Source organism: Lutimonas saemankumensis (assembly GCF_020171465.1).
Taxonomy (GTDB): Bacteria; Bacteroidota; Bacteroidia; order Flavobacteriales; family Flavobacteriaceae; genus Lutimonas; species Lutimonas saemankumensis.
Genome location: NZ_JAIUZR010000003.1, coordinates 346,029 through 403,699, shown reverse-complemented (window position 1 = coordinate 403,699; position 57,671 = coordinate 346,029). Strand labels below are relative to the sequence as shown.

Sequence of the window (57,671 nt, the reverse complement as noted above, 5' to 3'; positions counted from 1 at the left end):
TGACCAAGGGATAGACCACAAATACGGGCAAAAACATATACATGTCTAAAGACGGTTCGGAAATATCCTTAAAGAGTGCCTCGGTTTGAAAAGCTGCCCAATTTACTGTTACAATTACCGCAGCCACAATATTATTTGCGGCATGCATACCCAAAGCCAGTTCGGTTCCTTCATCCATTAGGGTTATGATCCCAAATAAGAATCCGGTTCCAATATAATAGAGGAGGATCAAAGACCCTAATTTCTCGATTTCCGGATTAAAAGCATGCATCAATCCAAAACCAATCGATGTAATCAAAAAGGGAACGGCGGCACTTTTAAATCCAATCCCGAGCCCCTGCATCAGGTAGCCTCTAAACAACAATTCTTCGAAACTAGTTTGTAATGGAATGAACAGAAACGCAACAACCAAAAGAATCAAAAATGGTACAGGTTTGAAATTCAATACGAAATGATCCGGATGAATCACATAATCAATAGCGATGAATAAAACAGAAATCAAAAACCAAAATACAAACCCGTAGATGACCCTGTTCCAATCCACTGAAGAGCGCGAAGTAATTAAACTGCGGATACTTCGAACATGAACTTTCTTAACAGAAAACAACAAGGCAAGCAAACCAAATACAAAGGTGAGTAGAACAACAAATAAGTAAAGATTAGAATCTATTCCCAGATCAGCAAAAGCATTCTGAGAGCTAACGATCAAATCATTTACACCTTCGGCTTTATTCAAGGCAACAACAAATAGAGGTACCACCCCTATCAATTGCCAGCCAAGAAAAACAATAATAATCGTAAGGATATAACGCCACCAGTCATTTTTCCCGGTGTAGGCCTGTTCAATAAAGTTCATGTGGTAAAATTTTTTCTAAAAATACTATTATTCAATTTAAAAACTGTTCTACTTCCTGCCATTTTCTATCTTTAGAATAATGCAAGGCTCCCTTATCCACAAAAAGCGGACAACTGATATTGTTTGTAAAAAGGCCGCCCGTTCCTAATCCTTGAGGAAGGTTATTATCCAGCGTATAGGTAAACTGAGCAATGGCATTCAAACCAATATTGCTTTCAAGAGCCGAAGTGATCCACCAGCCAATCCCTTTTTTTTTGGCTAGCCGGATCCAATCTCTACTTCCCTGAAAACCTCCTACCAGACTAGGTTTTAAAATGATGAATTGTGGGCTTATTTCATCTAATAGCTTCTTTTTATCCTCAATATTGACAATCCCGATCAATTCTTCATCAAGAGCAATTGGCAGCGGTGTTGATCGGCATAAATTGTACATGGTTTCTGTTTGGCCCGCTTTTATTGGCTGCTCAATAGAGTGAATATCCAATTGGGACAGAGCTTCAAGTTTTCTCATGGCCTCATTCGGATTAAATGCTCCATTAGCGTCAACGCGCAATTCCAGTTCAGATGCGTTAAACCGACTTCTAATATTTTTTAAAAGACTCAGTTCAGTATCAAAATCAATAGCACCAATCTTCATTTTAATGGTTGTAAAACCTTCCTGAAGCTTTTTCTCTATTTGATCCTTCATAAACTCCTCACTTCCCATCCAGATCAATCCATTAATGGGTATTGAATCCTTGCCTTGGGTAAAACCGGAAGGAAAAAGGTCATACCCGGACCGGCTATATAAAGACAGCAAAGCCTGCTCCAGGCCAAACTGAATCGAAGGGAATTCTCTCAATTCCTGCAACAATAAATCCTTTTCCAGCGAGATATTGTTACACAGCCATTTCAGTTTTGCTTCATAACCCTCCCGATCATCGTAACTCAGGCCACGAAATAATCCGCACTCTCCAATGCCGCTTTTCCCATCGGACTCCAGCATCAGAAAAAACGTTTCCTTTTGTTTTAGGACACCTCTTGATGTACCCCCGGGAATTTTAAAGTTTAAAAAATATCTGTGAAATGATGCTTTAATAACCAAGTTTTTGAAGATTTAAAACAAATATATACTAATTCTAAAATTTTAATACGGGGTTCTTTCCAGAACTATTTTTCTAATAGATTCTGGCAATCCATCCCCCACCGGAAACCATATTTACCGGTATGATACTGTTCCGGTCTACCTCGAGGATTTCCTTTTTATAATCTTCCGCATGCCTTGAAGCATTTACTCCATCTTTAAAGATTTCCATTTTATAGGTTTTATCGACTGGTAAAAAATCCAGGCTCAGTGTAAAAGACCTGGCCGTATTATCTGTCATGCCGGCTAAAAACCAATCCTCATCCTTTCTCCTTCCCATTAAAACATAATCAGCCACTTGGGCATCAAAAACAAGAGTCTCGTCCCAAGTTGTGGGAATTCCACTTATCAGATCAACGGATTCCTGTTCTTCTCGGTATCTGCTCGGGGATTCGCATAACATCTGTAAAGGTGCCTCATAGATCACATACATAGCCAACTGATGACACCGGGTTCCCATGGCCATTGGCCTTGTAAAACTAACCGCATAATTCCTTTCATGTGCATTGGCCATTGCCCCGGGCGTAAAATCCATCGGTCCCGCTGCCATTCTGATAAAAGGAATGGTTACATTGTGTTCAGGTGTAATGTCATGACTCCATTTATTATTTTCATTCCCTTTGACACCTTCGTAATTGATCAAATTGGGCCAGGCCTTTTCTATGCCAGCCGGCTTAAAGGCCCCATGATAATTTACAAGAAGCTTGTGTTTCGCCGCAATTTCAGCAATCCGTTCATAAGAATTTACCATATACTGGTCACTTCTTTGCATAAAATCCACTTTGACTCCCTGAGCTCCCCAGGAGGCATAAAGAGAAAGTATTTCCTCCGTATCCTCATCAAGAGGCTTCCAAAGGACCCACAGGATGATACCAACATTTCTATCTTTTGCATATTGAATCAATCCCTTGATATCGATTTCAGGATTGGCCTCCTTGATCTCTGTGGTAGACTTTGTCCATCCTTCATCCAGTATCACATATTCAATGTTGTTCTCAGATGCAAAATCGATATAATATTTATAAGTCTTATCATTTATTCCGGCTTCAAAATCAACCCCGTATATATTGTTGTCATTGTACCAGTCCCAAGCCACCTTCCCGGGCTTGATCCAGGATGTATCCTCAATCTTCGAGCTGTTCGAGAGCTGGGTAACTAAATTAGACTCAAGAAAAACCTCATCCTTATCGCCTATAATAAAAACGCGCCAGGGATACTCTCGCGGCCCGTCTACTTTAGCGATATAATCTGCTTCCTTTTCAATAATCTGGTTTCGATCAGGAGAATTCAATTCATTGGCAGTGGCCTTCAAAACAAATTTAGGAAATACAGACTGTAAACCCTCACCTTCCTTTCTAAGGAACATTCCCGGATAATTGTGCAAGGCAGCTTCCGTAAACAAAACCTTTGATTCAGCATGCTCAAACATAACCGGTAAACTGCAGAAATCACCCATTTTTAAATCCGAAACTTCCTTGTGCAAATAAAACCTTTCATTATGGGAGTACATCGATTCTTCCTTTGGGAAGTAAGACTTGGCTCCTTCAGGAAACCGAAGATTCAAAATTTCATTTTCAACAATTCCAGAAGTGGATCTTGAATCGATGAATTTATAGGCCACACCATCATTGAACAACCGAAACACGATCCTGTAGCCATCCTTGTAATTCAGGTTTAGTTCCAGATATTCACTTTTGATTTTAGCGTCTTTATGAGGAATATCAGGCCTGATAGATTCAGTTTTCTTGTCCAGGGTAGAATTTTTCAATTTCGCCTTTTGCCCAAGGGTTCTTTTCCCTCCCATGAGCATGGCAATAGTTGCTTCTTCGATAACAATCTTTCCATTTAAACTAATGTTCCAATTAATGTCACCCTCTGTTTTAACCGTTAATAACAGCCTGCCATCGGGGGAAGAAATCGATTCGGTCTGCCCAAAAATATGGGAGGTAACAGCAACCAGCAGTAGAAAACACAAGTAAAATCTAATATTATAATTGGACAGCATATTTCAATGATTTGGATAGGATCATAAATATAAAAAAACCCCTTCAAATAGCTTTCCAATTCTACATTTTAAATATATATTTGTTGGTCCAAAAGGAAGATTAAATTCGATATATGCCTCCGTAGTTCAACGGATAGAACAAAAGTTTCCTAAACTTTAGATCTAGGTTCGATTCCTAGCGGAGGTACTTTTTCCTAAAGGGAGTGTAAGGTTACCCCCATAAATTTTCTTCTCAATTATTATTTGCTCAACTGTTAAATTAACCTATCTGATCTCATAGTGTAAAACTGTGAAAATATTCTCTTCAATAAACTGACTTTAAACAGGTTACCATTTAGCCAAATTGCAAAAATTGATATTTTTTTGTACATTTACCAAATAAGTCCAAAAATCAAATTGCTATGGTTAAAAAGTTACTTTTATTTTTATTTTTTTTGTGCACCTCCTTAAACGTTGGTCAGGCTCAACAAATCGAACTCCTCGGATTAGGAGTGAATGGAAAAACTTCAGAGTCTTTATCAATTTCTGATTGGAATTCTGTCAATGAGGTAAAGGCTTATGCCACTTCAAAAGGATTTAATGCAATCCCTCCATCGGACGGGGTCTTGTTTGACAATGGATCTGATTCTGATTCAGAATGGTCTCAAATATCAGGAGATCAAAATCTTTCCTCAGGTTCAGATCCTTCTATAGGAGTCTATTCAAGGAAGTTCTCATCACTTACAAACTCTGTTATTAATGCGGTAATTAAAAGTGGAATGGAAGACAACATTCATTCATTCTACGCACTTATTCATCGAAATCGTTTGGAATTAACCTACACAAGCTATTCCGATATAACACCTGTCTTCATGTATCACAATGGGTCCGCAAATCCATACACTTATTCAATCGATTTCGAACCTGCAAATGAATCCAGGGATATTGTTGTCCGAATCCCCGTTTCGGAATTGGACGCAACAATTCGAAACATGATTATAAATATAAAATCCGATGATGGATATTTAAATGCAACTTTCTCTGAAAATACCTATGATCAGGGAAACTCGTTTCTTTTATTCGAATATAAATTCGAAAATATTCCAGGGGATATAGATCGGTTGGATATTTCAATTTATTCACCCGATCCGGCTTCAGACAATTACAATGGAGACTCCTTTATTGTTGGTGGAGTGGTTGTTGATGTTGAGAAAGTCTACGATGGATGCACGCTAACGCAAGGATACTGGAAGACCCATTCACTTTGTAAATCCGGTAACGGAAATGGTCCCAGAAGGGACTCTACATGGGATTTAATTCCTGGTGGTTACGCTGAAAATACCAGTTTTTTTCTTTCGAAACAGAATTATTGCGAAGTGTTTGACACAAAACCTGGTAAGGGAGGGAAATATTATATTCTGGCTTACCAATACATTGCTGCCCAATTGAATTTGCTCAATAATTCAGATCCAAGTGACATTGCCGATGCATATAAGGAGGCTACAGATTTCTTGGAAGAACATACGCCTCAGGAAGTGAAAGGCAATAGAACATTGGAAGATAAGGCAGTTAAACTGGGTGGAATTCTTGATGATTTTAATAACGGAAGAATTGGACCTGGTCATTGTGATGATAAGGATGATACTGAAAACGAAGAAGAAATTCAGACGGTTTGGATTAAAGAAATTAGAAACAAACCTCTTATTTACCCAAATCCGGCTACAGAAGCAGGCAAAATTGCGTTTAAATCGAAAGAGAATGGTATTTCCTCAATCGAAATGTTCAATATTCATGGTCAAAAAGTTGGAACCTTCTTCAATGCAAGAACTAAAAAGGGTCAAGAGACTGAGATTGAATATGATGCCTCAAAACTGCCAAAAGGAATGTATTTTGCCGTGATTAAAAATGGAACCTATATTTACAAAGAAAAGATTGTTATTGGTAATTAAAAGATCTTTGTTACGAAGCAGGTTCCTCTTGGGGCCTATTTCTGATAAGCGACAAACATGGAAATTGAAGGCACTCTGACTACACCGGAGAGTATTTCACCACTTTTGAGATTGAATTCATCCCCTCTTACGGCTAAAGTCCAGCTACCTTCAATTTCCATTTCAACAGGAGCCTCATTTGCATTGTAGACCACAAGGATATTCTTCCAGGAATCTCCATTGGCATGATCCTTTATTTGATAGGCAATAAGACCGGGTTCCGTCCTTTCAAATGACAGATGTTTTCTCACCTCATCTCCAGAGGTCATCCTAAATGCCGGATGATCCTTTCTTAGTCGGATTAGATTCCTGTAATACTCAAAGACTTTCAAATGATCAGCCTTCCAGTTCCAGTCAATCTGATTGATGGAATCCGGTAAATTATACGAATTATGTTCTTCAGCCTTCGTCCTGAGCATTTCAGATCCGGCATGAATGAATGCTACCCCCTGCGAGGTCATAACCACCGCATTGGCAAGCTTATCCATGGCGATTAAGGTTTTTTTACCGGTGTCGGGTCGTGACACTTTCAATTTATCATACAAGGTATGATTATCATGACATGAAACATAGGAAATAGCCTGCCAGGGGTCATTGGCCCAAGCAGAATCTGAATAATTAACTTTACCATAGTCCACTTCAGGATGTTCAATAGAACCCACAATGCCAAACTTTACCGACTCCTCGGCCCCTTCTGCCCCACTGACAAATCCAGTGCTTTCATCTACAAAAACCGAACCTTTTAGACCGTCTCTGATATCATCACTAAACGCAGTGATTAGGGGCATTTTTATGATGTGTTTTTTTAAGGCTCTTTTTTCTTCAGGCAACGGGCTGTCTCCTGCGGTCCATCCCTCTCCATAGACAAAAATATTAGGGTTAACATCTTTAAGGGTTTGAGCAACTTCATTCATCGTTTCAATATCATGAATACCCATAAGATCAAATCGAAATCCATCCAGATGATACTCTTCTGCCCAGTATTTGACAGATTCCAGAATGAATTTCCGCATCATGATCTTTTCAGAAGCCGTTTCGTTTCCACAGGCTGCAGCATCAGAATAGCTTCCATCGTCTCTAAATCTGTAATAATATTCCGGACTTTCCAGATTAAAATTAGAATTCTCAGTCCTCCCTGTATGGTTATAAACCACATCAAGAATAACCCCTATCCCATGGTCATGAAATGTTTTGACCATTTGTTTAAACTCCTTAATACGCACCTCAGCGTGAAAAGGATCAGAAGAAAAAGATCCCTCAGGAACATTGTAATTTTGGGGATCGTAGCCCCAGTTGAATTGTGCACTGTCCAGCCTGCTTTCATTGATGGCATAGTGGTCAAAAGTGGGCAATAAATGTACATAATTAACCCCAAGCTCATTTAAATGATCTATACCCGTGGCAACTCCACCAGGCCCTCTGGTTCCTGATTCCACCAACCCCAAATAGGTTCCCGGACCCGAAGACCCTGACTCCGGATGAATCGTCATATCCCTGATATGCATTTCGTAGATTATGGCTTCATTCGGATAGTTTAATTGAGGGCCTTTGTCCTGATCCCAGTTTTCAGGATTTGTGAGTTTCATATCAAGAACCATGGCCCTTTTTCCATTCACCCCAACAGCCTTGGCATAAACCCCAGGGGTCTCATCAAGCCATTCACCGTCATATTTTACCTGATACGTATAATAAGTTCCGTTCCAGTCACCATCAAGTTCTTTGACCCATGCCATGCCACCAGGGCCCTGCTCCATTTCAAATTGTTCAAAAGGTTCTCCTCCTTTGCCCTGTCTGTACAAATTTAACCGAACCTTATCGGCATTCTGAGACCATAATTTAAATACGGTAGCCTCTTCACGGTAAGAAAGCCATAGCCCTTCCTCACCAGGGCTTTCACCGGACCTGTGGGAATGGCCTTTTTCATTTTTATTTGAGCAGGAACCAAGCACACTAATCAGAATTAGGAAAATCGCCGCTCTCAAAGGTTTCATCATTTTTAATTGATTTTACGTTTTTCATGGTTTTTTAAAAATCTTCTTCATACAGTCTTAACCTGCTCTGAACCCTGCTTAACTCAGCCTGTAGCTTTTCCATTCTTTGAAGCAGATTCAGCACGACATCTACTCCCTCAATATTTACATTGAGTTCACGATGAATCCTTATAATACGGTCAACTTCATGTAACCTGTCCTTATGCAGATACAAGGTATCTTCAAGAGCAACGATCTCAAGTAATCCCTGATCATCCAGTTCTCTGAAAAAAGAAATCTTCGCCTGATACAATTCACAAAGATGATGAACAGAAATGTAATTCTCTATTTTCATAATTATCTCAATTTAGACAGTTCGTTAAACAACTCCTTTTCCTTTGAACTCAGGTTCTCAGGAATTTTAATTCGATAAGTGATGATCAGATCACCAAACTGACCTTCTTTTTTATAGACCGGAAAGCCCTTCCCCTTCAATTTCACCTGGGTTCCGTTTTGAGTACCTTCCTTAACTTTTAGTTTAGCCTTTCCCTCAAAGGTATTAATGACCAGCTCTCCTCCTAAAACAGCCTTATACATATCCAGATCAACTGTCTTAAAGAGGTTGTTTCCATCTCTTTTGAACTCAGTGGAATTATCGATTTGAAATCGTATGTGCAGATCTCCTTTCGGTCCGCCATTTACGCCTTCTCCACCATAGCCCTTTATTTTGATTGTCTGTCCATCCCTTACCCCTGCAGGAATAGTAAGTCGTATATTCTTGCCATCAACGGTCAAAGTTCTCTTGTGCGTATGGTATACATCGTTTAGGCTCAAATGAAGATCTGCTTGAAAATCCTGCCCCCTGAAGGTTGCTGACCTGCCTCTGAATGACCTGCCGCCGCCAAACATGGAACTGAAAAAATCAGAAAAATCTTCTTCAGAAAAATGTCCGGAATACGTTTGTCTTTGAGACTGGCCTCCTGACTGGCCCCTGGAACTCCTGTCCCTGTAATATCCCTGTTGTTTGGCTTTTTCAAATTCTTCTGCATGCTTCCAGTCTTTACCGTAAGTGTCATACTTTTTCCTGTTCTCCGCATGGCTCAAAACCTCATTGGCTTCGTTTATCTCTTTGAATTTTTGCTCAGCCTTCTTATCATTCGGGTTCAGATCCGGATGGTACTTTCTCGCCAGCTTTCTGTAAGCTTTCTTGATATCAGCTTCTGTAGCTTTTTTATCTACCCCAAGTATTTTGTAATAATCAATAAATTCCATGTCAACGAATCAATTAAGAATTAATTGGATGCATTTGGCGGATTGTGTTCCATGATATATTCAGTAATGGTGGTATACAAATGTTTCCTTGTGTTTTCACCTTCATAAATTCCGTGAGACCTGTTGGGATAGGCCATCATTTGAAACTGTTTATTTTGCTTTATCAATTCATTGATCAGGATTTCAGCACTCTGATAGTGAACGTTGTCATCGGCAGTCCCGTGAATCAAAAGGAGGTTTCCTTCAAGATTTTTGGCATAGGTAACAGGAGAACCATCTATAAAATCCTGCATATTCTCCTGCGGAAGGCCCATATAGCGTTCCTGATAAATATTATCATAAACCAGCTGATTGGATACAGCGGCTACGGCTACTCCGGTTTTATAGATTTCAGGGAACTTAAACAACAGATTCAAGGTCATGGTTCCTCCGCCACTCCATCCCCAGACACTGATTCTTTCCTTATCAAGATATTCAAGCTTTAACAGTTCCTTCGCGGCCAGGCCCTGATCTCTGACATTAATTCGGCCCACCTGACGATAAATACTTTTTCTCCATTCACTTCCTTTTAAACAAGGAGTTCCTCTGTTATCCATATTCACGATGACATATCCCTTTTGAGCCATCATTACATCCCATAAACCGACCTGTGTATCTGTAGCCACCTGTCCCCAGGGTTCACCATAAACATTAAAAATAACAGGGTATTTTTGATTTGGATCGAAATTTAAAGGAAGTACCATTTTTACATCGATCTCAATACCTTCTTCCGTGGTTACTTTTGTAAATTTCACCTCCGGAAGTGACAGCGTTGACCTTTTTTCGGCATAAGCCTTATTATCAACTATTGTCTTAATGATCTTATGATCCGGCAAGCTCACAAACCGCACGGTTCTTGGCGTTTTTGCACTTTGATGGGTATGGATGCCATACTTTCCGTTGGGGGCGATATTGTAATTGTTAACCCCGCTAAAACTCGCCGGCGTCAGTCTTTTTTGCTTGCCTTTACCTTTTATATCGGTACTGTATAAGTATCGTTGCATGCTATTTTCCGGGGAAGCCATATAATAGATACCTTTTTCTGTTGGAACGCGCATCGAGGCCACATCATAGTCAAACGGCGTCACAAGCACCTTTTCACCTGTACTGATATGAACTTTATAAATATGCCTCCAGCCATCGTTTTCAGTCATTCTTAAAAAAGCTTTCCCGCCATCAGCCAGTTCCAGATCATTGCTTCCCCAGCTATTAGATGAAATATCCGGGTACAAGAGCTCAATATAGGTGTCTTCTTTTTCCGTATACACTTTTCGCAAAGCCTTTGTAGATGGTTCGTAGGACCATACAATAAGCGTATTCTGATGCCTGTTCATTTGCTGGATCAGCAGTAGATCATCATTCACCCACTGCATTCCGGGAACATAATTCTCTCGTTCCCCGCCGTACAAAGGAACCCAAACGGTTGTTCCTTTTTTGAGGTCGATCACTCCAATCTTTGCTGCAGAGGGTTCCTGACCCACTTTGGGATACTGAACAGGTATTGGCCGTGAATAGATAGAATCCGTGTTGTTGATCATATAGAACACACCTGTATCTGAGGCATCCAAATTCCAGAAAGCAAGATAACTATCCTCAGGGCTGACGCTAAAACCATCTCGCTTACCAAATTCCTCTTCATAGACCCAGTCAAACGTACCATTAATGATATCCCCATCCCCATCGGCAGTTAACTGTTCTATCTCACCTGTTTGAAAATTTTCTTTGTAAATATTGAACTTATGTACATAAAAGACATATTTATTATCTGATGAAAACTTAGCAAACATTAAGGAGGAAGGTTCCATAGACATACCCAATTGTTTCAGTTCTCCTGAATCTTGATCAAAAACCCAATAATCTCCTTTGGTATTGGAGCGCCAGACTCTGCTTGAATTTGTAAAAATCAGTACTTTTGAACCATCTGCCGACAGGCTAAAACTCTCAATCTTTAAGGGGCCCTTCCCGGTCACTAAATTTGACGCAGACACGAATTCGCTTTGACTCTGGGTTTGACTGTCATAGCGTACCAATCTATCTGCCTCCGGGTTCTGTTTGGATTTTTCAATGATCACATAAGCGTTTCCGTTTTCGATCCATTGTATGGTGCGCTCATAGCTTTGACTGAACTCACCGGAATAAATTCGATCAAGGTTTAACAATTGAGAATTCATATTCTCCTGGGCCACAATTAAACTGAAAGGAATCAAAGCCAGGAATAAGGCAAGATTAAAATACTTACACATATCTATTGTATTGTTTTACTGATAATTAAATAGGTTTAATTTATCCTCTTATTTATTTTGAAAATCACTTCTGTGATCATGATAAAGATAGGGTTTTTTTGACCATTTCCCTGATGAATAGTATTGAAATAAGTAAGTTACAATGAAGCCCAAAATCAAATTCAACCTTCGATATTCAAATTATATTTAAGCAAAAGGCCTTTGAGGTTTGATCTCGAAAACTTTGCTCCTTTAAGCTTGTTGGCTTCAGGATCTATTGAAAAATTATCAGCGGTACTGAAATCAACTTTGTCAAGCGTGGTTTGATCGAAAACAGCACCCTCGAGATCGCTTTCAATAAATTCAGAAGATTCCATCATGGCGTTGGAAAAATCAACATTTCTAAGCTGACAATTAAAAAATTTTGTTGATGGTATTTTTGCCTTGAAAAATGAGCTGTTATCAAGGATACTAAAAGAAAACTGAACAGAAAGGCCAAAATCGTTACAATTTTCAAACCTGAGACCCAACAATTTGCATCGGTTAAATATACATTCCTGAAATAAGGTACCATTAAGTGTACAAAGGCTCAAGTTACATTCAATAAACTCACAGTCTATGAAATCGATCATTGAAAGGTCTTCTCCTGAAAAATTACAGCCCTTAAAGCAACAGGCCTCAAAATCAGCTTCGATCATTCCTTTCGCGGTAAAATCCTCATTATCAAAGTGCTGTTCTTTGTAATACTGTTCTTTCATCCCCTAATTGGTTCAATTGTATTCATCATGGTCCTAAAGCGAAAATACATCATTATACCTTGCTATTCTAAAACCTTTCTTCAAAACCTCTTTGGTGGCTTCGCTAGCAGGGTCCAGAAGTGGATTTGTATGGTTCATATGAATAAAGATCACTTTATATCTTTCTTTATCATTCAGAGACTGAAATTTTTTCATGCTTTCAATGACAAAAGGGTGTGGGATTTCTGAAATATCCCTGTTATTGATCTCTTTTGCATCAAAAAATGTCGCATCCAGAAAGGCATAATCCACCTTTTTGACCTCATCAGCAATGTTTAGGTTCCATTTTTCCCATTTATCAATATCAGGTATAAATAAAGCGCTTTTATTCGGGCCATTAATTCTGAACCCAACCGTTTCTGAATATTCATCGCGGTGAGGAACCTGTACAGGCTCCACGCTAATTTCTTCTGACAATGCCATTAGCCTTTGATTAAATAGCTTGTTGATATTAATATTATTATTGCCAACCAATTGACTCCATGGGCCATTATTCTCCAGATATTCTTTCATTTTTGGCATCGCATGAACAACCACACGATCCGCATTCATTGCTTCTTTACCCAGATACATCAATCCGGTATAGTGACCAATATGGGCGTGGCTTAAAAATATACCATCTGGAGTTTCGCGATCATGAAACCCTCCTGATCGGGAAAGGCTTTTCATTTGGCTCGTCATGTCTGGTGTAGCTTCAAACAAATATTTCTTTTTATTGATCTTATCAATCAATCCTAACGAAACAACCTTTCTTTTTGGGTTCGGATTTCCGAACAGGTCCGCACAACAGGCTTTCTTACAGGCAGCATGGGGCGATCCGGCATCCTGAACCGTACCCAATACAAGCAAGAGCACATCACCTGACTCCTGCGAGTACATTGGATAAAAAAACAGGCACAGAACTGGAAACAGGCATTTATACATAAATCTCATCACAGTATCTAAAGCAGTTACAGGTCAAGTATTTTTTGAATTTCCTCTTCGGATACTGTCAAAAGTCCCGAAGCCGGCAGCCTCCTGGTCAAAGTCCTCCAGTTTTCATCCTTTTCAAAAACCTCTTTAAAAATGGGTCTGGCCTCATCCAGTTTGCCATTATTTGCCAGTGTCACAGCTTTCCAGTATTTCATTTCCAGATTGTTTGGAAACATTGCTTCTGCTGCTGCATATTCTTTAAGGGCGAGAGCCATATCTGATTTTTCCATGGCAACGTCTCCCTTGTTCAAATGATCATAAGCCTTATGAACCTTTAAAAGCCTTTTCATTTCTTTTAGCGGCTCCTGATGATCATCAACACGAAGGTCAACTTTTTTGTCGAGCCATGGCTGATCAACTTTATCGCCATGCACAACGATTATTGCGGCGGATTGCTGCCCTCTTATGTCACCTCCTGCCTCCTGTGCTGCAATTAAAACAGCCAGAACTCGATCGGCAAGAGGAAGGTGGGCATGCTCCTCGAAAGCTTTAGCCATAGCAGGAACCACCTTATCATTAAGCATCATATTTGCCTGAACGGAATAATTCTCACCAATGATCTGACCTGCTGAAACGATACATTTCTTACCGGTGTGTGCTGAAACATTTCCTTTTGCATCCAGCATGGCTACTTGCCTTACTTCTCTTCCTTCATCCTTAGCTACCAGAAAGTCTAGGGCTTCTTTGGCACTTTTCCCATTCTCCATCATGGCTATCCCTTCTGGTCCGTAGGCAGGATTCACAAAAGACTGAGTAGCTACCACGCCTACGCCCGATTTACCCCACGAAACTATGGTCCCTACAGAAAACCAATGGCTCTGGACACCTACAGCCATTTCCCCGGTCCTGGCATCTCTGGCAACAATTGAAAAAGTATGTGCGAATTGGTCCTTATAAACAGTTTGTCCGTTTATTTCTAAAAAGGATCCGATAATAAAAAAAACAGTTACAAATCTTAAAAAGCATAGTTTCATGGCAAAGGTTTTAGATGACGAGCTAAAGATAATTATTTCCTGACAGCTTCTGAAAAAGCTAAAATAAGTTTATCAAATAACCCAGTATTCCTCCTCCGAGAATAATCCATAAGGGGCTGATTTTTTTCATAAAAAAGGTGATCAATATACTTAGAGCCATCAGAACTGCAGCTCGCCAGTCAAAAGCAAGTTCATATCCAAGTTTGAGTGTCACTGCGATCATGATACCCACCGCCCCGGCATTTACGGCATCCAGAAACTTTGAAAGCAAAACCGATTTCCTCAAATATGGAATCAATTTCACCAGGAGACCCACCAGAAAAAAGGAAGGAAGAAACATCCCCAGTGAAGCCCATAAGGCCCCTGACAAGCCGTTCATCTGGTAACCCACAAAAGTTGCAGTGGTCAAAACCGGGCCTGGAGTAAATTGCCCCATGGCTATAGCATCAAGAAGCTGGTCCTTGGTCAGCCATCCCAGCTTTTCTACTAGTTCAGCATCCAGATAAGCTATGAGCACATACCCACTACCAAACAGTACCATAGCGATTTTTAAAAAGGTCAAAAAGATCGATTTATTCGTAATTACAGCTACCAGGGGTTTCATTGCGATCAGTAATGGAAATGATACCGACCTGAACCGTACGGGTTCTCGAAAACCCATCAATAGCATCCCAATAACCCCGCTACCTATAATCAGCAGGAATTCATCCAGTCCATAAAGTGACATCACCGTTATTGCGACACCCAAAATGATCAATTCCAAATTCTTAAATGCTTTTTTACCCAATTTGAAAGTTGCATTTACAATAAGTCCGATCACGGCAGGTTTGATCCCAAAAAAGAAAGGTGCAATTTCAGGGACTTCCCCATATGTACCGTATATTATGGCTAGAATCAACGTGAAAAACACCGCGGGGCCTATAAACGCAATCCCAGCTACCCAAAGCCCTTTCCATCCGGCTCTGACGTGGCCGCAGTGCATGGTCATTTGCGTGGAATTAGGCCCGGGAACAAGATTAGTGGCCCCGACCATATCCAAAAAGTACTGGCGACTCATCCATTTTCTTTTGGTAACAACTTCCTCCTCCATCATCGAAATATGAGCCGCAGGACCCCCAAAAGCGATGCAGCCTAGTTTTAAAAACAATCCAAAAACCTCTAATAATCTATTCTTGCTCTCAGGCATGCTTTCTGAAACTAAATGCTAAAAATTTAAATGAAAAGATTTCATCCATTACCACTACTCCTTCCATATTGATAAAACTGCCAGCAACCGAACAAACACAGTACAAGTTCCCCAAACAACCCCAAAATCAAAAATAAAGATGGTTTTCCGTCTGTGACCATACTTATGGTTCTTCCGAGCACCAGACATGCCATAAATACAATAACAAGAATTGTTGCAAATTTCCAAAAATCAGGCCGAATGATACCGGTGATCCAGATCGCGGCGATCCCAAAATAGAGTGCCATCAGAGCCTTTAATATGTTTTTCAGATCCACCGATGTCGTCTGGACATTCATCAATTCCGGCAAGATAAAAGCATGAGGAGTACCATACAAAAATCCAGCCGGGATAACGATGATCACACAAATGATCAAATGCAGATTTTTTCTACTGAAATATGAATCCATAATTTTCTGTAATGAGCCCTATTCTTGTTCTAATTAGCGAATGATCTTATCCAAATGAGAAGACTGTCCGGTCATTTGCCAGTGTCCCAGTGAAATTGGAACATTTCCTATTCCGTTCAATTCATCAAAAAAATCTTTCACTCTGAAATCCTCCTTGTTATCTTCTTTCATTTTAGCATAATCGGCCATTGCATTCTCCAATAGGTATTTCCCTGTAATATAAGAGGTTCCATAGCCGGGTTGCCTCAGGTATAGATGCTGTTCAAAGATCAGCAATTCCTTTTCGGTTTTCATCCACCCTCTTGGGGTATACTCTGAATGGATCCCTCCTGCCTCCTCCATGGTCATATCATTGGCGTGGGCATAAAGTGAACCCAATCCTCTAGCAGCGCGCTGAGCAATCATGATGTAGACGATCTCCCGAACTCTTGGCTTCTCATCATAAAGGCCCGCCTGCATAAACATTTCCTCTACCGCCGTTGCGGTTCCCTCATTTCTTGAGTCAAATATATTGTAGAGCAGGGGCCCTTTTCTGATCTCACTTTGATGAGGTTCTGTATCCATTCGTGCCAATTCAAACCAATGGTAGAAATGGGAGTATAGCGGACGTGGATCATAATGCATTCCTATGGTAAAGAAATTTCTTTTCTCAGGGTCCTGATAAGTCCCCATATGCTCCCTAAGGGCTGGCTCAAAGTATTCCTTGACCGTGACAATATCCTGATTTTCTAAAAAAGACATGATATTTTGTACTGATTCTTCAGCAAGTTGATCAAAATCGGCCTTATTATTTGCTGGAATCAACTCTGGAAGCTCCCTGTTACGATGTTCCTCTAGTTTTAAGGAGCTCCAGGCTCTTGCAAGCTCTCTTTTAAGGATCATCACTTCGTCTTCCCAGCTCAATGGAACCAAATGTACATATTGCAAATACCAGCTGTAATTTTCTTTACCAATACCTGAAGGTCCTGTTTTTAGCACTGATTTCTCCTTCAGCCATTTTACAAAATCGTCCGTACTTGTTTTCGCCTCCATAATTTCAGCTGATAATTCTTTGTCTTCAATAACATCTTGCTTTTCCAGAATCTTCCCCAGGCTGTAACTCTGCCATTCAATATCACGGATACCTGTTATCCAGAGATCCCTGGCATTTCCGGTTAAATTTATTTTGGCCTGCTCATTTAATGGTTTGATAACTTTAATATCTCCTAGTAAACGAGCTCTGCTTTTCTTGTCAAGAGGAAATTCATACTGCCAGAGTTCTGTTGTCATATGATGCGTTGGGCCTTCATGAGCCGGAACATCACTTCTGTAACTCCAGACCGACTTATAAAAAGCGGGATCCCGCTCCCAGGGTTTTAGAATCTTCCTGTTAAATTCATAGCCATTCATTTCAGCCCAGACGATCATCCAGTCAATCTGATTTTCCGCATCCCACCCAACAGTATCAATGGCTAATAGTCTCTTTCTCAAGTCTTCAAACTTCGCGTCTCTTTTTTCAAAAGTTGCAGCGGTATAATCAGGGGCACCCTCACGTAAAGGAGGCTTTTCAAAAGACCTCCATTCTTTAAATAAAGAAATTAGATTATTATATTCAATGTCATCTTTATCAGTATTTTGACTCATTAATTTTTCCGATGAACATAACATGGAAAGGGTCAGGAGCAAACAAGTGCAAATTAAAAAATTAGAGTTCTTCATAGGTTTGGTTAAGGGAATTAGTTCATCAATTGTTCATAATAAAAAGTCCGTGACTTCCAGCTACGGCACCTGCTGTGGTAATCAAACTTAGCACCAACAAGATCCAATGTGCTCGGTGCATAATTGAAAAGGTTTTTTCGGGATGCTTTTCAGCGTAACTTTTAAATAGCTTATGCAACAGCAAAGGCTCCAAAACGTACAAGACTAAAGTAAAAATAATCCAAACCAGAGTCATGGCATGGATATACCAAAACTTTAATTGAAGATACCTCTCCCATGAATCCAGAACATAGATCATATAAAATCCTGAAAGGCCGGTAATCAAGGTAGTTACTTTGGCCTGTAGAGAAAACCTTCCCTCAATTTGCTCAAAAGTTTTGATCTGATCCTTCTTGGAAGACATTCTCTTTACCGAAGGAATAATCACGGTAGTGACCATGGCTACCCCACCAATCCATAAAATCACAGCAATGACATGAATGACTCTGGCAATGACATAACTTTCCATACAAATCGATTTCTTTGGATAAGGACTAAAAATAAAAAATAAATCAAGAATGGCCTGTTATGTCTAATTTTTTTAAATAAAATTGCACAACATATTGCAAATCACTTAAAATCTATGCCTTGTCAAGAGACTTTAAAAATGTTTCAGCATGCAATAAATGATTTTCTCTTTTTTCATCAGCCATTCGCTGATAAGAATAATATAACATGGAAGTCCTGGGGTTTCCCTTAAAGAAATCCTGATGTTGATCAATAAATCGCCAGAAAAGGCCGTCCCATATGGCTGTCCATTCTCCAGGCTTGTAGTCGCTCATCTTTTTCAGGTAGTTTGATCCACTTATATAGGGCTTGGTCGCAAAAACTCCTCCATCCGAAAACTGACTCATGCCATATACATTAGGAACCATGACCCAGTCATAGGCATCAATAAATAGTTCCATAAACCAGCGATACACCTCATCAGGATCAAACTCACAGAGCAGCATAAAATTCCCAAGCACCATTAACCTTTCAATATGATGGCAATACCCTGTCTTTAAGACTTTATTAATGGTTTGGTCAATAGGATCAATGCCTGTAGTTCCCTTGTAAAAACTATCAGGTATTTTACGTTTAAAACCCCAAAAGTTTCTTGTACGGGAAAAAGTTCCTTTACACTCATATATCCCTCTTATAAATTCACGCCATCCAATAATCTGACGTATGAAGCCCTCAGTTGAATTCAAAGGAACATTATGGGTTTCAGCAAAATGAACACTTTGCTCAACTACTTGCTCCGGAGTCAATAGGCCAACATTTATCAGCGGAGATAAGAGACTGTGATGTAGTATGGATTCGTTGACCAAGATAGCATCTTCATAATCACCAAAGTAATGAAAACGGAAATCCAGAAATTGAGATAACCAGGACTGAGCCTCCTCATGATCAAAAGGATATATAGGAGAATTTGTAATTTCCCCTGGATTGTTTGAAAACTGGTCCTCTACATATTTTACGGCTTCCTCCCATATACTATTGGTTTGAGGGTATTTTACAACAGGGGCCTGACGGTTGTTAGGAAATTTTTTCCTGTTTTCTGCATCAAAGGTCCATTTTCCTCCCTCGGGCTTTCCTTCCTCGGTCATAAGTAGACCAAGACGCTTCCTTTGCTGTTTGTAAAAAGTAGTTTGAAAAAAAGATTTTTTGTCCTTTCTAAAAAAGGATTGCAATTCATTCTTATTATTTATAAATAATGGTGAATCATATTGTATACAATCTATTTCCAGGCTTTCACATGAATCTTTAATATGTTTTGATAACCAGTCATCTGTAGGGTCAATAAAATGGATCTCAAATTCCTTATCTTCCTTAATCCCCATTTTCTCTTCTGGGTGAGATGACAGATTTCGAATGAAACTTCTTATATCAGAATACTCCTTTGAACTTTCAATATAGGTTAGCTTTAGGCCTGCCGCTTCCTGCATTTTCTGATAAGACTTCATACTTGCCCGATGAAATGCCAGTTTTTGTTTGTGAAAACTGAACTGTCTAAAAAAAAGAAACTCTTCCACAAGGAATAACCGATCACATTTTTTGTAAATCAAATGTTCCTTAAATAATTGATGCGGAAATATCAGGCCTATCTTTTTCATACCTCAGATTTTTTAAGTGATTTCTTTCTTCGGCACCTTTCACTGCAATACCTCACTTCTTCCCAGTTTTTTTCCCATTTCTTTCTCCAGGAAAAAGGCAATCCGCAAACAGGACATATTTTACTTGGAAGCATGCTTTTCTTTTTTTTCATTTTCTCATCTCTTTCTTACACTTCTTCCAAAAACCAAAAAATGATGGAAAATACCCCTCTACCTCAAACATCCATTCTCTCGGCTCCTCCTTTCCTTTATAATGACGATTGGTTGGGTGTTCTTTAAATACAATATGCTCCTTGCTGATGAAACGGGTAAGCTCATCAAATTCACCTACAAACACCTTGATATTATCTATATTTTTCGACAACTGAAGCGAAAAATCAATACATTTTTTACTTACCGGGTACAGCCTGAAAAATGAAGGCTCCATTAATAAGATTCTTTGGCAGTCTTCATCTTGATGCCAGTTTGGATCAAGGTTGTAGTAGTTGTAAATCAAGGTTTTTCGATTTTTATCAAGCAATGACGTTTCTGTTACAGACACTTCAGATACATCCGTAACCCCTTCAAATTTTTTAGTTTTGAATAATTCTGAGGGAACATCCAGAAGGTCAAATTTATCATAGGATACATCTAAAAAGGTCCCTTTTTGATGGCTTGAAAAATAACGGTTGATATTATCCTGATTGGCATAGTATTTTTTATTGGAATTTGACCCTGCTACCCACTGCCAGCTTAAAGCGTTGCTTGCCCAGTCCCCATCCAGCAAATTGTAGTACATCCAGCGCGCGGGATTTAACCAATGCGACCTCCCTACATTACAAGCTAATGACGCCACATACATCCGCATATGATTATGCATATAGCCTGTATCGTAAAATTCACGTATAGCCTTATCTATTGCTTCAATACCCGTAGTCCCATTCATTATTGATCGAGGTATCTGAAAATGATCTACTTTTTCCTGCTTTCTCTTTAGTTCCTTACTGATATCATTACCCTTAGCCTTCCAGATTTGTTGCCAATAGTCTCGCCACGCCAATTCCTGAACCAGTTTTTCAATTTTGTTCCAGGGTAAATCCAGATTCAGAATATGTTTAAAAACAAATTTCGTAGAAATTACTCCTCTTGAAATATAGGGGCTCAATTTGGTAACCTTTCCATTCTTATAGTTTCGTGTAGAGGCATAAGCAACAGGATCGATATTTGAAACCCGATCATTTATTTTGTCCAGAGACGTTGGAAAGATATTGCTGCTTGTGCTTAACATAGTGTCTGCTTATTCGTAATTGATATTATAATGTAGCAGCTGAAGTCCGTGGGTATACGCTCTCGATTCGATCAACTCCAATGACACCTGTCGTATAGAGGGCCCAAAAAGTGGAATTCCATCATATAGAACAATCGGATTAAGTTTAATAATGAGTTGATCTATCATTTCATGATCCAAGAGCCAACCCGCAAATTGTCCACCACCACATAAATAGATGTCCGACCCAACTTCAGATTTTAAATCCTTGACCAAAGCTATATCGGGCTTCACAACAGTCACTAACTTATGAGAAGATTTGAATTTAAGGTTGTTTGAAAAAATAAGATGTTCCATGTGCGGGTAAGCGGGTTCACCGGGTTTAAGACCGAATTGATAGCCAAATTCATACGTATTTCTTCCCATGATTACTGTATCAAAGCCTTTTAAATCTTCAAAATATTTCCTGATACCGTCACTGTCAGCAGTTTGATTAAATCCTGAAATATCTCCTTGAGGTCCCGAAATAAAACCATCAATTGAAATAGCAACGTAATAAACGATTTGTCTCATGCTTTCGAAATGTCTGGATTGATACATTTAAAGTTACTTACTTTATACAATACTTACACGAATACTTACCAATTGTGAGATGCAAAAGGGTCTCATTACTTATAATGTTCAACTTATTATGATTTTTTATTAAACAAATATAGTATTTCTTTTGTTTTTGTTCAACTTTATGTATATATTTGTTGAACATTAACTAAAATTATATATGTCATGAAAAAATTTACAACTTTTATCGCCTTTTGTCTTTTCGTGGTATTTACATCGTGTAATGATGATAATTCCGTAGAAGATAATCAGAATTCTTACAAGAAATTTAATAAACCTGGAGATGTGACCATCGTACAAGCCGCTCAAAGCTTCGGAATTTTTAATCAATTATTAGGAGCAGTTGCCTACGTAGACTCCGAATTAAATGCCGGACTGGGAGAAGCGCTTAGTACGAATCAAGGACAAACAACTGTTTTCGCCCCAGATGATGATGCATTTGTCGCTTTGTTAGAATTTTTGGACGGAGTCAGAGATGAGACAATCGATGACATTACCGATATCCCTGCTCCGATCGTATTAGCCGTATTAGAGTATCATTTGACACCAGGAAGAAGAGGATCAAACAGTGTTCTGGCAAGAGGACGAAATAACAGAACCATTCAGACAATGCTTGATGGCGCTTCTTTTCAAGTGGACAAGACCGGAAATATTTTTGCCGTAGGGAATTCTTCTAAAATTTTCCTTGCAAATCAATCTGCATCCAACGGAATGGTACATGCGATCGAAGATGTATTGCTACCATTAACACCAGGAGATATTCTAGCTTTGTGGGATGAGTTAGAAGGAAACTAATAAGACCCGATCTATAAATAAAAAAACAGAGGTAAAACCTCTGTTTTTTTATGCGTCATCATTTAAGATCCAGACCCTATTTATCAATATTCTATATCGACATTGATCGCTGAGGCTCCTTCAATTTTTTTCCAGGTACCCTGACTCGACGTTTTATGATACCCTTTACCTTTCGTAAGGATAGCCCCTATAAAGACTTCCTGTGGGCTCTTAAAATTAGGAATGAATTCCACGCCAATAAAAAAGTCCTCCTCCAGATAAAGGTCATCCTTTGTGAGATCCAGTTTTAACCATCCCTGTTCTATTTTTTTCTTTTTCAGCACATGCTTGTAAACTATTTTTTCATCGGGTTCACCCAGCTCATTTCTATTGTAAAAATTAAGTCTGATATAGGCACTGTCTGCTTCAAATCCGTTTCTTAAAAAAACATTGACCGCCTTTATCCTGACTCTTCCGTCAGGAATATTGATCCATTGGGCATTTTCAAGAATGTCGTCTTCTTTAGACACACCATCCAGCCATAATAATCGATTATATGTTTTAACGCCCAGTTTCTTAGTTCTTATTTTCCGGGATTTAAGTAACACCTCTTCCAATTCGTTTTTTAAAGGCTTTAAAAATATGGTTTGACCCTTTCCTTCCTTAAAAGGAATGCTAACTGATTCGTAACTGATATGACTTATAGTTAAGGAATCTCTAAGAAAATCTTCTCCAATATTTAATTTGAAAGCTCCTGAAAATTCTGAAACTGTTCCGATATTTTTTTTAAAAAAACCAATGTTTGCAAAAACAACGGGCTTCCCGGTTTCTATATCAAGGATTTTTCCTGCCATCGTGTATTCCTGGGATGACACAACTTTTGATAACATTAGAAGACATATTATTAGTAACAATCTATTCTTCATTTTTATGTTAAAGCTATTTTTTTACCGCCTTAACGGAGTAGATCATTGGTATTTTTTGCTCCAAACCCTTAATCATATATTTTCCTTTTTCTACCTCAACGGTATTCTCAAAACAATCATAGGGAGAATAACTATGTTCTTCAAAACCCCTGATCTCTAATTTGTGCCGGATCAGTCCATCCAGTACCGTACTCAAACCATGATTCCAGCAAACAGATTTACCTGTCATAGCAGCATCTCGATCGGCATAGGTCCCCTGATACTCTTCAATAATAGGGTCCTGGTCTGAATATTTGAATTCAATTTTTTTAAAATCATCACTGAACATCCAGACCACAGGATGAAACTCTACTAAGACTAACATCCCTCCAGGTTTTAAAAAAGAACTCACGATTTCCGCCCATTTATTCATATCAGGGAGCCAGCCCAGTACGCCATATGAAGTGTAAACGACATCAAATTTTTGATCAAGAACCTCAGGCAATTTATAAACATCGCTTTCGATAAATCGGACATTTGCATTCATTTTACCATTTAAAATTCTTGCCTTTTCAATGGCCTTTGAAGAAAAATCTACGGCGGTAACATCGGCTCCCAACTTACTTAAAGAAATACTGTCCTGACCAAAATGACATTGGAGGTGTAAGAGTTTTTTCCCATTCAGGTTACCGAGTAAATCAATTTCTATTGGGTTCAATGAATTTTCAGTTTTTATAAAATCCTCAACATCATAAAATTCGGATTCGTAATGAAACTCAGTCTTTTGATCCCAGAGTTTCCGATTAACTTGAATATAGTTCATATTATTTTTTTGTTTAAATACAGAATCATTTTTAATTCACAGAATCAAGGGCGCCAAGTTATCTATTTATGTCCTGTTATTCGCATGACCCATCTGAATAAGCCCGGAACCAACCGATTTAATAAAACCATAACCGAGATCATTCGTGGCCTGTTAACAATGGATTTTTTATTTTTCACGACAGCTGAGATAATCTTTCCAGAAGCTTCAACGGAAAGGGTAGGTATTAACCAGTCGACAACCTTGGGAATACGGTCTTCACTGATTGGATTATTTTCAAAATATGGAGATTTTACTTTTCCCAAAGCAATCATAGACACCTTAAAATCTGTATTGTACAGGTCAGCCTGTAATGACCTTGAAAATCCGAGCATGGCCCATCTTGCAGGAATATAGCCCGTTGCTCCTGGAAAAGCAAAATAACAGGCAGCAGAATTGATGAGGATAAAATGTCCTTTACCCCGATCCCGCATCAGATCATAAAACACTTTACAGGTAAAAGCTGTTGCCAAATATGGCGATCCCATGGTATCTTCGTAATGTCCGGGAGACGACTCATTAAAAGACAGCCACTCGCCTGCCCCTGCACTATTGATCACCACATCAGGCAGGCCCTCTTTGTTAACAATAAGATTCGCTGATTCCTCAACAGAATTTTTATCAGATAAATCTGCAGAATAACAGGCAATTCGTTCTCCGGTTGGGCCAATTTCTTTAGCTGCCTGCTCTAGTTTCTGAACATCACGAGCCTGCAGGATAATTCTTGCTCCAAGCTTGTATAATTCGACAGCAGCTGCCTTACCTATACCGCTTGAACCTCCCGTTATTAAAATTAATTTATCTGTCATTTTTAAAAAATAATGCTAAAGATCTTGCTTGAAGCCAAACGAATCATTTCAGCCTAAAACTGGGTATCATATTTCGCCGGGAACTGATCCGGAATTTCCTCCAAAGATTCTCCCAGATTCTGTCTCAGATCAATTTCTATGCCCCTGGCAATTGTAGATATCGGCACGTCATTGGCTGTTCCCTCAAAAGGGTTGTCTCCTGTCCGGCCAATTCTTTCCATGGTATGAAATATCCAGGAAACTATGGTAAAAATGGGAACAGAAAACCAAATAAATAATTTTCCAATTAAAGGATGATGATCCGAAATTTTTATCCCAATATCCGCAAATTGAGGTACAAGTGCCATGGGAAGAAGTAAAACAAAGACCCACATAAAAAAATGATTCAAGGTGGCAAATTGTCTTGGATAAGGGAAGTTCTTAATTCGTTCACTTTTACCCTGCAACGTAAAGAGTTCCTTGATCACATTTTCCAGTTCCAAAAATGAAAACTCCCAGATATTCCCTTTGACCTTCAATGCCTTTAAATGGTGAGATTGCAGGTATAATAAGGCTGTTTGCTTATTATTTTTGTCTTCGAGATAAGCCAGGTCTTTTTCTGAAATATAGAGCCTTAACTCATCCTCCAGACTTGAGATTCGTTCAGGAGGAATAAAGCCCCACTCTCTGTTTGTCCTGTGTGCATGCGAGGTCTCCCATTGCTTTGGGGCCCTCATGGAATACCTTAAAGCTGTCATCCAGGCAATATGTCGATAAGTAAGTGTTTTAATTTCATCTTCTAATTCAGCAGAGTCTGTAGGTTCTTTTTTGTGCTCATTATCAATCATATCCTTAACAAATACCGCAAATGTCCTGGAAGTATTGACAATTCCCCCCCAAATTTTTCGGGCCTCCCAGATCCTGTCATAGGCCGCATTATTCTGAAAACCGATTACAAAGGCCACTGCTGTACCTATTAACGCAATAGGTGTCCATGGAATTCTTAACCATTCCAGATCCAGAAAATGGTAAGCCGTCACCCATAAACCAATAATAATAATAAAAAGAAGTGTCTCAAAACGAGTCCACTTCATCATTTCCAAAGCCGTGTAATTTTTTTTCGTATGCATGGCTCAAAAATAATGAAAATTTCCCCGTGAAATAAATGAAGGTCAATTCCCTGCAATTGGACTACCGAAAATGCCTACAGCCATTTCCACCCAGACCAGCACAAAGAGCACGACGATTCCCGCGATAACCAATTTTCGTGTGATTGCTCCACTTACCTTTCTGGATACAAATTCTATGAGCAGCCCTGTACCCACCAATAACAAACCAGCAATAATAAAATCAAACAGGCTCCAGTTCACCTCTTCTGTAAACTGCATGGCAATAAATGGAATCAATAAAAGAGACATCATTGAAATTACAATGACCTTTTGTTTCTTGCTCATCTTGATGGTTTAAAGTTAAAATTCTGAATTTCAATGATAAAGTTACTATTTTTTCTCTAAAAGTGAATTTTTCTTCGATAATGCCGCTGAACTATCTGATTCAAGAACAGTTTTGTTTCAACCAATTCAAATTCCAGCTGAGTTTCTATTTTAGAAAATAAAGGAATACCATCCCCTAAGATTATCGGAATTGTGGTTAAAATAAGATCATCAATGAGACCTTCCCTTAAAAAACTTTGTATGGTACCACCTCCGTCAATGTATAGGCGATTTTGCCCCTTTGCATGAATATAACTTAAAACTTCCCTTAATTCACCATGAAGCAATTCTGCTTTATCCTGAAATTTATCCGGGATGGAGCTCAAGGATCTGCTCAAAACATAAACAGGCTTGGAGTAAGGCCAGTCAATATCAAAACCACATACCGTTTCAAATGTATTTCTTCCCATAACAAGGGCGTCCACCTCGTTTATAAATGAATTATAGCCCATATCATCGTGATCCGGATTAGGTACAGACTGCAGCCAGTCAATCCCTCCGTTCTTATCAGCAATGTATCCATCAATACTGCTTGCTATAAATACCTTGTTTCTTTTCTCCATGAATAAATAGTCTTTTGAATTCAATTTAACTTTAGACGAAATGCGTTCTTTGGATTTTCAATGAGAATCAGATCTACCTCTTGCTTTGAAAACCCTTCTTCATACATGGCAGGAACAAGTGATTTCATAATATCCTCAAATGGTCTGATATCTCCTCCTGCCGGAAATCCATTTCCGTCATGTGATACTAGTAAATGGTCCAACAGTCCTCTTTCTTTGAATTTCTTTATTCGCTCTAAATACTTATCAACATTAATAGAGCTGAGTCCGTCAAGTGAAATCCAGGCTCCGCGAGAAGCAATTTCCAGCAAAATTCTATCATCTTCATATTTATTGGCATGGATCCAGATCCACGAAGACAAATCTACTCCATGATGATTAAGAAGGTTGATTTGGTAATTAACAGCTTCAATATTATCTCCTGTATGAACTGCCAATACGAGTCCGGTACTAAGATGTGTATAAATACCGGCCTCAAATAATTTCTTGTCAATTTTACTCGGACTACCTCCATCAAAGCCAAGCTTTATAAAACCCGGTTTTATAGCAGTTCCCTCGATCCCATGTTCAAATTCATCAATCCATATACTTGCTACTTCTGTGACAGATGTGGAATATGCAAAGGAAGGAATATATTTATCACCTGCAGCACCATAAAAACCAGTATTGGTAATGATTTGAATGTTGGAAGTTTCTGAGATTCTGGAAAGCAAATCTACTCGACGTCCAAAATATTCCGTTGTACAATCAAAAATAGTTTCAACTCCCAAAGATTTTAAATACTCTAAATAGGGCACAACTTGCTTGAACAATTGATCTTCATCGTACTCAGAAGTTTCATCAATTGGTTTCCCGAAATTGGACATAATATGTTCATGAGAAAGCGAAAAACCGAGATCTGAAAGACGCACTGAGCCAGTCACAGTCTGAATCATTTCGGCATCCGTCTGGGCAAACAGATTCAAAGTGCTTAAACACATGAATATTGAAAAAAACGGAATAAAAAGATGTCTGCCTGATATTTTCATAAATCAACCTTGTTAATTTTAACACCTATGATCGCAAGACCACTCTTAATGTATGTCCTTATAATTTTTGAGATGGCCTGTAACGGCATCTTTCACCTCTTCGAAATTCGTCTGAACCAACCAGTGGCCTCCGTCCACTTCAACAAAAAGGTAATCTCCTTTTACATATTTTTCATTTTCATAGGCCGCAAAAGAACCCACGGCAAGATCTTTATTCCCCCATATAAAAAGGGTTGGGGAATATACCTCGCCAATAGGAACCCGTTTACCTCTACCCAGGTTAGCCCTGTAATAATTTAAGGCCGCGGTCAAACATTTATTTTGCTTAAAAATCCTCAAGTAATCATCAACTTCCTCTGAATCACTGTGTTTCCAAAGCCTCCTGAACATTTTAAAATCATTCCTTCGAATATAAATTTCAGGCAGCCAGGGCAAAAGAAACCATTTGATATATGCACTCTTTTTTTGCTGAACCTTATCCATTTTGATAGCTTTACCAAAAGCCCTGCTATGAGGAACAGACAAAGCGGTCCAACTTAAAATTCTGTCCCTGTTCTGATAGACCACATTCCATCCTATAGCCGCACCCCAATCGTGTCCAACAAGATGAAACTTATCTTTTCCCAGAAATTCTACGATATCCAGAATATCCTTTATCAGATTTTTTAAATCATAATTCTTGATTCCTTTTGGGCAGGCTCCATCACTATACCCTCTCATATCGGGGGCCACACAATAAAATCCAGACTCGGAAACGCTTTTCATCAAAGCTGTCCACATCACCGAGGACTCAGGAAAACCATGTAAAAAAAGCACTAAATCCTGGTTCTCATTACCTGAAATCCTGATATTAAAAGTCAATTCTCCAATTTTAATCTTTCTCTGTTCTACCATACTTAATTCAAATTTATTGCGGGTCAATCATTCTATTAGATCCATTTCGGAATAAAAATTTTTCAGAGTAAAGAAAGCTTTCTTTTTATTACCCGTTTCTGAAATAAGCCCCTTCCTGTTCCATCCGTTTTGAATAGGGATCAACATACGTCTTGGAGACCTGAAATCAACAAGGATCCAAGGTGTGATACCGCTCAATTGAGGAATTCTTGCCAATGTAGGCAAGGTCTCCTGGTACAAAAGTTCCTGAAATTCTTCGCTCCAGCGGGTCAGATTATCTGCATGATAGCCCTGCAGGGCTCCCGCACCGAATTCTGAAATTATAATGGGCTTATCGATATCAATTTCCCATCGAATGTTTTTAATATTATTTATATCTCCTCCGTACCAGCCATAATATTGATTGAAGCTGAGTATATCGAGTTCTTCGGCAAAAGGATCCGCTACCACCATGATGTTTGGATCATCTTCTTTTCCATGGTCCTCCAAGGCTGCACTGATCAATCTGGAGTCATCCATGGCTCTCGCTTTATGCACAAGGCGCGTGAGAAAGGTGGTGCGTTCTTCTGAAAGAGGCGTTTCATTTGAAACCGACCAGATGATAACTGAAGCCCTGTTTTTATCTCTTTCGATAAGCTCTTTGAGCTGATTTTCGGCATTCGCATAAGTATTTTGATTGCCCCATTCTATGGTCCAGTAAACCGGAATCTCTTCCCATAATAGGATTCCCATTTCATCAGCCAACCGGGACATGTTCTCATTATGCGGATAGTGGGCAAGCCTTACAAAATTACATCCCAGTTCCCTGGCCCAGCCCAGTAGGATTTTGGCATCTTCCATTGAATACGCCCTTCCCCCGCGCATTACATTCTCTTCATGCAGACTTATTCCCTTTAAAAACACCTTCTGGCCGTTTAACAGAATGGACGATCCATTTGTTTCGATTCTTCTAAAACCAATTCGATCTTCAACCTGATCCGAACCACCGGACAATTTTACTTTATAAAGTTTTGGGTTTTTTGTACTCCAGTATCTAAGGTTTTTAGAAGCAATACTAATCTTAGTGTATCCATTCTTATCCGTGGTATACTTCTCCTCTAAATTCAGCTCTGGAATTGATATACTTACATCGGTATTTGCTTTTTGGGCCCCGTTCAATTGAATGAAGCCACTAATGATCTCAGGATTGTTTTTATTTAGCTGTAGCCGATAATTTTCAATAAATGTGGGGCTTAACTCGTAAATGGTAACATCCCTGGTAATACCGCCATAATTCCACCAGTCTGTATTTAAAGTAGGCACTTCCTCTTTACTTCTTTTGTTATCAACCTTGACCACAACAAAATTGTCTTCCGCCGTTAAAAGCCCGGTCATTTCAAAATTAAACGGAGTAAAACCTCCCTTGTGTGTACCTAGTTTTTTTCCGTTTACGTATACGTCCGCCCGGTAATTCACCGCTCCAAAATGGAGATAATAACGTTTCGATGGGTCATAATTTGGTATATTAAAAGACTTTTTATACCACACAGTACCTTCATAATAAAACAGTTTTTCCTTTTGAGAATTCCAGTCACCGGGTACGTTGATGGTTGGCGCCGCATCAAAGTCATATTCAACAAGGTCCATCTTATCCTTGGGCTTGGAATTTAAAAAAAATGCACCTGAACCCGGGTTCTCTGATCCGTCATGAGGTTCCCAGCGATAATTGTAATATCCGTTTTCATAAACATCTACAATATAGTGCCACCTTCCATTGAGTGAGATACCTTTTCTCAAATAACTGTTCTGGAGCAGCTCATTTGGATACATTAAAGTAACCTGACATAAACAAAAGAAAAACAGAATAATTTTTTCAAAATGCATCATAGTATTATATTTTACTCTATTAGCCGCCTTTGAATAACCAACCCAATTAAGATTAAGCCGGGCTCTCTATCAGCCAGACACTTCCGGGTCTATTATTTTTCCAGGACTTCAACCAAAGTTTTTCCCGAAGCCGCGTTCGGAATTTTTATGTGAATGTAGTTGGACAATGTCAGAGAAACATCTATGGTTTCAACCTTCCTGTAGACATTTTTAGGCCGGATCCCGTTACCGGCAAAAATGATCGGAACGGATGTATCATAGGTCCAAGGAGAACCATGAGTACAGGCCACCTCCAATCCATCAAAATCATTCACAAACCAATTCGGTTCCATAACAATATAAATCTCACCTGAGCGCTTCGGATTATAATTTCTTAATACCGAACTATTTAGATCATTGTTGGCTACCTTTCCCTCAATAATATCCGCCGTGGTTACGGCAAATGCAATTCCATCCATTTTCTGTAGCTCATGAGCCAGGGTACGAGAAACCTCGTCAACATCTAAACTGTTTTTCTCCATGGCGTCGTTGTACAGATAGACATAAGGATGAAAGTAACCAGAAATCAATTTATCACGGGTATCAAACTTTTTGCGCAACATATTGTTTATCGACAGGGTATCCACGCTATCCATATCAAAGTAACCGGCATCAATGCCGTATTCCTTTGATCGCTCCGGAGCATCAGGGCCTCCGTGGTCAGCCGAAAGAATAATTAGTACATTGTTTAAACCGATCCTGTCATCTACAAATTTTATGAGATCTGCCAACGTTCGGTCCAATCTTATTAAGTTGTCCTCAGCCTCGAGGCTTGAAGGTCCGAAAACATGGCCCACATAATCTGTTGAAGAAAAGCTCACCGATAAATAATCCGTAATTAAATCTTCTCCCAGTTTCTCCGCTACTATAAGTTCTTTTGCAAAATCCAGAGTCAACTCATCACCAGCCGGGCTTAGCGTAAGAAAAGTGGTAAAATACTTGCCATCGGCACTTCCGTATGGATGAGGAAAAACGATCCCATATCCTGGAAATTCTGTTTCATAAGGCCTGTCATCCTCTTTTCCGTGAATATAGGAAGATACATTGTTGGATAATTCCCAGCTCTGATTGTCATACTTTTTATACTCTTCTTTGTCATTCCAATCATTGACCCACTGCGGGTATTGATCATAATAATAAGAACTTGTCACAAAACGTCCGGTGGCTTTGCTGAACCAAAAGGCTTTGCCTGCATGCCCCGCCATTGTTATTGCACCCCGATCTTTTACGGAAACTCCAAAAATTTTGGATTTTCCATTTGAACTCAAAGCGAGTTCGTCTGAAAATGTCGAAGCAGTTATGGCCAAAGGGGATCTTCCATCAGTGCCGGCAGCGGCCTGGGTTGGGTCAATTTCAGTATTCTTATTCACACCTGCATTTGCATCAAGTAAAGGATACTGATTGTCTTCAACGTTATAAACAACACGGTTCAATTTTTTATCAAACCAGATATTACCGACCATACCATGCTTAGCAGGATCTGCTCCTGTGGCAAGCGTGGCGTGGCCAACCACAGTTTCTGTATTAGCATGGCCGTGATGCGCATTTTCATAAACAATACCTTGACTATACAGATAATTAAAACCTCCTTCCGGAAGCCGGTCCATCACTTTCCGAGGTAAATCTGCCCTGAGCTGATCCACAGTGATTTGCAAAATCAGTTTAGGTTTTGTTGCACGTTGGCCATACCCAATCTGATATGTAACCAAAATGATCACGATCCAGAAATTGATTAAATTTTTGAATAGGTAAGGCATATTATAATATTTATTCCTGGTAAGCTCCGGATGAGTACGTCAGCTCATAACTATGGGTGTAAATTTCGAAAACAATTCCAAAGGGATCCTCCACATATACCATTTTGTAGGGCTTTTCATTAGGGTAATACTCACGAATGGGCATTCTTTGTTTTCCCCCGTGCTGAACGATCTTTTTGGTCAGGCCCTCTATATCGGGATCCTGGACACAAAAATGAAACAACCCTGTGTTAAATGGATTAAATTCTGGAGCTTCCTTTTTTCCGTGCGGGAAGGAGAATAACTCGATTCCAATTCCATCAGAAGTCGCCATATGCGAAATATCAAATTCCTCCCAGTCCTCTCCAAATACATCAATACACATTTGTCCGATAGCTGTATCATTCTCCTTCTTTACTTTTGAGGGAGGCATGATGACATACCAGCCCATGACTTCCTCATAGAATTTTACAGCTTTATCAATATCAGGAACCGTGATACCAATATGTGAAAATGATCTGGGGTATTTATTTTCATTCATTTAGGTTTAGTTTTAATTAGGTTAGTTTAGTTCATATTAATTCAGTTTTTTACCTGTTTTTTTTTCGATCCACCAGGCCCAGATTACAATAAGCCACATAAGGTTAGCTGACCAGGCAACAGCCATTTCACTTGGTGGTGGTGGGCCAAATATATTCATTAAATGGATGACAAATAAGAACAGGATCAGGAACACGTAAGACTTCTTTCTTTTATAAACTGAGGATTTAAAATATAGTATTGCCCCAGTAAAAAATAAGCCTAACTCAAGAATGACCTCAATGACAGGATGGTTCCAAAGTCCCAACCCAACTTTGACATCTGAAAAGGGACTCAGTGGAAGATCAGGTCGATGAGAGATAAAATCCAAAATCCAATGACTCATGACCAGTGCCCCCAGTATGAATGCCCCCTTTTTTTTCTTCGTAAAAAAATAATACCCAAAACTGAACAAAACACTCCAGACCATGGCCATTAAAAGACTATGGGAATAGGGATAATATTGAAAATCAAGATGGGTTAGCTTGGTATTTCCAGGATCAACAGATAAGGTTTCAACTCCAAATAACACAAGTATTGGCCAGATTAGATCCAGCAGCTGAACGGCTATGAACATCAGGGCCAGGGATGGCAAATTTTCTTTCCGTTTGGCCAAAAGACCAACTCCATAATGGCCTATAAACATATTTAGATCTTTGGGGGTTGAGTGATTGAAAATACAAAAAAATAAAATGCAAAAGCCTTTTTACCAAGGAAGATTCAAATGCTCAATTTCCTTCCTGTAGTAATTCTGCAACTTAAGTACGAGCTCCCTGGAAAGTGGTTCTTTCGTACTCTCTACATTACTTTTTAACTGTTCCAGGGTTGAATTACCCGGTATCACCGTTGAAATCGCTGAATGAGACAAACAAAAAGCAATAGCCACCTTAGCCATATCACGATCATTTCCAATTATCTGTTTGACTCCTTGAATCAGTTTGGACCTGGTACGAACCTCCTCTCTTGACCATCTCATTCGAATATCTTCAAAACGACTTTTTTCATTGTATTTCCCTGAAAGCCATCCCGAATCCAGAGGTATCTTGGCAATAATCGCAACTTCCTTTTTTTCTGCCATTTCAAATGCATTTGCCGTATCCTGATGCAGGATATTAAAGAAAGCTTCTATCACTCCACAGTTGGTGGTTCTCATAAAAAGATCCATTTCTTTACTGTTGTCCAGGGATGCGCCATATGCTCTAATTTTTCCCTCACCCTTCAACTTCTCAAGTATCTCATAATGATCATTCTTATTCCCGTCAAGGACTTCAAAAGGCGGATTATGAATAATCAGGGAATCAACATAATCTGTATTTAATCTTTTTAAGCTGCCTTCTAAAGACTCCTGAATTGAATCTGATCTGAAATTTGTCGTTCCATCTACTGTATGGCCAAATTTTGTATTGATCACGATCTTATCCCTATCCCCTCCTTTAAAAGCCTTTCCCAATCTGATCTCACTTGTTCCAAATCCGTAATTTGGGGCCGTATCAAAAAAATTGATTCCATAATCCAGCGCCTGATGCACCATGCTGATGGCCTCCTTTTCAGTCATACTTTTCCAGTCCGAACTGGTCCCCAATTGCCATGCCCCCAGACCTATTTCAGAAATTGTGGTATCGCCTTTTATATATGTATTGTATTTCAAGACTGTAAATTTTTTGATTAATTATAATATCAGTTTTTCCATCTGTATTCAGGTGATAGAAAGTACCTGAAGTACTTTAGTAAAGATACCAAAACAGGACATAAATCTCAATAATTAAGTCAGTATTAGTAAAAGCAGAAAATGCCGGGGGTTTTAGTTTTGTCCATTGAATTTTATAAAAATTCTGTCATCACGATTTCTGAGATGAAGGTTAAAAAAGGCATTTCAGGCAACTTTGCCTTCATCCGTCGATTTGTAATTTGTCCTTAACGAAATAAGCCCTAAAAATGGTCCGATTGCTAAAATTACGTAAATATAATTGGAATCTGTCATCTGACTCAGTGCGTTCATCAATTGAATGCTCAATATGGTGATGGCAAAACCGATGCAGTTTACAATGGTCAAAGCGGTTCCTTTTTTTTCGGCAGAAGCATTTTGAGCTACCAAAGTGGAAAACATCGGAGAATCCATGATGACCACCATACCCCAGAAAATAAGAAATCCAATAAATATATGCTCCGATCCAAAGGCAAAGATGGCTGGTGAAATCAAACAACATGCACAGGACAAGAGTAAAGCCAGAAATCCAACTTTTTTAGCCCCATAAATTTGAGAAAGATAACCGCCAATAACGCAAGAAATACCTCCTGAAGAAATGACAAAAAAAGAAATTAACGGTACATTAAACAAAGCGTCAGGATGTACCGTACTGAACCCTTTTAACATCAGAGGTACAAATACATAAAAAGCGTACAACTCCCACATATGCCCAAAATATCCAAATGCAGCAGATCGAAACTGACCATTCTTAAAAACTTCAAAAAATGCGGAAAAATCAAGTTGTTGACTTCTTTTTCTGAAAGGTCCATCAGGGACAAATAAAACCATGAGCAATCCTCCGAAAAAAGAAATACTTGTAGTTGCTATCATTACTGATTTCCAGCTATAGCCCGCACTTAAATCTTTTAAGAGATGAGGAAGAGCAGTTCCAAGGACAAGCGCTCCAACAAGGAATCCAAGAGACTTACCAAGGCCTTTTTCGTAATAATCAGCTGCTATTTTCATCCCAATTGGATATATTCCTGCCAAAAAGAAGCCTGTAAGAAAACGCAGGACTAAAATACCGGAAAGGGAATTTATACCCCAAATTAAACCAACATTAAAAATACCACCCAAGACGGCACTTATAAAAAACACCTTTGAAGGTGAAAACCGATCTGCTATTGTTAGAACAGCAAAAACAAGGGTTCCAATAATAAATCCTAATTGAACAGCAGATGTCAAATGTCCCAGGGATGCAGGATCAAGTCCAAGGTGAATTACTAGATCGTTTAAAACGGCATTTCCTGCGAACCAAAGTGAAGTACAGCAAAATTGACTTACTATGATAATTGGAAGTATATGCAGCGATCGTCTCAATTTTTTATTTTGCTTTGTCTTACTCTTTCAAACTCTTTTGATCTTTGTATTTGTTCTTCCAGATCCCATTCAAAATCAAACCTGTTCTTTAGAAACACGTCGATGGGCTCCAGCCCTATCGCAGCCCTTCTTTTATCAATATTTTCAGGATCATAAACCGGCCAGAGATTAAAACTTTTTGTTTCCGGATAATACTTCATCTGTCCTCCATACAACTGGAGATCTCCTCTTTCGGTTGCAATTCGGTCCTCTGCTCGTGCTAAAAATCGGGGTTCGAGCTTTTGCTCATTTACAGCTTTTCTCATCATCGGCAGGTATTTAAGCCGTACTTCATTATCTGCATGCTGAATCACATTGCAAATGGTCCAGTTGCCTCTGGCCCCTGTCAGCTCAGGGTTGGGCCAGCCATTTTCATCCAGCAAATCACAAATAATCTTTTCGTTGACACGATGATTCGCTTCGTAAATCTCTTGTTGTTCAAGGACTTTTTCTGATTCTGCCCCATAGATACGCATCAGAGAATCTCTTTTAGAAATCGGGCCTTGTTCAGTTCTCCAGACCGAGTCAAGTAAAGTAATATAATCAATTTCAGTTTTAACCTTAGAAGAAGCCTCTTCGTGGTTTAACTTCTTAGAGCAGCCTGACCATAAAAGTATTCCCGCAAGAATCCAAATTATATTCTTAGTCTTTAACATTAATTTTTCTGATAAACTCTTACCCAATCAACATACATATGCTGTGGAAATCGAGTTGATTCATCGGGTCTGCCGGCATGCCTTCCTCCAACGGCAACATTGAGAAGAATAAAAAATTCTTTATGAAACTCTGTAAGTTCTTCTGAAGTAATATCCACATTCGCATACTGCTCCCCATCAACGGACCATGAGATTTTACTATCGTCCCATTCCAATTCAAACACATGAAAATCATCAGGAAATTCCCCCTTTTTTAATGTATATGGAACGGCACCCATCATTTTATGGGAATCGGTTTGATCAGCATAATGAATATTGGCCTCGACAACGGTATTATCTTTTGAACCATAAAACTCTAAGATATCTATTTCTCCCGATTGTGGCCATGGAGTATCGCCTCCATTTTCATTGATATTTGCACCCAACATCCAAAAAGCAGGCCACATGCCCTTTCCTTTCGGAAGTTTTATTCTTGCCACGATCTTTCCATATTTCCAGGCCTGTTTATTTGCTGTATGTAACCTTGCAGACGTATATTGATCCATGCCGTGGACCCCACTCTCGTGAATTGCCTTTATGATCAGATTTCCGTCTTCGATAAAAGCATTTTCGTCACTATCGGTATAACGTTGCCATTCGTCATTGAATCGCCCCGCTTCGACAACCTGGTAATTCCAGTTATTCGTATCAATACGAATTCCATCAAATTCATCCGACCAAACCAACTTCCAGTCTGAATCAGATTCATTTTCTGTCTTTTCCCCGCCATCCCGGCTATGAAATTCATCTTCCTGCAGTTCAGAAGAATTATTCTTTTCTTTATTGACACAGGAATTCAACAAAAGGAGGGACATCAGGCCCAAAAGAGTATAACTAAAAATTGATTTCATATTGTATTTATTAAATTATGTTCAGGAACAGATTCCTGCAACCAAAGTAGTGATTTTTATCAGGGCAGCGAAGTATAAATGTTAAGTTTCGATTTTTTGAGTCCCTCACCTGAAACGGTTAAGCTAATTTTTCCAGATGTCTCAAGTGATTTCACCAGAACCACTAATTTACCATTAAAAACTTTCATCGTCGGTTCATGAAAAACCTCTAAGGAAGTAGGATCACCGTTGCATACGGCCCGGAACTTACCTTTTCCCTCAACGTTAAACTTTAGCCGGTTTGAGGCTGTTGGACATAGATTCCCGTCTCTATCCACAATACTGGCCGTTACATAGCATAAATCGTCTCCATTAGCCTTTATCGTTTTTCTATCCGGTTCAAGTTTAATTGTATAAGGTTTACCTGCTGTTACCATAGACTTTTCGGCAGCAATTTTTCCGTCATCATCATATGCAACAACCCTCAAGGTACCGGGTTCATATTTTGTTTCCATCCACATCAGGCGATACCTTTCCAAACCCGATTCCTTACTTTTTTTCCTGACCCCCTGACTTTTTCCGTTAATGAATAATTCAGCACTGCTAAAATTGGTATAAACAAATACCGGGGTAATCTCGCCCTCACGGCCTTCCCAGTTCCAATGCGGTAGAACATGAAGTGTATTTTCTTTTTTATTCCAGCGACTTCTGTACAAATAATACCTGTCTTTAGGTATACCGGCCAAATCACATATTCCAAAATAGGAACTTCTTGAGGGCCAGAATTCATCATAGGGTGTCGGCTCTCCCAAATAATCAAAACCTGTCCAAACAAACTCACCAATAACCCAAGGTTTATCGTCCTGCATGACAAAATCATCTTCAGGCAGATTTGACCAGCTGCAATATTCGAGATCATAAGAAGAACATTGCAGGTCATCGTACTGTTTTTGAATTCCAACTTCAACCGGGAACTTATAGACTCCCCTGGAACTTACTGTTGAAGCCGTTTCAGAGCCAAGCAGAAGGCCTTGGGGGAATTGGTCATAGGCTTCTTCGTAAAGATGAACACGATAATTCAATCCGGGAATATCCAGAATAGCTCCAAATCCATTTTGCATAACAGATTTTACCTGATCCATTCCGACTGTAACGGGTCTTGTGGGATCTTCTCTGTGAAAAATATCCTGAATCCTTTTTAAACGTTTCACCCCTTCATTTCCCCATTGATCCGGAACTTCGTTGCCCGCGCTCCACATCACTATACTTGGATGATTACGCGTGGCCCGCACCAGGTTTACAATATCCTTCTCGACCCAATCATCAAAATACAGATTATAACCATTTTCAACTTTAGGCTTTTTCCATTCGTCAAAACTTTCGGCCAGAAAAAGAAAGCCCATTTCATCGCACAACTCCAGCTGTTCCAAAGAGGGCATGTTATGAGAAGATCGTACCGCATTGCATCCCAAATCTTTAAGAATCGTCAATTGACGTTTTAGAGCCGACTTATTTACGGCAGCTCCTAATGGTCCAAGGTCATGATGCAGACATACTCCCTTAAATTTAGTGACCTTCCCATTAAGCTCAAATCCTTTAGAAGAGGAATAATTAATTTCCCTTATTCCAAATCGGACCTCAGCTGAGTCTTTGAGTACCTCTTTCTGATAAAGTTTTATAACAGCAGTGTACAAATAAGGGTTTTCCGGACTCCATAGTATCGGGTTTCTAACCGCCAGGTTTTGTTCAATTTCATCCACAAATTTTTGATGAAAACTACCTTCTGAAACGGTATTCCCTTCTGTATTCCGTATACTTGTTTCAATTCGTACAGAATCTCCATGTACCCTGGACTTGATAGTCACCTTTGCCAATTCCTCATCAACGATGGGGGTTGTAACATAATGAGCCCAATGTTTGAAACTTGTTTTATTCTTTACAATAAGTTTGACTTTCCTATACAGACCTGCACCAGGATACCATCGCGATGAAAAGGCTTTATTTTCCAAACGTACCGCTACGATGTTCCTTTTATCCTTTTCAATTAAATCGGAAATATCAAAGTAAAAATAAGAATAACCGTAGGGCCTTTCTCCCACTTTTTTACCATTGATATAAACCTCCGCATTACTCATGGCTCCATCAAAGGAAATTAACACCTTTTTTTGATCAGAATCTTTAGGAAGGTTTAATACGGTCCGGTACCAACCCACCCCAATGAAAGGCAAGGCACCTGTTCTACCGGTCTTTTCCGTTGCCTTATCCTCGTTATTCTGCTCTATCTTAACAATCTGCCTGTCTATCTCCTTGTCAAAAGGGCCGAAAATGGCCCAGTCATGAGGAATTTCTACAGTTTCCCATTCCTGATCATCAAATTCTCTCTCAAAGGCAACAGGGTTTTCCCCTTTGTAAAAGCGCCATGAATTCAGTTCTGTAACAACGGTCTGTGAAAATAATTGGACGTTTGTTGTAAGAATCAGGAACATTAAAATTCGGTTTTTCATAATAAAGTGATTTGGTTCAAATCAAAAGGTTTTAATCCTTATTCTTTGATTTCTTTAACTCAAACTTAAAAACGTCCGGTCTTGAATAATGCCCTACAACATCAAACATTCGTTTGGCCTTGATGATATCCTGAAGATTAATTTCTGCTGTTAATATTCCTTCTTCCGCTTCCAGTGGTCCTGCCAGTATCTTTCCATTAGGTGCTATAATAGCACTATTTCCGGTATTGATCCATTCTCTTCCCTCAGGGTAAAGTTCTTTAAATTCGTATTTATCTGGAATATCTTCCATCTTGATGGCCATACAAGTACTGATTACAAACAATCCTCCTTCTCTCGCTACATGTTGCATGGTTTGAAGCCAGTTTGGGCTTTTATCCCAGGTAGGAGCTGCCAATATTTGAGTGCCATATCCGTAGATCGCATTTCTGGCCAGTGGCATAAAGTTTTCCCAACAAATTAAACCTGCTATTTTACCGACAGATGTCTCATAAGATTTTAAGCTGCTTCCATCCCCCTGCGACCAGATAAGACGTTCTCCTCCTGTAGGAATTAACTTCCGATGTTTACCTAAAATCGTTCCTTTATCGCTAATAAAGAGTAAACCGTTAAATAAACTGGAATTGCTGGTTTCGGAATTCCGTTCATGTAATCCGATAACTACGTTTATTTTAGCTTTCCTCGCCGCATTGCATAACTTTTTTGTGGATTCGTCGGGAATTGAGACAGCATTTTCAACCAGTTTCAAATAAAGTTCGTTCAATGCGGCACCTTTGCTGTTCGGGATCAGCCAAACCCAGTCCGGATATCCAGAGATAAAAGCTTCTGGGAATACGATGAGGTCAATTCCATTAGCTCCGGCATTATGAATTGCCTCACAAGCTTTATCTACCGTTTTCTTTTTGTTGAGAAAGACAGATGAAAGCTGAGCCGCGGCAATTTTGATAGTTTTTTTCATTTTATCGATGCTGTTAGTTTCTGCTTTGATCCAGTAAGTCCCTGATTATTTCAATGATCCTTTCCGGCCTCTCCTGATGAATATCATGCCCTCCATCAATTTTTAAATGTCTTGAGTTCTTATTGTTATTCATGATCTGACTGTGAAAATCATAAAAATCCCATTGCGTTGCTGAGACGATTACCATGGTGATATCATCAGAAACAGGAGCGTTTTGAACGTACTTCCTGTTATCAAGATAGTTTTCCCACTCTTTGCGTTCTCCAACAGATGAATTTGCAAATGACTGGTTACCAATTTCTTTAAACTCATTATATTCTTCTTGACTGTAACCGTCGTAGAGCTTATCCGGTGAGGGATCAACCAATACCAGGGCCTGAAGTTCATCTGGGTAATGAATTGCAAAATATCTCGCCAGATAACTACCCATGGAATGAGCCACATAAATATAGGGTGGATTGATATTTTCCTTTGACAATAAGGCCCTCAGTTCATCTACCATGAAAGGTATTTTTTTTTCCGAAGGAGTTAACTCAGATTTTCCCGTACCTGACCTGTCATAAGAAAAAACACGCGTATCTTTCGATATTGAATCTGGTATGGACTTCCATGTATCCATGGATGACCCCATTCCATTTTCGAACAATACAGTGGGTTTACCCTCTCCAAATTCTTTGATATGTAATTGAGCCCCGTTAATCTCAACAAACCTTTCCGGTTTATTTTTCTCACAGCATATCAAAAAACTCACAGTAAGGATCAAAATGAAAATTTTCTTCATAAAAGCATTTATCCAAAACTTATAAAATCAAATTGCGAAAATTCAATTCTAATTTCTATTTGGCTGTTAATTTACGATAATAAATTCCTTTGAATACCGTATTTAATAGTTTTCCATTGGAATCGTAAATTTCCCAAAGCTGGGTAACTGTACCATCTTTATTTTGATACCAGCTTATCTGATTATAATAAAAATCGACTTTTTTACCCTTTATCAAATCACTTTTCAGAACCATTCTTCCTGAGGTATATTTACCCTTCAGTTTCAAGACATTTCCTTTATTATCTACCCACAACTGGTTCCAGGTTGAATCCGAACTGTCAAAATAATTCATACTCGTACCGGTACCGCCCTGGGCTCCTTTCCAGTTTTCAAGAAGGACACAATTTTCCTGGATCTTTGAAATCGTATTTTCACCAACCTTATTGCCTAATGAATCTTTAACGACCCATTCTCCCACCCAAAAATCAAATTGCTTATGCTGGGTTTCGCAGCATAAGCAATTTGTTTGAGCAAAAGTACTTCCAACTACTAAAAATAAAAATATAGTTTTTAGAATTTTCATTTCAAAAGAGATCATCTCTAATTCAGGTCATAGCGATCCGCATTCATCACTTTAGCCCAGGCACCGACAAAATCTTTGATAAATTTCTCATTGTTGTCATCTTGTGCATATACCTCAGCATAGGATCTTAGAATAGAATTTGATCCCAAAACAAGATCTACCCTCGTGGCTGTCCATACAGTGTCTCCCGATTTTCGATCTACAATCAGATAAAGATTGTCACCAACAGGTTTCCAGGAATAGCTCATATCTGTGAGATTGACAAAAAAGTCATTACTAAGAACACCTTCATTGTCAGTGAAAACTCCATGTTTTGTGTCGCCGTAATTGGTTCCCAACACACGCATTCCACCAATCAGCACAGTCATTTCAGGAGCAGTTAATCCCATAAGTTGAGTTCTGTCAAGTAAAAGTTCTTCGGGTGTGACAACGTAATCATCCTTTAACCAGTTTCTAAAACCATCATGTATTGGCTCTAGCACTTCAAATGAATCGACATCAGTCATAGCATCTGATGCATCTGATCTTCCACTTGTAAAAGGAACTTCAATATTCACACCGCCATCCTTGGCTGCAGCTTCAATGGCAGCACATCCACCCAAAACGATAAGATCGGCCATACTTACATTAACATTTGATTCTCCTTGAATTTCAGATAGCTTATCCAACACCTTATTCAATCTTTCGGGCTCATTACCTTCCCAGCTCACCTGGGGTTCCAATCGAATTCTTGCTCCATTGGCTCCTCCACGGAAATCTGAACCCCTGTAGGTTCTTGCACTATCCCATGCCGTACTGATCAGTTCAGCTCTACTCAAACCACTGCCCAAAAGTTTAGATTTTAAATCTTTGATTTCGGCTTCACTAAGACTGCCGGAAGATTCGGGAATAGGATCTTGCCAGATCAAATCCTCCGTAGGAGCATCCGCTCCCAGGTACCTACTTCTCGGACCTAAATCTCTATGCGTCAGCTTGAACCATGCACGGGCAAAAGTGTCTGCGAAGAATTCAGGATCCTTATAAAAACGTTCTGATATTTCTCTGTAAGCAGGATCCATTTTCATGGCCATATCAGCATCCGTCATGATCGGGTTACGTCTCACATTAGGGTCATGAGCATCAACCGGTTTATCCTCTTCCTTCATGTTGACAGGCTCCCACTGCCAGGCTCCTGCAGGACTCTTCTTAAGTTCCCAGTCATGATTTAACAGCAAATGAAAGTAAGTGTGGTTCCATCTATCAGGTGTGGTTGTCCAGGCACCTTCCAGACCACTTGTTACAGTATCCGCCGCATTGCCATTACCTTTTGGATTTTTCCAGCCAAGTCCTTGTTCTTCAATTGGGGCTCCTTCAGGGCTTGGGCCCAATGCAGATGCATCTCCGTTACCATGAGCCTTACCTACCGTATGACCCCCTGCTGTCAGAGCAACAGTTTCCAAATCATTCATTGCCATCCGCTTGAAGGTCAAACGAACATCATGAGCCGTCCTAAGTGGATCAGGCTGACCGTCAACACCTTCTGGGTTTACATAGATCAACCCCATTTGCACAGCTGCCAACGGATTTTCAAGCGATTGTCGATTTTCGCTATCCGTATAACGATTTTCTGTAGGTGCGAGCCATTCCTTTTCTTCTCCCCAGTAAATATCTTTTTCAGGATGCCAGATGTCTTCCCGACCACCAGCAAAACCAAAAGTTTTAAAGCCCATAGATTCGTAAGCCATATTACCTGCCAGTATGATCAGGTCCGCCCATGAAATTTTATTTCCGTACTTTTTCTTTATGGGCCATAACAATCTTCTCGCTTTATCCAAGTTGGCATTATCCGGCCAGCTGCTCAAAGGAGCAAATCGCTGATTTCCGGTATTACTTCCTCCTCTACCGTCATCCACTCTGTAAGTCCCCGCTGCATGCCAGGCCATTCTTATCATCAACCCTCCATAATGTCCCCAATCTGCAGGCCACCAATCCTGGCTGTCCGTCAACAAAGACTTTAAATCGTCTTTCAAGGCCTCAAGGTCAAGACTCTTGAATTCTTCGGCATAATTAAAGTTTTCACCCATAGGATTTGTCTTCGAATCATGTTGATGAAGAATATCCAGGTTTAACGCCTTGGGCCACCAATCCATTACATCGTTGTGCTTTTCGGTATTTGCTCCGTGATTTACCGGACATTTACCACTCTTTGAATCGTTCATTTTTTTTAGTTTTAGATTATTTCAACAAATCGATTTTAACTTGTAGCCCACTTTTAAATCTGAATCTAATTGAAGGAAGTCCTGAAGAATTTTCCGGGTAGAAAATAAACTCTTGCAATTGTAATATTTGAAGTTGGCTTAGCTCCTTAAAAATACGAATAATTCAAATATTATTTTAATAATTTGACGAACATCTCATATCTTTTTTTTATCGCTTTATCGATAACAACTATGAGGGAAAATTCGTAATCAATTCAAAGGCAGTAATTTTTAACTTAAAGCTAGTAAATTCAACGCAGCCTTTCCTTAAAGAAATCCATGGTGCGCTTCCAGGCCAGACTTGCCGCATCCTCATCATATCTGGGTGTTGAATTGTTATGGAATCCATGCTTGACATCAGGATAAATGTACACCTGGTAATCAATATCGTTGGCTTTTAGAGCCTCTTCATAGGCCGGCCAACCCGCATTTACACGTTCATCCAGGGCTGCATACTGGAGCATAAGAGGAGCCTTGATTGTAGCCGTTTCCTCAGCGGTTGGCTGCCCCCCATAAAAAGGAACAGCTGCTGATAAATCCGGTAATTTTGTGGCCATCATGTTTGAAATCCATCCACCAAAACAAAAACCAACTACTCCAATCTTTCCGTTACAATCTTCATGAGTTGAAAGGTAATTGAAAGCTGCTATAAAATCCTCCAGCATCTCATTTCGGTCTCTTTTACGTTGCAAGGCCCTTCCGTCGTCGTCGTTTCCAGGATATCCTCCCAAAGGCCAAAGCGCATCCGGTGCAATCGTAATAAAACCTTCCAGTGCAGCTCTTCTGCCAACGTCTTCGATGTAAGGGTTAAGACCACGATTTTCATGAACAACAACGATACCGGGCAACTTTTTCTTTATTTTCTTGGGCTTCGATAAAAGACCCCGGATTTCTCCTCCTCCCTTTGGAGAATTATACAGGACATAATCTGAAGTAAGTCTTGAATCATCCTGCCTGATCGTAACAGAATTTTCATAATCAGGCATAACAAAACTCAGCAAGGACGAAACTGTTAGGCCCCCAACAGCGTAAAGGGATAGTTTCTCAATAAATTGTCTTCTTTCCAGTTTATTATGGGCATATTTATCATAGAGGTCAAATATTTCAGGATTCAGATTTTCTTTGGTCAGTTTTTTCATGGTTGGTTGTTTTAAAGTTTAGATCAATTGAATTCTTCTATTCTTTTAATTTTTCAAGGTCCCATACAATCCCTGACTTCGCTAAAGAGTGTTTTATATTTCAGGAACTAAGAACATTATAAGGGTAAAAGCCGGCAAAACTCATTTTAAAAGCCCTCGAGTAATCCGTAATTAATCAACTAAAAATATGAACCACGAATATATTTCATTTTATTACTGTGGAAATTCATAAATCCGCTTGAAGGTCCTTGTTACCGTGCTATCACTATTTAATAATTTTAAAGTTAACACATTTTCCCGGATTTCCATATTCCAGAAACTTCTCTTGTATTGTTCACCATAAGGGATCAATTCAATTTCAGGTTTGTGACCGTGAACATTATATACACCATCTACTCTTCCTTTTTGGGTTCCAATCATAAACCTCCTGTCCCATTTCAAAAAAAGTATGCCAATTGCGTCTTCCCCTGCAGATTTCTCAAAAAAACTACCATCTCCCTGGGCAGATTCCAGTTTCCATAATCCCATTCCTTCATCAGCCAATATACTCGGCAGTTCCTTAGAACGTTCTAATTTAACCCTTAGCGGCTGTCCTTCTTCCGTTCTTTCCCACATCATTTCATTCCCATTTATGCTAACCTTAAATGGAGCATTGGAATCCTTCAACCCATTTGTATTTACAATGGAAAGCTCGCTGTTTTCCGGGTTCAGTTCCCAGCTCCCGTAAGAATGTCTGTACCAGCCATTACCGGATTCCTGTGTCTGATCTGAATTAAATCGAGTCCAGCGGCCATTTGGTGTCACTTCCTGATCGCCCATCGAAACATTCTTTACGATCCATAGTCCTTCAATACTCTCTTTCTTTTCACATTGAGATAAAAACGTAACAAAAAAAAGAGACATTACTATAATTTTACGCATCATAAAATAAATATTTAAAATAGAAATATATTTAGGTTTTAGTATAAATAAGCAATACTGTATGCAATGTTAGCCCGTACTTTTTAATCCACCTGAAAGAACATTAACAAGTAACAGCAACTCCATTAAGTACTGATCACTTTGTTCCTGATCCTTTTCACGCAGCTCTCGCCATTTTTTCAAATACTCTATTTGAATCTCGTGAAGAACTTGTAATGCATCGTTTCTTAGTTTGTTGTTTTCGAGTTTTGAAATTCTTCTTGACGCTACAGAATCACCCATTAACTCCTCAACCTTGGTCAGGCATGAGTCATAATCCTTTAGGATAAGGTCCATAAGTTCATCCCGTGTTCGCTGATCCTCAACTAGATCAGCAAATTCGTTCATAATTTTTCGATCCGAATTTAACAAATTGGATTCAATCTGAATAAGACTGTACTTGAGAAATGGCCAGTCCTTAGATAAGATCGCCAGGCGTTTAAAATCATCGGGATGCTGGCTTTTAAATTCACCTAATGCCGTTCCCATTCCAAACCAACCGGTTAAATTAAATCGAGACTGGTTCCAGCTAAACACCCAGGGAATTGATCGAAGATCATCCAAAGAACGTTGTCCTGTTCTGTGTACCGGTCTCGAACCTATCTTACTCTGTTCCAAAACATCAATTGGTGTCGCACCTGTATAGAAGTCGATAAAATTAGGATGATCCAGTAATTTACGATAGGTATGTCGGGCTAGATTTACCAGTAGGTCCATAGTTTCATATAACCTTTCATCTTTGGTCTCGTTTGAAGTGGTCATGGCTTGACGGGCTGTACCCGCAACAAACATCTCCAGATTATATGTAGCCGTAAGACGATTGGCAAACTGGTTGGCTATGGTTTCACCCTGAACCGTCATCTTAATATGTCCGCTCATGGAACCAGCAGGCATACTGTCTAAAAATCGGTGTATTTTTCCTCCACCCCTGCTTATTGTTCCTCCTCTTCCATGGAAAAAACATAATTTAACACCTAACTCATCCCCTACTTTTGAAAGATTTTCTTCTGCTTTATATATGTTCCAGCGACTTGTCATGATACCGCCGTCTTTGTTGCTATCACTGTATCCAAGCATCACCTCCTGTGTGAAATTTTCACGGGCCTCACGCTGCCTGACAATAACCGGATGCTGCAAATAAGCAGAAAGGATCTCCGGACCGGCTACCAGGTCATCTATTGTTTCTAATAGAGGAACAACAGGAAGGTGTGCATCCTGGAGACCAACCTCTCTCAAAAGAAGAAAAACCAATAATAAGTCGCTCAGAGACCTTGTCATACTAACGATTACAGATCCTATACCTTCAGAACCGAATTCATCAACATAAGCCTTGACCTCCATAAGATATCCCAGAACATTATCAGCTTCTGTACCACAAGATGTTCCTACCACTAAAAAAGGCCTGTTACTTTTTAATTCTCTGTTAATAAAATCTAATCGTTTTTCTTCACTCCAACCGGCATAATCTGAATCTTCAGCCCCGGAAGCCGCCAGGATCTGACTGATGGCCTTCTCATGATAGGCACTATTTTGCCTTATATCCAGCTTTGACAAATGAAAACCGAAACTCATTACCATTCGCTCTAAGGGGAAAAGCCACTGTTTAGCGATTCGAATGGCATTCAGCCCAATGAGAAGTTTTCGCAATTTCCTTAATTCAGATAATAACACATGAGCCGATCGGAAATAACTTTCTTCACCAAGGGAATAATTGCCCTCTATAGTATGATCCAATCTAAGCAACAACAAGTTCAAAAACTGACGCAAAGGCTCCGAAGGATTTCTATCAAGTGCTTTCTGACCTTCAGATCCAAATAATTTTGCGCTCCTCTCTATTTCATTTAGAAATTCATCTGGAATAGAAACCAGATAACTTGAAAAACTCAATCGTCCGGCAAGTTCAAATAATTGCTTGCGAAGCATTTTAAGCGCCGCATTTCTATGCAATCTTAGCGTTGAGGCAGTGAACTCTGCAGTCACATAAGGATGTCCGTCTCTATCACCACCTACCCAGCTGCCAAATTGAATTAGCGGAAAATGTTCCGGCCATTGCAAGAGTTCCGGAGAAAATTCCAATCGAGCCCAGGCGTCGCTCAACCTCTTATCGGTTAATCTTACAGCCTCAGGGAACACGTTCTCAAAATAATGCATAAGGTTGTTTCTTTCGTCTTCAAGGCGTGGTTTTTGGAGATAGATCTCTCCCGTTCGCCACCAGCGTTCCATGAGACTTGTGATTTCCTGTTTGAGTCCGTATTTCTCTGATGTTGACCAATTTGGATTTTCCTTTTTTACAAGTAAAAGATATAACTCCCGGTGTATATCCAATACGGTAAGACGTTTTGCTTCTGTTGGATGTGCCGTTAATACAGGCACGACCTTCACCTCTCTTAATTTCTCTGCAATTTCATTTTGATCGACCCCGTCATTTTTCCATTTATGCAAGGTTTCTCCCCAGGATCCTCTTATGGATTCAACACCAAACTTTGTTTCGGATTTTCTTCTGTATTGTGTAGCCGCATTCTCCTCAGCCAGATTCAAAAGCTCAAAACAGATACCTAGCGCCTGGGTAAGTTTTTCGTTGGACACATCAATTTTCTCTGGCACCCCTCCGCCGTCAAAAGACAGACCAGCTGCCAAATCCTCCTCACCAATTGAGATCAGCATCTCTTTAAACAATGTTACCAAATATTGAAAATCAATCTTGATTTTTTCAAGTCCTTCGTATTCTAATAATTCTTCAGTCATTTATTTATTCTTAAATGTATGTTTTAATTTTCTTTAGTTTCAGATTCCCTTTTAATATAAAATACCATAATTTAACAGTTGTGTTAGCAACTTGCTACACCTTTCCATCAAAATGGCAAAAATATACTAATTAATAGAATTTTCAATTTAAGAATTCACAATTGTTAAGGCTAAAATACCTGAAAAAGAGATTTTTCACGAATATACCATGTTAACAAAACAATAATTTATTCAATTTCAATCTTGCCATCCGTCCAGTCAGGCAGGTAAAAATTCATTCCTGATTTTATTTCAACTTCAACAAGCCTGTTCCTAAGTTCCACAGAACGCAAGCCTATTTTCTCACGCAATTGATCTGTTTTTCTCAGTGATGATTGATCTGCCCCCTCAATAAATCCATAACCGGCTTCTGAATGATCATTCATAGTTGCCATGTACCAGTCATCTATTAAAGCCAATTCATAGGGAGATATTTCTCCTTTTTTAAGGGATTTCTTCAATAGTGGTCTAACATGAGGGTACAGGGTATCTTTTCTGGCATAATCTTCAGAGATTGAATTATGATGGCTAATTATTGTAGATACCCAAAAATCATTTCCGATAATCTTTTCGCCTGGATAACCATAGCTATTTAAAACATCCAAGAGTGTCAGCATCTGCCTTTCACTATGAGGAGCAAATTTCTTTTCGGCATATTTTACCTGTGACTTGTCCCCAATTCTTAAAAGCGCCCCTAAAGCCTTCTTTTGATCTTGCTTAAACATCTTGTGCACCTTCATCCTAAGTGTTGGATCTATTTTAGAAAGATAGATTTCATGCAATTCATCATATGACTCTTCGAGTTCTTTCCATTCAGGTTCCTTTTTCAACTCACTTAGAAACGTATTCTTTTTCAAACTTTTCAACTTCCATCCTGATTTGAATCCCTCCTGAATGATGTCAACCACCATCGATTTTTTGTCGAGATAAAATGCCAGCTGAGCGGCAACCTTAAAGTCCCTCAAAAACACAAAATCATAGGTATTAAAAACCTCAACATATTTGATCAGGGCCTCTTCATACCGCTCATCACTCACAAATTGTTCCGCATGATTTATGGCATTATGATACTCCATATAATTCAGCTTTCCCAGACTACGATCTCCGGTAAAAGCCGTGAATAAAACGAAATAAATGAAAAATAAAGAAAACTTCATGTAATTATGATTTCGCACAATTTTAATATGTTATATTTCTTGGGAAACTTAGAGATTTTGTTTCCTCCTCATGTATTAAGTCCCAGACAAGAGATTTTTGATTTCGAATATCTCATTGAATGAATTGTTCTTATCCATTCGATCATCATTAGGCTGAAACCCTATTTTCTCCAACAGCCTCTTCGAACCTCTATTTCTTCTATCGGTAAATGCTTCTAAACTGCTTAAATTCAATTTATTAAAACCGAAAATAATTACATTTTTTAGAGCCTCGCTCATCACTCCCATTCCATGGAACTCAGGATTTAAATCATAACCTACCTCTGCAATATTTTGGTCCACAGAAAAATTCCATAAACATATGGTACCAATAATTTTCGGGTTTTTATTCAAAGCTATTCCCCATGTAATGGATTCTCCATTTTCAAAAGCTTCGTTGATTTCATTGATGAACCTGACGGCATCGGAATGCGTCTTCGTCTTTCTGCTTTCGGGCCTTTCAATAAATTGATTGACTATTTCGTTCGAACGTAAAAATAGAATCTCCGCTGAATCCGATAACTCAATTTTGCGTAACAATAGCCTTTCGGTTTTTAATTCCTGGAATTGTTCAAAATTCATATTTCATCAACTTTATACCTGATTAAATGTATCCAGCCCTATTCTCTGGGACTCCAAATTTCGTATATGGGATTTCCTTTACTCGACAAACCGGAGTGATGCCAGTTTCCATCTTCCAGACTATAATCAAATTCCAAACTAGCTCCTACTCGAGTATCATCTCTGGAAAAAAACTCTATATTCTCAGTATACTTGCCATCAACCGTAGTATACGTACCTCCTCCTGTACCCATAAACGCTCTTGTTTCCGTATTATAAGCAATCCATTGGAACCTGGTTCCAGACAAAATTTTCATCGTTTTTCTGGGCCGATTCGTATCACGGCTGCGTATTTCTCCATCTCTTTTTCTGCCTGACATCAACCAGGCACCCTGAAGTTCGCCCGGAGCTCCGTCATCGATTCTTTTAAACTTCAAATCATCGCCAACTATTCCCATAACCGAATCCGTAATCATCACCTGAAAAGTGGATTCCATCCCAACCTTGTCGGCATCATCAGTATGAAACTCAACTTTTTCTGTCATTGAATTACCAACTAAATTCCAGGACCCGCCATTTGAATGAATAAATTTTCCAGATTCCGCGTTAAAGGTTGACAGTACCTGGTATCCATGCGAAAAAATTACAACACTTCTAAGTGGATCCCCTTTTTCAGAGGTATGATAGGCTTCCCAGGCTCCTATTAAAGACTGGGCTGAGAGTACCGCAGACATCAAAACTCCTCCAATTAACAAAAATATTTTTCTCATCATTTTTAGTTTTTACTTTCCTGTATTCACAAAACCCGGCCATCTATTCATATAGTTCACGAATCTACTACTTAATCCTTCGCCTAGAAGATAACTTTCTGATACCGGGGTTTCTGTCGATTTAAAACCTTCATCTGACATCACTTTTCTTGGGAAATCATGATGGAGTATGGCGGATCGACCAATGGTCACAAAATCAACTCCGGATTCCAGAACTTTTGATACATCCGAACCGTCTCTTATTTTACCCGCAATGGTCCACCGAACCTCTCCATATTCAATTTCGGTAAAATGATTTAACAGATTTTTATCTCGGTACTTTTCATCTTCCGGAAATTTATTGTAATCCCATAAAGAGATATCTAAAAAATCAATTTTTCCTCCCCGTATAAGTTGCTTACATATCCATTTAATCTCTCCGATATCCATACCAAATCGCTCCGGGGATAATCTGACACCGAGTAAAAAGGAAGGCCCACATAATTCTCTGATTCCTTTTACGATTTCAAACAATAATCGTGATCTGTTTTCAAGATTTCCTCCGTATTCATCTGTCCTTTGGTTGATCTTTGCACTCAAAAATTGACAAATGATATAACCGTGAGCCCCATGAATTTCAACACCGTCATAACCACTTTTCTTTGCTCGGACAGCAGCCTGAATAAAGTTGTTTTTCAATTCAGAAACCTCCTCTTTCGTAAGACCTCTGGCCCCATACTTTTCATTGTTAGAAGGACATACAGGTGATTGTCCAATCAATTCTTTTGGAGACCTTAACCCGGCATGAAAGAGTTGGATTACTGAAACACTACCCTGTTGGCGCAAAGCATCCGTTAAACGTTTATGTCCTGAAATCTGTGCATCTGAAAAAATACCGAGTTGCCCTTCAAAACCTTTTCCATTTTGCTGGATGTGAGAGGCACATGTCATTACCAGTCCAAACCCACCCTTTGCCCTCATCGAAAGCCAGTTCAATTCGTCTTCGGAAAGACTTCCGTCTTCATGACTTTGCTGGTTGGTCAGTGGTGCCAGCATAAATCTGTTATTCATGGAAATCCCGCATTTAAACTCTATGTTATCCGAGGGTTTGCTTTGTTTCATAAAGATGAAATTGACATATTCAGGTCTTAAATTGCTCTTCAAAGAAAAATAATATCAGTCCGTTTGGTTCCAGAACGGAAAAGCTTCTGTGTCCCCATGGCTGACTTACTATTTCTTGTTTAAATGGAATTCCCTTTGACTGATATTTATTAAAAAGTTCATCAACATCAGAAACCTGAATAACCATAAAGGCACCTTGAGAAATCCTGTAGTCCAGGCCCTGGTACCTGTATTCATCTCCCTCAGGACGAAGCATAATTTCTATCAATCCTCCACCTGCTTTAAAAACCGCTCCTTTATCATGTTCATTTCTATCCCAGTCATGGGCCAGGTCAAGGCCCAGCCATTTCAGGTAAAATTCGTAGGTTTCCTGGTACTTATCAGTGAAATAAGCAAAACGAAACTGTCCTTGCATTTGATTCATCATTTAATTTACATTAATTGTTTTCTGCCTGATTATCTGGAAGATTCAATTCGTTCTGGAATGGATTGATTCAAAATACCATTACCGATGGTTTTCTGCATTTGATAAATATAATAATTTCAGTTCAGATGTTCTCGAAGCTAATTGAACGCCATGGGAACTTCCATCAAAAGAACCTGACTAAAAGATAAAGAGGTTAATTCTATTTCATTTGCTTCCCAGATCCCCAAGCCGTCTCTTCTGCCTAGTTTTTGACCGTTAATCTCAACCTCCCCTTCCAGGACGAAAAAATAAACTCCACTATCCTGACCCTTCACAACGTATTTCTCTTTAACTCCAGAATCAAATTTACCCAAACTGAACCATGCATCTTGATTGATCCATACCCCCTGATCTTCAGGATTTGGGGAAAGGATCTGATAAAACTGATTCGACTTCTCAACATCCCGAATTGAAATTTGATCATAGCGTGGTTGGACCCCTTTTTTATTGGGAAATACCCAGATTTGCAGAAATTTCACCGGCTGGTCCTGATTTTTATTGTACTCACTATGCATCACGCCTGTACCCGCACTCATTACCTGAACGTCCCCTTCACGAATAACTGTTATGTTTCCCATACTGTCTTTATGTTCAAGATCACCTTCCAGAGGTATTGAAATGATTTCCATATCCTTATGAGGATGTGTTCCAAATCCTTTACCTCCGTGAACCGTATCGTCATTCAACACACGCAGGGCCCCAAAATGTATCCTGTTGGCGTCATGATAATTGGCAAAACTAAAGGTATGATAAGATTCCAGCCAACCATGGTTGGCATGTCCGCGGCTATGGGATAAATGCAATACTGATTTCATAAAATACTGAATTAAAATAAAGATTATTCTTCGATCAAACTTTTAGACATCCTTTAAAGAAGGGGTGGTAAGCTCTTTTACTTTCCATCCTGAAAGTTTAGCTCCAGCCAGATAGGAACTCTCCAAGAAATCAAGCACAGCCTGCCTTGGGTCTGGCAGTGACCTTACATCATCATAACTTAAAAGGGCCATTGGACTTCCATTACTATCCGCCCACTTTGCTGATTCGGGCTTTAAAGTTTCCTTGTCTAAACCTTCCGGGGACGGATAGGTGTAAGAATAATACATAGGTTCCGGAATTGTATCGTCACCAACCCAAAAACCACAACTGATCTGTTCATGGGAATAGGTGTCACGATCTGAAATTCGTACCGATTTATCCATAGGTGGCAGTTTTTTTCCCGAAAATCGAGTGACGGCAAGGTCCATATGGTGCCAATAAATTTGAACAGGACATGTTTTTCCATAAAAACGTCCGCTGAATTCCTTAAATATAGAGTTATTCCACTGCATCAATTGCCAGAATCTGCGAATGGCATTCCAATCAAAGGAACTATAATCCTCTAGTTCTTCAAAAGGTTTGTCAATTCCCATGTCAAAAGGTTTAGGGATAAATTTTGGAGTTAAACCCAATTTTGAAATCTCCCCCATATAACGCTTGTAAAAATGAGCGACCGTCAAGCCCGATTCCAACTTAATCTGTGTAGTCCCCTTTTCACTATGTGATATTGTTACGGCCTTCTGCAGGACATCCAATTCGATCTCAAGACTTGATAAACCTTTGTCTAAAGGAATGGTAAAGGTGCTAAAACCCCTGGCGGATACGTAAATGGTAATGAACCACCAGTGATTCTTTCGATGCGTAAGTCCCAGTCGTGTTTTCCCCATGATCTGCAGGATCAAATGAATTGTTACACGAGTTTCGGTCCAGGAACCATAAGGCAATTGAGGGAGTTTAAGATCAGTCATAATTTAGTTATTTATTCGTTCAAACAAAACGTTTAAGGTTCGGCCACTGTTCACACTTAATCCATCTATTTCATTTGAGGGATTTCGAAGGAACTTAATGGTATAACCCCAATCTGTTTCAAATAAATCAGGGGATATGGGTTTCAACATTATATCTCCAAGCCAACGATGATTTATTTGAAGCTGATCATCTTTTACAACCACATGGTAAAGTGTTTCCAGTTCCTCACTCCAGTAATCATCTTCAAATTTTTTTAATTCCGCTACTTCCGGTGACCATCTTTCAACTCTTTTATACGTTTCAATTGTACCATTCTCTATCGTTAGCCGGGTAGTTCCATCTTCTAAATTTTCAATTTTCATCAGGCCGTTCCAGCCTTCAATACCAAATGAGTTTGGTGACCTCGGAATTAAATTCTCTTCCTCTTCGTAGGTAAGGGAATCCTCGACCATTTTCAATGTGAACGAATCGTTTAAATCTGAAGAAAGATAAAGCCCTTGAAATTGTTCCAATGTTTCCATATCCAAATTAATTTCGGCATATTCTCTTGCCGTCTCAGTGGTCATGTAATCTTCCAGGAATAAATCAGCTATTTTTTCTGTGGAAATCCACCCTTTTCCACCAAAGTTTGAGATCGTTATTATACCAAGATCGTGATCAGGATAATAGCTGAGCTGGGTCGAAAAGGCCTCATGCCCGCCTGTATGCCTATATCTTTTTAGCCCACGATACGTACCGACACCTATTCCAAGTGCATATTCAGAATCCGTACCATCGTTCAATATAAAGGGTGTCAAAAACAAATCATGAACCTCACTTCCCCCCACCTGGGCGGTTCGGAAATTTGAAGTCCATTTCGCTAAATCCGGAACATTGGAATAGATTTCAGCCGCACCAAAAATGGCTCTGTTACTTTCTTGATTGGCATACCCCTCTTCCTTATTGAATACATAAGATTCAGCTGAATTAAATATTACCTCCCCCACATAACTTTCAATTTGGGTATCTTTCATCCCTAATGGATTAAAGATATTGATCGCTACCCACTCATCTGCCGTCTGACCCGTAACTTTCTCTAAAACTTCGGCTAAAATAACCCAGGCCGTACTGTTGTACGTCCAGCGGGAACCAGGGACAAACTCCAATTGAGGTTGCTTTCTGACGACATTTAGGCATTCCTCTCTGGAAAGCCGGTCAACTCCGATGATTCTACCTGATAAATTTGACATCGTATATGCCTCCCGATATCCACTGGTATGGGTCAAAAGATGTCTTAGGGTAACGGTATGATCAAACTCCGGCCAATTCTCAAGATGTTTAGATACCGGATCGTCAAGACTTAATTTTCCTTCCACATGCAATATAGCAAAAGCATATCCAAGAAATTGTTTGGTAACCGATCCCGTATTGAAAACCATACTCGGATCATTTGCAATCCCGTATGACAAATTTGCCAGACCATATCCTTTACTAAAAATGATTTCTCCACCTCTAACAATTCCCACTATGAGTCCCGGGGTAGTATCATTTACTTGGGTGGGAACCAGCGAATCGATCTTTGCTTCAAGTTCAACGGGATTTAAACGTCCGTCTTTGTTTGATGAACAAGCCAGTAGGGCACAAATCAAGATGAGGGATACTAAGATTTTCATGATATTGGTCTGATTTAAAATGGTTTATTATTTATAATTTTTCACCTCCATTCGGGAAATTGAGATCTATTCAGGTCCAGGGTTTCGATAGTTTTCATATCCTCATCACTAAGTTGAAAATTAAAAATATCAATATTTTCCATCATATGAGCCTTTTGGGAGGATCTGGGGATAGCTACCACTCCTCTTTGAAAGTGCCATCTCAGACAAACCTGAGCATTCGTCTTTTGGTACTTTTTTCCTATGGATGCCAAGACCGGGTTAATAAAAATGTTATTCCTTCCGGCAGCAAATGGAGACCAGGCCTCGATCTGTGTTGATGAATTCTTGAGAAAAGGGTATAATATTTTTTCCTGAAAAAACACATGGGTTTCAATCTGATTGATCACAGGTTCAGTTTTTGCATAACTATTCAATTCATTGAGCTGCTCCGGCAAAAAATTGCTCACTCCTATGCTTCGGATCTTACCCTCCTGGCACAGTTCTTCCATAGCTTTCCAGGAGCCTTTTACATCTCCTCTC

At 39.3% G+C, this 57,671-nt stretch carries 53 protein-coding genes and 1 tRNA gene (2 of these 54 cut by a window edge); 3 read left to right on the top strand and 51 right to left on the bottom strand.

Annotation, left to right across the window (positions count from 1 at the left end; translation table 11 throughout):
- The 3 genes from LCM02_RS03245 to LCM02_RS03235 all read right to left on the bottom strand — a co-directional run.
- Positions 1 to 856 carry the 5' portion of a CPBP family intramembrane glutamic endopeptidase gene (locus LCM02_RS03245; RefSeq protein ID WP_224926889.1) on the bottom strand. Its footprint begins 92 nt before the window's first position, so 856 of the gene's 948 nt are visible here — the first part of the coding sequence; it begins with the start codon at positions 854 to 856; the stop codon falls past the left edge of the window.
- Between the two features lie 31 nt (positions 857 to 887).
- Positions 888 to 1,934, bottom strand: coding sequence for an o-succinylbenzoate synthase (locus LCM02_RS03240; protein WP_224927772.1), 1,047 nt, complete (start codon positions 1,932 to 1,934; stop codon positions 888 to 890).
- Between the two features lie 79 nt (positions 1,935 to 2,013).
- Positions 2,014 to 3,984: a glycoside hydrolase family 97 protein gene (locus LCM02_RS03235; RefSeq protein ID WP_224926888.1), complete on the bottom strand. Its 1,971-nt coding sequence runs from the start codon at positions 3,982 to 3,984 to the stop codon at positions 2,014 to 2,016.
- 115 nt (positions 3,985 to 4,099) lie between these two features.
- On the opposite strand from LCM02_RS03235, the gene LCM02_RS03230 reads away from it, so the two are divergent.
- Together LCM02_RS03230 and LCM02_RS03225 are read left to right on the top strand one after the other, a co-directional pair.
- A tRNA-Arg gene (locus LCM02_RS03230) sits at positions 4,100 to 4,171 on the top strand.
- A 214-nt stretch (positions 4,172 to 4,385) separates the two neighbouring features.
- Positions 4,386 to 5,912: a T9SS type A sorting domain-containing protein gene (locus tag LCM02_RS03225; protein ID WP_224926887.1), complete on the top strand. Its 1,527-nt coding sequence runs from the start codon at positions 4,386 to 4,388 to the stop codon at positions 5,910 to 5,912.
- Positions 5,913 to 5,947: 35 nt separating this feature from the next.
- Here LCM02_RS03225 and pulA read toward each other — a convergent pair whose 3' ends face one another.
- The 15 genes from pulA to LCM02_RS03150 all read right to left on the bottom strand — a co-directional run bounded on the left by pulA (position 5,948) and on the right by LCM02_RS03150 (position 21,487).
- Positions 5,948 to 7,945, bottom strand: coding sequence for a type I pullulanase (gene pulA, locus LCM02_RS03220; RefSeq protein ID WP_224926886.1), 1,998 nt, complete (start codon positions 7,943 to 7,945; stop codon positions 5,948 to 5,950).
- A 31-nt stretch (positions 7,946 to 7,976) separates the two neighbouring features.
- Positions 7,977 to 8,276: a chaperone modulator CbpM gene (locus tag LCM02_RS03215; RefSeq protein WP_224926885.1), complete on the bottom strand. Its 300-nt coding sequence runs from the start codon at positions 8,274 to 8,276 to the stop codon at positions 7,977 to 7,979.
- A 2-nt stretch (positions 8,277 to 8,278) separates the two neighbouring features.
- Positions 8,279 to 9,193 (bottom strand): DnaJ C-terminal domain-containing protein, encoded by a 915-nt coding sequence (locus tag LCM02_RS03210; RefSeq protein WP_224926884.1) that lies wholly within the window; start codon positions 9,191 to 9,193, stop codon positions 8,279 to 8,281.
- A 20-nt stretch (positions 9,194 to 9,213) separates the two neighbouring features.
- Positions 9,214 to 11,475: a S9 family peptidase gene (locus LCM02_RS03205; RefSeq protein WP_224926883.1), complete on the bottom strand. Its 2,262-nt coding sequence runs from the start codon at positions 11,473 to 11,475 to the stop codon at positions 9,214 to 9,216.
- 161 nt (positions 11,476 to 11,636) lie between these two features.
- The gene (locus tag LCM02_RS03200) at positions 11,637 to 12,212 is read right to left on the bottom strand and encodes a pentapeptide repeat-containing protein (RefSeq protein WP_224926882.1); all 576 of its coding nucleotides are present in this window, start codon (positions 12,210 to 12,212) and stop codon (positions 11,637 to 11,639) included.
- 33 nt (positions 12,213 to 12,245) lie between these two features.
- Positions 12,246 to 13,175 (bottom strand): MBL fold metallo-hydrolase, encoded by a 930-nt coding sequence (locus LCM02_RS03195; protein ID WP_224926881.1) that lies wholly within the window; start codon positions 13,173 to 13,175, stop codon positions 12,246 to 12,248.
- Between the two features lie 26 nt (positions 13,176 to 13,201).
- On the bottom strand, positions 13,202 to 14,197 hold the full coding sequence (locus LCM02_RS03190) for a DUF1028 domain-containing protein (RefSeq protein WP_224926880.1): 996 nt from the start codon (positions 14,195 to 14,197) through the stop codon (positions 13,202 to 13,204).
- 58 nt (positions 14,198 to 14,255) lie between these two features.
- On the bottom strand, positions 14,256 to 15,383 hold the full coding sequence (chrA, locus tag LCM02_RS03185; RefSeq protein ID WP_224926879.1) for a chromate efflux transporter: 1,128 nt from the start codon (positions 15,381 to 15,383) through the stop codon (positions 14,256 to 14,258).
- A gap of 41 nt (positions 15,384 to 15,424) precedes the next feature.
- Positions 15,425 to 15,832, bottom strand: coding sequence for a DUF4345 domain-containing protein (locus tag LCM02_RS03180; RefSeq protein ID WP_224926878.1), 408 nt, complete (start codon positions 15,830 to 15,832; stop codon positions 15,425 to 15,427).
- Between the two features lie 33 nt (positions 15,833 to 15,865).
- On the bottom strand, positions 15,866 to 17,455 hold the full coding sequence (locus LCM02_RS03175; RefSeq protein ID WP_224926877.1) for a hypothetical protein: 1,590 nt from the start codon (positions 17,453 to 17,455) through the stop codon (positions 15,866 to 15,868).
- A gap of 100 nt (positions 17,456 to 17,555) precedes the next feature.
- Positions 17,556 to 18,038 (bottom strand): hypothetical protein, encoded by a 483-nt coding sequence (locus LCM02_RS03170; RefSeq protein WP_224926876.1) that lies wholly within the window; start codon positions 18,036 to 18,038, stop codon positions 17,556 to 17,558.
- Between the two features lie 112 nt (positions 18,039 to 18,150).
- A complete protein-coding gene (locus tag LCM02_RS03165) occupies positions 18,151 to 19,668 on the bottom strand; it encodes a cryptochrome/photolyase family protein (RefSeq protein WP_224926875.1) in 1,518 nt (505 codons plus the stop codon).
- Complete coding sequence (locus LCM02_RS03160) at positions 19,665 to 19,820, bottom strand: DUF2256 domain-containing protein (RefSeq protein WP_224926874.1); 156 nt, start codon at positions 19,818 to 19,820, stop codon at positions 19,665 to 19,667. The genes LCM02_RS03165 and LCM02_RS03160 overlap by 4 nt, the downstream gene beginning before the upstream one ends.
- Positions 19,817 to 20,935, bottom strand: coding sequence for an FAD-binding domain-containing protein (locus LCM02_RS03155; protein WP_224926873.1), 1,119 nt, complete (start codon positions 20,933 to 20,935; stop codon positions 19,817 to 19,819). Before LCM02_RS03155 ends, LCM02_RS03160 begins: the two co-directional genes overlap by 4 nt.
- Before the next feature lie 9 nt (positions 20,936 to 20,944).
- Positions 20,945 to 21,487 carry a dihydrofolate reductase family protein gene (locus tag LCM02_RS03150; protein WP_224926872.1) on the bottom strand — a complete coding sequence of 181 codons (543 nt, stop codon included), beginning with the start codon at positions 21,485 to 21,487 and terminating at the stop codon, positions 20,945 to 20,947.
- A 330-nt stretch (positions 21,488 to 21,817) separates the two neighbouring features.
- Here LCM02_RS03150 and LCM02_RS03145 point away from each other — a divergent pair, with 330 nt between their 5' ends.
- Positions 21,818 to 22,327, top strand: coding sequence for a fasciclin domain-containing protein (locus LCM02_RS03145; protein WP_224926871.1), 510 nt, complete (start codon positions 21,818 to 21,820; stop codon positions 22,325 to 22,327).
- A gap of 83 nt (positions 22,328 to 22,410) precedes the next feature.
- Here the strand turns inward: LCM02_RS03145 and LCM02_RS03140 are convergent, their stop codons facing one another.
- From LCM02_RS03140 to LCM02_RS02980, 33 genes are all read right to left on the bottom strand, one after another.
- The gene (locus tag LCM02_RS03140) at positions 22,411 to 23,196 is read right to left on the bottom strand and encodes a carboxypeptidase-like regulatory domain-containing protein (protein ID WP_224926870.1); all 786 of its coding nucleotides are present in this window, start codon (positions 23,194 to 23,196) and stop codon (positions 22,411 to 22,413) included.
- 49 nt (positions 23,197 to 23,245) lie between these two features.
- Positions 23,246 to 24,034: a class I SAM-dependent methyltransferase gene (locus LCM02_RS03135; protein ID WP_224926869.1), complete on the bottom strand. Its 789-nt coding sequence runs from the start codon at positions 24,032 to 24,034 to the stop codon at positions 23,246 to 23,248.
- Positions 24,035 to 24,096: 62 nt separating this feature from the next.
- A complete protein-coding gene (locus LCM02_RS03130) occupies positions 24,097 to 24,882 on the bottom strand; it encodes an SDR family NAD(P)-dependent oxidoreductase (protein ID WP_224926868.1) in 786 nt (261 codons plus the stop codon).
- Positions 24,883 to 24,935: 53 nt separating this feature from the next.
- A complete protein-coding gene (locus LCM02_RS03125) occupies positions 24,936 to 25,991 on the bottom strand; it encodes a bestrophin family protein (protein WP_224926867.1) in 1,056 nt (351 codons plus the stop codon).
- A 42-nt stretch (positions 25,992 to 26,033) separates the two neighbouring features.
- Complete coding sequence (locus tag LCM02_RS03120; RefSeq protein WP_224926866.1) at positions 26,034 to 26,315, bottom strand: hypothetical protein; 282 nt, start codon at positions 26,313 to 26,315, stop codon at positions 26,034 to 26,036.
- A gap of 56 nt (positions 26,316 to 26,371) precedes the next feature.
- On the bottom strand, positions 26,372 to 26,917 hold the full coding sequence (locus LCM02_RS03115; protein WP_224926865.1) for a dihydrofolate reductase family protein: 546 nt from the start codon (positions 26,915 to 26,917) through the stop codon (positions 26,372 to 26,374).
- Positions 26,918 to 26,937: 20 nt separating this feature from the next.
- On the bottom strand, positions 26,938 to 27,945 hold the full coding sequence (locus LCM02_RS03110; RefSeq protein WP_224926864.1) for a phosphotriesterase family protein: 1,008 nt from the start codon (positions 27,943 to 27,945) through the stop codon (positions 26,938 to 26,940).
- Positions 27,946 to 27,990: 45 nt separating this feature from the next.
- Entirely contained in the window at positions 27,991 to 28,839 is an 849-nt protein-coding gene (locus LCM02_RS03105; protein WP_224926863.1) for an alpha/beta hydrolase, read from the bottom strand.
- A 27-nt stretch (positions 28,840 to 28,866) separates the two neighbouring features.
- On the bottom strand, positions 28,867 to 30,705 hold the full coding sequence (locus tag LCM02_RS03100) for a glycoside hydrolase family 2 protein (RefSeq protein WP_224926862.1): 1,839 nt from the start codon (positions 30,703 to 30,705) through the stop codon (positions 28,867 to 28,869).
- A gap of 92 nt (positions 30,706 to 30,797) precedes the next feature.
- Positions 30,798 to 32,501 carry an alkaline phosphatase family protein gene (locus tag LCM02_RS03095; RefSeq protein ID WP_224926861.1) on the bottom strand — a complete coding sequence of 568 codons (1,704 nt, stop codon included), beginning with the start codon at positions 32,499 to 32,501 and terminating at the stop codon, positions 30,798 to 30,800.
- Between the two features lie 10 nt (positions 32,502 to 32,511).
- Positions 32,512 to 33,021 carry a lactoylglutathione lyase family protein gene (locus LCM02_RS03090; protein ID WP_224926860.1) on the bottom strand — a complete coding sequence of 170 codons (510 nt, stop codon included), beginning with the start codon at positions 33,019 to 33,021 and terminating at the stop codon, positions 32,512 to 32,514.
- Between the two features lie 36 nt (positions 33,022 to 33,057).
- The gene (locus LCM02_RS03085; RefSeq protein WP_224926859.1) at positions 33,058 to 33,705 is read right to left on the bottom strand and encodes a metal-dependent hydrolase; all 648 of its coding nucleotides are present in this window, start codon (positions 33,703 to 33,705) and stop codon (positions 33,058 to 33,060) included.
- A 60-nt stretch (positions 33,706 to 33,765) separates the two neighbouring features.
- Entirely contained in the window at positions 33,766 to 34,707 is a 942-nt protein-coding gene (locus LCM02_RS03080) for an aldo/keto reductase (protein WP_224926858.1), read from the bottom strand.
- A 225-nt stretch (positions 34,708 to 34,932) separates the two neighbouring features.
- Positions 34,933 to 36,126 (bottom strand): MFS transporter, encoded by a 1,194-nt coding sequence (locus LCM02_RS03075; RefSeq protein WP_224926857.1) that lies wholly within the window; start codon positions 36,124 to 36,126, stop codon positions 34,933 to 34,935.
- Positions 36,123 to 36,821 (bottom strand): DUF6624 domain-containing protein, encoded by a 699-nt coding sequence (locus LCM02_RS03070; protein ID WP_224926856.1) that lies wholly within the window; start codon positions 36,819 to 36,821, stop codon positions 36,123 to 36,125. Before LCM02_RS03070 ends, LCM02_RS03075 begins: the two co-directional genes overlap by 4 nt.
- Complete coding sequence (locus tag LCM02_RS03065; protein WP_224926855.1) at positions 36,821 to 37,711, bottom strand: glycoside hydrolase family 16 protein; 891 nt, start codon at positions 37,709 to 37,711, stop codon at positions 36,821 to 36,823. The genes LCM02_RS03070 and LCM02_RS03065 overlap by 1 nt, the downstream gene beginning before the upstream one ends.
- 59 nt (positions 37,712 to 37,770) lie before the next feature.
- Positions 37,771 to 40,194, bottom strand: a complete 2,424-nt coding sequence (locus tag LCM02_RS03060) for a glycoside hydrolase family 2 TIM barrel-domain containing protein (protein ID WP_224926854.1) — start codon at positions 40,192 to 40,194, stop codon at positions 37,771 to 37,773.
- 31 nt (positions 40,195 to 40,225) lie between these two features.
- Entirely contained in the window at positions 40,226 to 41,152 is a 927-nt protein-coding gene (locus LCM02_RS03055; protein WP_224926853.1) for a carbon-nitrogen hydrolase family protein, read from the bottom strand.
- A 13-nt stretch (positions 41,153 to 41,165) separates the two neighbouring features.
- Positions 41,166 to 41,933 (bottom strand): alpha/beta fold hydrolase, encoded by a 768-nt coding sequence (locus LCM02_RS03050; protein ID WP_224926852.1) that lies wholly within the window; start codon positions 41,931 to 41,933, stop codon positions 41,166 to 41,168.
- A gap of 55 nt (positions 41,934 to 41,988) precedes the next feature.
- Entirely contained in the window at positions 41,989 to 42,498 is a 510-nt protein-coding gene (locus LCM02_RS03045; protein ID WP_224926851.1) for a hypothetical protein, read from the bottom strand.
- A gap of 17 nt (positions 42,499 to 42,515) precedes the next feature.
- Positions 42,516 to 44,696 (bottom strand): catalase/peroxidase HPI, encoded by a 2,181-nt coding sequence (gene katG / locus LCM02_RS03040; RefSeq protein ID WP_224926850.1) that lies wholly within the window; start codon positions 44,694 to 44,696, stop codon positions 42,516 to 42,518.
- 290 nt (positions 44,697 to 44,986) lie between these two features.
- Positions 44,987 to 45,874: a dienelactone hydrolase family protein gene (locus LCM02_RS03035; protein WP_224926849.1), complete on the bottom strand. Its 888-nt coding sequence runs from the start codon at positions 45,872 to 45,874 to the stop codon at positions 44,987 to 44,989.
- A 213-nt stretch (positions 45,875 to 46,087) separates the two neighbouring features.
- Positions 46,088 to 46,798 carry a hypothetical protein gene (locus tag LCM02_RS03030; RefSeq protein ID WP_224926848.1) on the bottom strand — a complete coding sequence of 237 codons (711 nt, stop codon included), beginning with the start codon at positions 46,796 to 46,798 and terminating at the stop codon, positions 46,088 to 46,090.
- A gap of 66 nt (positions 46,799 to 46,864) precedes the next feature.
- Positions 46,865 to 49,579, bottom strand: a complete 2,715-nt coding sequence (locus LCM02_RS03025) for a phosphoenolpyruvate carboxylase (protein WP_224926847.1) — start codon at positions 49,577 to 49,579, stop codon at positions 46,865 to 46,867.
- Positions 49,580 to 49,806: 227 nt separating this feature from the next.
- A complete protein-coding gene (locus LCM02_RS03020) occupies positions 49,807 to 50,775 on the bottom strand; it encodes a hypothetical protein (protein ID WP_224926846.1) in 969 nt (322 codons plus the stop codon).
- A gap of 75 nt (positions 50,776 to 50,850) precedes the next feature.
- A complete protein-coding gene (locus LCM02_RS03015; RefSeq protein ID WP_224926845.1) occupies positions 50,851 to 51,396 on the bottom strand; it encodes a GNAT family N-acetyltransferase in 546 nt (181 codons plus the stop codon).
- A 38-nt stretch (positions 51,397 to 51,434) separates the two neighbouring features.
- Complete coding sequence (locus LCM02_RS03010) at positions 51,435 to 52,145, bottom strand: membrane or secreted protein (RefSeq protein WP_224926844.1); 711 nt, start codon at positions 52,143 to 52,145, stop codon at positions 51,435 to 51,437.
- Positions 52,146 to 52,157: 12 nt separating this feature from the next.
- Positions 52,158 to 53,246, bottom strand: coding sequence for an NADH:flavin oxidoreductase (locus LCM02_RS03005; RefSeq protein WP_224926843.1), 1,089 nt, complete (start codon positions 53,244 to 53,246; stop codon positions 52,158 to 52,160).
- Between the two features lie 19 nt (positions 53,247 to 53,265).
- Positions 53,266 to 53,673, bottom strand: coding sequence for a VOC family protein (locus LCM02_RS03000; RefSeq protein ID WP_224926842.1), 408 nt, complete (start codon positions 53,671 to 53,673; stop codon positions 53,266 to 53,268).
- Positions 53,674 to 53,810: 137 nt separating this feature from the next.
- Positions 53,811 to 54,527, bottom strand: coding sequence for a pirin family protein (locus tag LCM02_RS02995; RefSeq protein WP_224926841.1), 717 nt, complete (start codon positions 54,525 to 54,527; stop codon positions 53,811 to 53,813).
- A gap of 42 nt (positions 54,528 to 54,569) precedes the next feature.
- On the bottom strand, positions 54,570 to 55,496 hold the full coding sequence (locus LCM02_RS02990; protein ID WP_224926840.1) for a DUF5996 family protein: 927 nt from the start codon (positions 55,494 to 55,496) through the stop codon (positions 54,570 to 54,572).
- Between the two features lie 3 nt (positions 55,497 to 55,499).
- On the bottom strand, positions 55,500 to 57,149 hold the full coding sequence (locus LCM02_RS02985; protein WP_224926839.1) for a serine hydrolase domain-containing protein: 1,650 nt from the start codon (positions 57,147 to 57,149) through the stop codon (positions 55,500 to 55,502).
- A 41-nt stretch (positions 57,150 to 57,190) separates the two neighbouring features.
- A protein-coding gene (locus LCM02_RS02980; RefSeq protein ID WP_394369932.1) for an aldo/keto reductase crosses the window boundary here: on the bottom strand, positions 57,191 to 57,671 show its 3' portion. The gene runs 323 nt beyond the window's last position; only the last 481 of its 804 coding nucleotides appear in the window; its start codon lies off the right edge, out of view; its stop codon occupies positions 57,191 to 57,193.

Bases quoted from the DNA above. Each gene is read 5' to 3' on its own strand.
- LCM02_RS03235 (WP_224926888.1), bottom strand. From the start codon at position 3,984: ATGCTGTCCAATTATAATATTAGATTTTACTTGTGTTTTCTACTGCTG.
- LCM02_RS03225 (WP_224926887.1), top strand. From the start codon at position 4,386: ATGGTTAAAAAGTTACTTTTATTTTTATTTTTTTTGTGCACCTCCTTA.
- pulA (WP_224926886.1), bottom strand. From the start codon at position 7,945: ATGATGAAACCTTTGAGAGCGGCGATTTTCCTAATTCTGATTAGTGTG.
- LCM02_RS03215 (WP_224926885.1), bottom strand. From the start codon at position 8,276: ATGAAAATAGAGAATTACATTTCTGTTCATCATCTTTGTGAATTGTAT.
- LCM02_RS03210 (WP_224926884.1), bottom strand. From the start codon at position 9,193: ATGGAATTTATTGATTATTACAAAATACTTGGGGTAGATAAAAAAGCT.
- LCM02_RS03205 (WP_224926883.1), bottom strand. From the start codon at position 11,475: ATGTGTAAGTATTTTAATCTTGCCTTATTCCTGGCTTTGATTCCTTTC.
- LCM02_RS03200 (WP_224926882.1), bottom strand. From the start codon at position 12,212: ATGAAAGAACAGTATTACAAAGAACAGCACTTTGATAATGAGGATTTT.
- LCM02_RS03195 (WP_224926881.1), bottom strand. From the start codon at position 13,175: ATGTATAAATGCCTGTTTCCAGTTCTGTGCCTGTTTTTTTATCCAATG.
- LCM02_RS03190 (WP_224926880.1), bottom strand. From the start codon at position 14,197: ATGAAACTATGCTTTTTAAGATTTGTAACTGTTTTTTTTATTATCGGA.
- chrA (WP_224926879.1), bottom strand. From the start codon at position 15,383: ATGCCTGAGAGCAAGAATAGATTATTAGAGGTTTTTGGATTGTTTTTA.
- LCM02_RS03180 (WP_224926878.1), bottom strand. From the start codon at position 15,832: ATGGATTCATATTTCAGTAGAAAAAATCTGCATTTGATCATTTGTGTG.
- LCM02_RS03175 (WP_224926877.1), bottom strand. From the start codon at position 17,455: ATGAGTCAAAATACTGATAAAGATGACATTGAATATAATAATCTAATT.
- LCM02_RS03170 (WP_224926876.1), bottom strand. From the start codon at position 18,038: ATGGAAAGTTATGTCATTGCCAGAGTCATTCATGTCATTGCTGTGATT.
- LCM02_RS03165 (WP_224926875.1), bottom strand. From the start codon at position 19,668: ATGAAAAAGATAGGCCTGATATTTCCGCATCAATTATTTAAGGAACAT.
- LCM02_RS03160 (WP_224926874.1), bottom strand. From the start codon at position 19,820: ATGAAAAAAAAGAAAAGCATGCTTCCAAGTAAAATATGTCCTGTTTGC.
- LCM02_RS03155 (WP_224926873.1), bottom strand. From the start codon at position 20,935: ATGTTAAGCACAAGCAGCAATATCTTTCCAACGTCTCTGGACAAAATA.
- LCM02_RS03150 (WP_224926872.1), bottom strand. From the start codon at position 21,487: ATGAGACAAATCGTTTATTACGTTGCTATTTCAATTGATGGTTTTATT.
- LCM02_RS03140 (WP_224926870.1), bottom strand. From the start codon at position 23,196: ATGTTATCAAAAGTTGTGTCATCCCAGGAATACACGATGGCAGGAAAA.
- LCM02_RS03135 (WP_224926869.1), bottom strand. From the start codon at position 24,034: ATGAACTATATTCAAGTTAATCGGAAACTCTGGGATCAAAAGACTGAG.
- LCM02_RS03130 (WP_224926868.1), bottom strand. From the start codon at position 24,882: ATGACAGATAAATTAATTTTAATAACGGGAGGTTCAAGCGGTATAGGT.
- LCM02_RS03125 (WP_224926867.1), bottom strand. From the start codon at position 25,991: ATGCATACGAAAAAAAATTACACGGCTTTGGAAATGATGAAGTGGACT.
- LCM02_RS03120 (WP_224926866.1), bottom strand. From the start codon at position 26,315: ATGAGCAAGAAACAAAAGGTCATTGTAATTTCAATGATGTCTCTTTTA.
- LCM02_RS03115 (WP_224926865.1), bottom strand. From the start codon at position 26,917: ATGGAGAAAAGAAACAAGGTATTTATAGCAAGCAGTATTGATGGATAC.
- LCM02_RS03110 (WP_224926864.1), bottom strand. From the start codon at position 27,945: ATGAAAATATCAGGCAGACATCTTTTTATTCCGTTTTTTTCAATATTC.
- LCM02_RS03105 (WP_224926863.1), bottom strand. From the start codon at position 28,839: ATGGTAGAACAGAGAAAGATTAAAATTGGAGAATTGACTTTTAATATC.
- LCM02_RS03100 (WP_224926862.1), bottom strand. From the start codon at position 30,705: ATGATGCATTTTGAAAAAATTATTCTGTTTTTCTTTTGTTTATGTCAG.
- LCM02_RS03095 (WP_224926861.1), bottom strand. From the start codon at position 32,501: ATGCCTTACCTATTCAAAAATTTAATCAATTTCTGGATCGTGATCATT.
- LCM02_RS03090 (WP_224926860.1), bottom strand. From the start codon at position 33,021: ATGAATGAAAATAAATACCCCAGATCATTTTCACATATTGGTATCACG.
- LCM02_RS03085 (WP_224926859.1), bottom strand. From the start codon at position 33,705: ATGTTTATAGGCCATTATGGAGTTGGTCTTTTGGCCAAACGGAAAGAA.
- LCM02_RS03070 (WP_224926856.1), bottom strand. From the start codon at position 36,821: ATGTTAAAGACTAAGAATATAATTTGGATTCTTGCGGGAATACTTTTA.
- LCM02_RS03065 (WP_224926855.1), bottom strand. From the start codon at position 37,711: ATGAAATCAATTTTTAGTTATACTCTTTTGGGCCTGATGTCCCTCCTT.
- LCM02_RS03060 (WP_224926854.1), bottom strand. From the start codon at position 40,194: ATGAAAAACCGAATTTTAATGTTCCTGATTCTTACAACAAACGTCCAA.
- LCM02_RS03055 (WP_224926853.1), bottom strand. From the start codon at position 41,152: ATGAAAAAAACTATCAAAATTGCCGCGGCTCAGCTTTCATCTGTCTTT.
- LCM02_RS03050 (WP_224926852.1), bottom strand. From the start codon at position 41,933: ATGAAGAAAATTTTCATTTTGATCCTTACTGTGAGTTTTTTGATATGC.
- LCM02_RS03045 (WP_224926851.1), bottom strand. From the start codon at position 42,498: ATGAAAATTCTAAAAACTATATTTTTATTTTTAGTAGTTGGAAGTACT.
- katG (WP_224926850.1), bottom strand. From the start codon at position 44,696: ATGAACGATTCAAAGAGTGGTAAATGTCCGGTAAATCACGGAGCAAAT.
- LCM02_RS03035 (WP_224926849.1), bottom strand. From the start codon at position 45,874: ATGAAAAAACTGACCAAAGAAAATCTGAATCCTGAAATATTTGACCTC.
- LCM02_RS03030 (WP_224926848.1), bottom strand. From the start codon at position 46,798: ATGATGCGTAAAATTATAGTAATGTCTCTTTTTTTTGTTACGTTTTTA.
- LCM02_RS03025 (WP_224926847.1), bottom strand. From the start codon at position 49,579: ATGACTGAAGAATTATTAGAATACGAAGGACTTGAAAAAATCAAGATT.
- LCM02_RS03020 (WP_224926846.1), bottom strand. From the start codon at position 50,775: ATGAAGTTTTCTTTATTTTTCATTTATTTCGTTTTATTCACGGCTTTT.
- LCM02_RS03015 (WP_224926845.1), bottom strand. From the start codon at position 51,396: ATGAATTTTGAACAATTCCAGGAATTAAAAACCGAAAGGCTATTGTTA.
- LCM02_RS03010 (WP_224926844.1), bottom strand. From the start codon at position 52,145: ATGAGAAAAATATTTTTGTTAATTGGAGGAGTTTTGATGTCTGCGGTA.
- LCM02_RS03005 (WP_224926843.1), bottom strand. From the start codon at position 53,246: ATGAAACAAAGCAAACCCTCGGATAACATAGAGTTTAAATGCGGGATT.
- LCM02_RS03000 (WP_224926842.1), bottom strand. From the start codon at position 53,673: ATGATGAATCAAATGCAAGGACAGTTTCGTTTTGCTTATTTCACTGAT.
- LCM02_RS02995 (WP_224926841.1), bottom strand. From the start codon at position 54,527: ATGAAATCAGTATTGCATTTATCCCATAGCCGCGGACATGCCAACCAT.
- LCM02_RS02990 (WP_224926840.1), bottom strand. From the start codon at position 55,496: ATGACTGATCTTAAACTCCCTCAATTGCCTTATGGTTCCTGGACCGAA.
- LCM02_RS02985 (WP_224926839.1), bottom strand. From the start codon at position 57,149: ATGAAAATCTTAGTATCCCTCATCTTGATTTGTGCCCTACTGGCTTGT.